This is a genomic window from Micromonospora sp. DT53 (assembly GCF_049841535.1).
GTDB lineage: Bacteria > Actinomycetota > Actinomycetes > Mycobacteriales > Micromonosporaceae > Micromonospora.
Genome location: NZ_JBNCKM010000006.1, coordinates 57,672 through 110,078 on the forward strand (window position 1 = coordinate 57,672; position 52,407 = coordinate 110,078).

General features: G+C 70.7%; 57 protein-coding genes and 1 pseudogene (1 of these 58 cut by a window edge). 28 read left to right on the plus strand and 30 right to left on the minus strand.

Annotation, left to right across the window (positions count from 1 at the left end):
* The 6 genes from ACLQ3B_RS19705 to ACLQ3B_RS19730 form a co-directional block, all read right to left on the minus strand.
* Nucleotides 1-1,052: the 5' portion of an ABC transporter ATP-binding protein gene (locus ACLQ3B_RS19705; protein ID WP_425782185.1), read on the minus strand. It extends 805 nt beyond the left edge of the window; 1,052 of the gene's 1,857 nt are visible here — the first part of the coding sequence; its start codon is at nt 1,050-1,052; its stop codon lies beyond the left edge, outside the window.
* A 38-nt stretch (nt 1,053-1,090) separates the two neighbouring features.
* On the minus strand, nt 1,091-1,600 hold the full coding sequence (locus ACLQ3B_RS19710) for a methylated-DNA--[protein]-cysteine S-methyltransferase (protein WP_425782186.1): 510 nt from the start codon (nt 1,598-1,600) through the stop codon (nt 1,091-1,093).
* Nucleotides 1,597-3,084, minus strand: a complete 1,488-nt coding sequence (locus tag ACLQ3B_RS19715) for a DNA-3-methyladenine glycosylase 2 family protein (RefSeq protein WP_425782187.1) — start codon at nt 3,082-3,084, stop codon at nt 1,597-1,599. Before ACLQ3B_RS19715 ends, ACLQ3B_RS19710 begins: the two co-directional genes overlap by 4 nt.
* An 86-nt stretch (nt 3,085-3,170) precedes the next feature.
* Nucleotides 3,171-4,604, minus strand: coding sequence for an FAD-binding oxidoreductase (locus ACLQ3B_RS19720; protein ID WP_425782188.1), 1,434 nt, complete (start codon nt 4,602-4,604; stop codon nt 3,171-3,173).
* A gap of 218 nt (nt 4,605-4,822) precedes the next feature.
* Nucleotides 4,823-5,323 (minus strand): hypothetical protein, encoded by a 501-nt coding sequence (locus ACLQ3B_RS19725; RefSeq protein WP_425782189.1) that lies wholly within the window; start codon nt 5,321-5,323, stop codon nt 4,823-4,825.
* Nucleotides 5,320-5,829: a SigE family RNA polymerase sigma factor gene (locus tag ACLQ3B_RS19730; RefSeq protein ID WP_425782190.1), complete on the minus strand. Its 510-nt coding sequence runs from the start codon at nt 5,827-5,829 to the stop codon at nt 5,320-5,322. Before ACLQ3B_RS19730 ends, ACLQ3B_RS19725 begins: the two co-directional genes overlap by 4 nt.
* Nucleotides 5,830-5,968: 139 nt before the next feature.
* Between ACLQ3B_RS19730 and ACLQ3B_RS19735 the strand changes: the two genes are divergently transcribed.
* Both ACLQ3B_RS19735 and ACLQ3B_RS19740 read left to right on the plus strand, forming a co-directional pair.
* A complete protein-coding gene (locus ACLQ3B_RS19735; RefSeq protein ID WP_425782191.1) occupies nt 5,969-6,472 on the plus strand; it encodes a hypothetical protein in 504 nt (167 codons plus the stop codon).
* Nucleotides 6,473-6,564: 92 nt separating this feature from the next.
* Entirely contained in the window at nt 6,565-7,299 is a 735-nt protein-coding gene (locus tag ACLQ3B_RS19740) for a Type 1 glutamine amidotransferase-like domain-containing protein (RefSeq protein WP_425782192.1), read from the plus strand.
* Between the two features lie 3 nt (nt 7,300-7,302).
* Here ACLQ3B_RS19740 and ACLQ3B_RS19745 read toward each other — a convergent pair whose 3' ends face one another.
* Entirely contained in the window at nt 7,303-7,872 is a 570-nt protein-coding gene (locus ACLQ3B_RS19745; protein ID WP_425782193.1) for an exonuclease, read from the minus strand.
* 140 nt (nt 7,873-8,012) lie between these two features.
* Here ACLQ3B_RS19745 and ychF point away from each other — a divergent pair, with 140 nt between their 5' ends.
* Nucleotides 8,013-9,098 carry a redox-regulated ATPase YchF gene (gene ychF, locus ACLQ3B_RS19750; protein ID WP_425782194.1) on the plus strand — a complete coding sequence of 362 codons (1,086 nt, stop codon included), beginning with the start codon at nt 8,013-8,015 and terminating at the stop codon, nt 9,096-9,098.
* Between the two features lie 19 nt (nt 9,099-9,117).
* Here ychF and ACLQ3B_RS19755 read toward each other — a convergent pair whose 3' ends face one another.
* Both ACLQ3B_RS19755 and ACLQ3B_RS19760 read right to left on the minus strand, forming a co-directional pair.
* The gene (locus ACLQ3B_RS19755; protein ID WP_425782195.1) at nt 9,118-9,390 is read right to left on the minus strand and encodes a type II toxin-antitoxin system RelE family toxin; all 273 of its coding nucleotides are present in this window, start codon (nt 9,388-9,390) and stop codon (nt 9,118-9,120) included.
* A complete protein-coding gene (locus ACLQ3B_RS19760; RefSeq protein WP_425782196.1) occupies nt 9,387-9,656 on the minus strand; it encodes a type II toxin-antitoxin system prevent-host-death family antitoxin in 270 nt (89 codons plus the stop codon). Before ACLQ3B_RS19760 ends, ACLQ3B_RS19755 begins: the two co-directional genes overlap by 4 nt.
* A 785-nt stretch (nt 9,657-10,441) precedes the next feature.
* Between ACLQ3B_RS19760 and ACLQ3B_RS19765 the strand changes: the two genes are divergently transcribed.
* Both ACLQ3B_RS19765 and ACLQ3B_RS19770 read left to right on the plus strand, forming a co-directional pair.
* A complete protein-coding gene (locus tag ACLQ3B_RS19765; RefSeq protein ID WP_425782197.1) occupies nt 10,442-11,212 on the plus strand; it encodes a class I SAM-dependent methyltransferase in 771 nt (256 codons plus the stop codon).
* A 54-nt stretch (nt 11,213-11,266) separates the two neighbouring features.
* A complete protein-coding gene (locus ACLQ3B_RS19770) occupies nt 11,267-11,587 on the plus strand; it encodes a hypothetical protein (RefSeq protein ID WP_425782198.1) in 321 nt (106 codons plus the stop codon).
* 1 nt (nt 11,588) lies between these two features.
* On the opposite strand, the gene ACLQ3B_RS19775 is transcribed toward ACLQ3B_RS19770, so the two are convergent.
* The gene (locus tag ACLQ3B_RS19775; protein WP_425782199.1) at nt 11,589-12,395 is read right to left on the minus strand and encodes a hypothetical protein; all 807 of its coding nucleotides are present in this window, start codon (nt 12,393-12,395) and stop codon (nt 11,589-11,591) included.
* Between the two features lie 59 nt (nt 12,396-12,454).
* On the minus strand, nt 12,455-12,829 hold the full coding sequence (locus ACLQ3B_RS19780; protein WP_425782200.1) for a VOC family protein: 375 nt from the start codon (nt 12,827-12,829) through the stop codon (nt 12,455-12,457).
* Nucleotides 12,830-12,943: 114 nt separating this feature from the next.
* On the opposite strand from ACLQ3B_RS19780, the gene ACLQ3B_RS19785 reads away from it, so the two are divergent.
* Genes ACLQ3B_RS19785 through ACLQ3B_RS19795 form a run of 3 tightly spaced genes read left to right on the plus strand, consistent with a single transcriptional unit; the run spans nt 12,944 to nt 14,195 of the window.
* Nucleotides 12,944-13,402, plus strand: coding sequence for an SRPBCC domain-containing protein (locus ACLQ3B_RS19785; protein WP_425782201.1), 459 nt, complete (start codon nt 12,944-12,946; stop codon nt 13,400-13,402).
* Nucleotides 13,399-13,749 (plus strand): ArsR/SmtB family transcription factor, encoded by a 351-nt coding sequence (locus ACLQ3B_RS19790; protein WP_425782202.1) that lies wholly within the window; start codon nt 13,399-13,401, stop codon nt 13,747-13,749. The genes ACLQ3B_RS19785 and ACLQ3B_RS19790 overlap by 4 nt, the downstream gene beginning before the upstream one ends.
* 2 nt (nt 13,750-13,751) lie before the next feature.
* On the plus strand, nt 13,752-14,195 hold the full coding sequence (locus ACLQ3B_RS19795; RefSeq protein WP_425782203.1) for an SRPBCC family protein: 444 nt from the start codon (nt 13,752-13,754) through the stop codon (nt 14,193-14,195).
* Between the two features lie 68 nt (nt 14,196-14,263).
* On the opposite strand, the gene ACLQ3B_RS19800 is transcribed toward ACLQ3B_RS19795, so the two are convergent.
* From ACLQ3B_RS19800 to ACLQ3B_RS19820, 5 genes are all read right to left on the minus strand, one after another.
* On the minus strand, nt 14,264-14,464 hold the full coding sequence (locus ACLQ3B_RS19800; RefSeq protein WP_425782204.1) for a hypothetical protein: 201 nt from the start codon (nt 14,462-14,464) through the stop codon (nt 14,264-14,266).
* Nucleotides 14,465-14,561: 97 nt separating this feature from the next.
* The gene (locus tag ACLQ3B_RS19805; RefSeq protein ID WP_425782205.1) at nt 14,562-15,293 is read right to left on the minus strand and encodes a class I SAM-dependent methyltransferase; all 732 of its coding nucleotides are present in this window, start codon (nt 15,291-15,293) and stop codon (nt 14,562-14,564) included.
* Between the two features lie 223 nt (nt 15,294-15,516).
* The gene (locus ACLQ3B_RS19810; RefSeq protein ID WP_030337500.1) at nt 15,517-15,879 is read right to left on the minus strand and encodes a PH domain-containing protein; all 363 of its coding nucleotides are present in this window, start codon (nt 15,877-15,879) and stop codon (nt 15,517-15,519) included.
* A gap of 10 nt (nt 15,880-15,889) precedes the next feature.
* Complete coding sequence (locus ACLQ3B_RS19815; RefSeq protein ID WP_425782206.1) at nt 15,890-16,378, minus strand: hypothetical protein; 489 nt, start codon at nt 16,376-16,378, stop codon at nt 15,890-15,892.
* Entirely contained in the window at nt 16,375-17,259 is an 885-nt protein-coding gene (locus ACLQ3B_RS19820; RefSeq protein WP_425782207.1) for a LysR family transcriptional regulator, read from the minus strand. Before ACLQ3B_RS19820 ends, ACLQ3B_RS19815 begins: the two co-directional genes overlap by 4 nt.
* 114 nt (nt 17,260-17,373) lie before the next feature.
* On the opposite strand from ACLQ3B_RS19820, the gene ACLQ3B_RS19825 reads away from it, so the two are divergent.
* Nucleotides 17,374-17,817, plus strand: coding sequence for a VOC family protein (locus ACLQ3B_RS19825; protein ID WP_425782208.1), 444 nt, complete (start codon nt 17,374-17,376; stop codon nt 17,815-17,817).
* Between the two features lie 140 nt (nt 17,818-17,957).
* Here ACLQ3B_RS19825 and ACLQ3B_RS19830 read toward each other — a convergent pair whose 3' ends face one another.
* The gene (locus ACLQ3B_RS19830; RefSeq protein ID WP_112675736.1) at nt 17,958-18,266 is read right to left on the minus strand and encodes a 4a-hydroxytetrahydrobiopterin dehydratase; all 309 of its coding nucleotides are present in this window, start codon (nt 18,264-18,266) and stop codon (nt 17,958-17,960) included.
* 183 nt (nt 18,267-18,449) lie between these two features.
* On the opposite strand from ACLQ3B_RS19830, the gene ACLQ3B_RS19835 reads away from it, so the two are divergent.
* Nucleotides 18,450-18,896 carry a (deoxy)nucleoside triphosphate pyrophosphohydrolase gene (locus ACLQ3B_RS19835; protein ID WP_425782209.1) on the plus strand — a complete coding sequence of 149 codons (447 nt, stop codon included), beginning with the start codon at nt 18,450-18,452 and terminating at the stop codon, nt 18,894-18,896.
* A gap of 166 nt (nt 18,897-19,062) precedes the next feature.
* Here the strand turns inward: ACLQ3B_RS19835 and ACLQ3B_RS19840 are convergent, their stop codons facing one another.
* The 6 genes from ACLQ3B_RS19840 to ACLQ3B_RS19865 all read right to left on the minus strand — a co-directional run bounded on the left by ACLQ3B_RS19840 (nt 19,063) and on the right by ACLQ3B_RS19865 (nt 26,619).
* Complete coding sequence (locus ACLQ3B_RS19840; protein ID WP_425782210.1) at nt 19,063-20,127, minus strand: succinate dehydrogenase/fumarate reductase iron-sulfur subunit; 1,065 nt, start codon at nt 20,125-20,127, stop codon at nt 19,063-19,065.
* Nucleotides 20,124-22,052, minus strand: coding sequence for a fumarate reductase/succinate dehydrogenase flavoprotein subunit (locus tag ACLQ3B_RS19845; protein ID WP_425782211.1), 1,929 nt, complete (start codon nt 22,050-22,052; stop codon nt 20,124-20,126). The genes ACLQ3B_RS19840 and ACLQ3B_RS19845 overlap by 4 nt, the downstream gene beginning before the upstream one ends.
* Before the next feature lie 12 nt (nt 22,053-22,064).
* Complete coding sequence (locus ACLQ3B_RS19850; RefSeq protein WP_425782212.1) at nt 22,065-22,871, minus strand: hypothetical protein; 807 nt, start codon at nt 22,869-22,871, stop codon at nt 22,065-22,067.
* Nucleotides 22,872-23,115: 244 nt separating this feature from the next.
* A complete protein-coding gene (locus ACLQ3B_RS19855; RefSeq protein WP_425782213.1) occupies nt 23,116-24,522 on the minus strand; it encodes a TldD/PmbA family protein in 1,407 nt (468 codons plus the stop codon).
* Between the two features lie 58 nt (nt 24,523-24,580).
* Nucleotides 24,581-26,017 (minus strand): TldD/PmbA family protein, encoded by a 1,437-nt coding sequence (locus ACLQ3B_RS19860; protein ID WP_425782214.1) that lies wholly within the window; start codon nt 26,015-26,017, stop codon nt 24,581-24,583.
* Nucleotides 26,018-26,049: 32 nt separating this feature from the next.
* Nucleotides 26,050-26,619 (minus strand): Uma2 family endonuclease, encoded by a 570-nt coding sequence (locus tag ACLQ3B_RS19865; RefSeq protein WP_425782215.1) that lies wholly within the window; start codon nt 26,617-26,619, stop codon nt 26,050-26,052.
* 478 nt (nt 26,620-27,097) lie between these two features.
* Here ACLQ3B_RS19865 and ACLQ3B_RS19870 point away from each other — a divergent pair, with 478 nt between their 5' ends.
* The 5 genes from ACLQ3B_RS19870 (at nt 27,098) to ACLQ3B_RS19890 (ending at nt 33,075) form a co-directional block, all read left to right on the plus strand.
* The gene (locus tag ACLQ3B_RS19870) at nt 27,098-28,153 is read left to right on the plus strand and encodes an ABC transporter ATP-binding protein (protein ID WP_425782537.1); all 1,056 of its coding nucleotides are present in this window, start codon (nt 27,098-27,100) and stop codon (nt 28,151-28,153) included.
* Nucleotides 28,150-29,196, plus strand: a complete 1,047-nt coding sequence (locus ACLQ3B_RS19875) for an ABC transporter ATP-binding protein (protein WP_425782216.1) — start codon at nt 28,150-28,152, stop codon at nt 29,194-29,196. The genes ACLQ3B_RS19870 and ACLQ3B_RS19875 overlap by 4 nt, the downstream gene beginning before the upstream one ends.
* Nucleotides 29,193-30,200 (plus strand): ABC transporter permease, encoded by a 1,008-nt coding sequence (locus ACLQ3B_RS19880; RefSeq protein ID WP_425782217.1) that lies wholly within the window; start codon nt 29,193-29,195, stop codon nt 30,198-30,200. Before ACLQ3B_RS19875 ends, ACLQ3B_RS19880 begins: the two co-directional genes overlap by 4 nt.
* 10 nt (nt 30,201-30,210) lie before the next feature.
* Nucleotides 30,211-31,197 carry an ABC transporter permease gene (locus ACLQ3B_RS19885; RefSeq protein ID WP_425782218.1) on the plus strand — a complete coding sequence of 329 codons (987 nt, stop codon included), beginning with the start codon at nt 30,211-30,213 and terminating at the stop codon, nt 31,195-31,197.
* Between the two features lie 135 nt (nt 31,198-31,332).
* Nucleotides 31,333-33,075, plus strand: coding sequence for an ABC transporter substrate-binding protein (locus tag ACLQ3B_RS19890; protein ID WP_425782219.1), 1,743 nt, complete (start codon nt 31,333-31,335; stop codon nt 33,073-33,075).
* Between the two features lie 96 nt (nt 33,076-33,171).
* On the opposite strand, the gene ACLQ3B_RS19895 is transcribed toward ACLQ3B_RS19890, so the two are convergent.
* Nucleotides 33,172-33,936: a DUF427 domain-containing protein gene (locus tag ACLQ3B_RS19895; RefSeq protein WP_425782220.1), complete on the minus strand. Its 765-nt coding sequence runs from the start codon at nt 33,934-33,936 to the stop codon at nt 33,172-33,174.
* A gap of 302 nt (nt 33,937-34,238) precedes the next feature.
* On the opposite strand from ACLQ3B_RS19895, the gene ACLQ3B_RS19900 reads away from it, so the two are divergent.
* Complete coding sequence (locus ACLQ3B_RS19900) at nt 34,239-34,619, plus strand: VOC family protein (RefSeq protein ID WP_425782221.1); 381 nt, start codon at nt 34,239-34,241, stop codon at nt 34,617-34,619.
* Nucleotides 34,620-34,861: 242 nt separating this feature from the next.
* Here the strand turns inward: ACLQ3B_RS19900 and ACLQ3B_RS19905 are convergent.
* A pseudogene (locus tag ACLQ3B_RS19905) lies at nt 34,862-35,014 on the minus strand (MerR family transcriptional regulator); the annotation flags it as partial.
* Nucleotides 35,015-35,062: 48 nt separating this feature from the next.
* Entirely contained in the window at nt 35,063-35,965 is a 903-nt protein-coding gene (locus ACLQ3B_RS19910; RefSeq protein ID WP_425782222.1) for an NADP-dependent oxidoreductase, read from the minus strand.
* A 104-nt stretch (nt 35,966-36,069) separates the two neighbouring features.
* Between ACLQ3B_RS19910 and ACLQ3B_RS19915 the strand changes: the two genes are divergently transcribed.
* From ACLQ3B_RS19915 to ACLQ3B_RS19925, 3 genes are all read left to right on the plus strand, one after another.
* Nucleotides 36,070-36,474, plus strand: coding sequence for a winged helix-turn-helix transcriptional regulator (locus ACLQ3B_RS19915; RefSeq protein ID WP_425782223.1), 405 nt, complete (start codon nt 36,070-36,072; stop codon nt 36,472-36,474).
* A 76-nt stretch (nt 36,475-36,550) separates the two neighbouring features.
* Nucleotides 36,551-36,934: a nuclear transport factor 2 family protein gene (locus ACLQ3B_RS19920; RefSeq protein WP_425782224.1), complete on the plus strand. Its 384-nt coding sequence runs from the start codon at nt 36,551-36,553 to the stop codon at nt 36,932-36,934.
* Between the two features lie 195 nt (nt 36,935-37,129).
* Nucleotides 37,130-37,597, plus strand: a complete 468-nt coding sequence (locus ACLQ3B_RS19925; protein WP_425782225.1) for a hypothetical protein — start codon at nt 37,130-37,132, stop codon at nt 37,595-37,597.
* Nucleotides 37,598-37,817: 220 nt separating this feature from the next.
* On the opposite strand, the gene ACLQ3B_RS19930 is transcribed toward ACLQ3B_RS19925, so the two are convergent.
* Both ACLQ3B_RS19930 and ACLQ3B_RS19935 read right to left on the minus strand, forming a co-directional pair.
* Nucleotides 37,818-38,738, minus strand: a complete 921-nt coding sequence (locus ACLQ3B_RS19930) for an alpha/beta fold hydrolase (RefSeq protein WP_425782226.1) — start codon at nt 38,736-38,738, stop codon at nt 37,818-37,820.
* Nucleotides 38,739-38,862: 124 nt separating this feature from the next.
* Nucleotides 38,863-41,007 carry a prolyl oligopeptidase family serine peptidase gene (locus ACLQ3B_RS19935; protein WP_425782227.1) on the minus strand — a complete coding sequence of 715 codons (2,145 nt, stop codon included), beginning with the start codon at nt 41,005-41,007 and terminating at the stop codon, nt 38,863-38,865.
* Nucleotides 41,008-41,093: 86 nt separating this feature from the next.
* Between ACLQ3B_RS19935 and mshB the strand changes: the two genes are divergently transcribed.
* From mshB to ACLQ3B_RS19950, 3 genes are all read left to right on the plus strand, one after another.
* Nucleotides 41,094-42,020, plus strand: a complete 927-nt coding sequence (mshB, locus tag ACLQ3B_RS19940; RefSeq protein ID WP_425782228.1) for an N-acetyl-1-D-myo-inositol-2-amino-2-deoxy-alpha-D-glucopyranoside deacetylase — start codon at nt 41,094-41,096, stop codon at nt 42,018-42,020.
* Between the two features lie 17 nt (nt 42,021-42,037).
* A complete protein-coding gene (locus ACLQ3B_RS19945) occupies nt 42,038-42,475 on the plus strand; it encodes a hypothetical protein (RefSeq protein WP_425782229.1) in 438 nt (145 codons plus the stop codon).
* 103 nt (nt 42,476-42,578) lie between these two features.
* A complete protein-coding gene (locus tag ACLQ3B_RS19950) occupies nt 42,579-43,043 on the plus strand; it encodes a hypothetical protein (protein WP_425782538.1) in 465 nt (154 codons plus the stop codon).
* Nucleotides 43,044-43,258: 215 nt separating this feature from the next.
* Here the strand turns inward: ACLQ3B_RS19950 and ACLQ3B_RS19955 are convergent, their stop codons facing one another.
* Nucleotides 43,259-44,230, minus strand: coding sequence for a GNAT family N-acetyltransferase (locus ACLQ3B_RS19955; protein ID WP_425782230.1), 972 nt, complete (start codon nt 44,228-44,230; stop codon nt 43,259-43,261).
* Between the two features lie 79 nt (nt 44,231-44,309).
* On the opposite strand from ACLQ3B_RS19955, the gene fdxA reads away from it, so the two are divergent.
* The 5 genes from fdxA (at nt 44,310) to ACLQ3B_RS19980 (ending at nt 48,248) form a co-directional block, all read left to right on the plus strand.
* Nucleotides 44,310-44,636 carry a ferredoxin gene (gene fdxA, locus ACLQ3B_RS19960; protein WP_007464872.1) on the plus strand — a complete coding sequence of 109 codons (327 nt, stop codon included), beginning with the start codon at nt 44,310-44,312 and terminating at the stop codon, nt 44,634-44,636.
* A complete protein-coding gene (dapC, locus tag ACLQ3B_RS19965) occupies nt 44,633-45,736 on the plus strand; it encodes a succinyldiaminopimelate transaminase (protein ID WP_425782539.1) in 1,104 nt (367 codons plus the stop codon). The genes fdxA and dapC overlap by 4 nt, the downstream gene beginning before the upstream one ends.
* 184 nt (nt 45,737-45,920) lie before the next feature.
* On the plus strand, nt 45,921-46,940 hold the full coding sequence (locus ACLQ3B_RS19970; RefSeq protein WP_425782231.1) for a prephenate dehydrogenase: 1,020 nt from the start codon (nt 45,921-45,923) through the stop codon (nt 46,938-46,940).
* A 10-nt stretch (nt 46,941-46,950) separates the two neighbouring features.
* Nucleotides 46,951-47,601: an SIMPL domain-containing protein gene (locus ACLQ3B_RS19975; protein ID WP_238661088.1), complete on the plus strand. Its 651-nt coding sequence runs from the start codon at nt 46,951-46,953 to the stop codon at nt 47,599-47,601.
* Nucleotides 47,601-48,248, plus strand: coding sequence for a nucleoside/nucleotide kinase family protein (locus ACLQ3B_RS19980; protein WP_425782232.1), 648 nt, complete (start codon nt 47,601-47,603; stop codon nt 48,246-48,248). The genes ACLQ3B_RS19975 and ACLQ3B_RS19980 overlap by 1 nt, the downstream gene beginning before the upstream one ends.
* Nucleotides 48,249-48,255: 7 nt before the next feature.
* Here the strand turns inward: ACLQ3B_RS19980 and ACLQ3B_RS19985 are convergent, their stop codons facing one another.
* Nucleotides 48,256-48,813 (minus strand): sugar O-acetyltransferase, encoded by a 558-nt coding sequence (locus ACLQ3B_RS19985; protein ID WP_425782233.1) that lies wholly within the window; start codon nt 48,811-48,813, stop codon nt 48,256-48,258.
* A 155-nt stretch (nt 48,814-48,968) separates the two neighbouring features.
* Between ACLQ3B_RS19985 and ACLQ3B_RS19990 the strand changes: the two genes are divergently transcribed.
* The gene (locus ACLQ3B_RS19990; protein ID WP_425782234.1) at nt 48,969-52,307 is read left to right on the plus strand and encodes a S8 family serine peptidase; all 3,339 of its coding nucleotides are present in this window, start codon (nt 48,969-48,971) and stop codon (nt 52,305-52,307) included.
* Nucleotides 52,308-52,407: the final 100 nt, after the last annotated feature.

The window sequence follows — 52,407 nt, forward strand, 5'->3', positions numbered from 1 at the left end:
GCGGCGCGGGGCAACGCGACGGCGCCGGGAGAGTCCACGATCTCCGGTGGGGTGTCCAGCACCTCCTGGATCCGGTCGGCGGCGGTGGCCGCCTCCTGACCGTTGGCGATGATCCAACCCAGCGACTGCACCGGCCAGATGAGCATCAGTTGCAGGCTGACGAACGCGACCAACTCACCGATGGTGAGCGCGCCCTGCGCGGCGGCGACGGCCCCCGCCGCCAACACCACGCCCAGGGTCACGTTGGGTACCAGGTCCAGCAGCGCCGAGGTGTTGGCCAGCAGCCGCCCCTTGCGGACGCCGGTGTCGTGCAGCCGCCGGGCCGCACCCGCGAAGCGGGTGGCCAGTTCGGGCCCCCGCCCGTACGCCTTCATGGTGCGCAGACCCTGCGCGGTCTCCTCGACGAGCGTCGCCACGTCGCCCTGCTGATCCTGCATCCGGCGGGACGCCGCGTGGTAGTGCCGCCCGAACCGGCGACTGATCAGCAGCAGCGGCACCGCGCTGGCCGCGACCAGCACCCCGAGCGCCGGGTGCAGGTTGATCAGCAGCACCACCACGACCACGTACGTGGTCAGGTTGAGCACCAGGAAGAACACACCGAAGGAGAGGAACCGGCGGATCACCGACAGGTCGCTGGTGATCCGGGAGAGCAACTGACCGGACTGCCAGCGGTCGTGGAAACTGGTCGGCAGTCGTTGCAGGTGGGCGTAGACGTCGGCGCGCAGCGCCGCCTCCATGCCCACCGCCGAGGACGACTGCACCCACCGGCGGATGAAGATGAGCACCGCCTCGACGACGCCGAGCAGCAGTGCCAGGCCACCGAGCTGGAGCAGCCCGGCGGGTTCGTGCCGGGCCACCGGCCCGTCCACGACCCGCTGCACCACAAACGGTACGGCGATCCCGGCCGCGGTGCCGGCGAGCCCCGCGACGAGCAGCCAGGCGAACTCGGCGGCGTACGGGCGCAGGTAGGGGCGTAGCCGCCAGAGGTTGTGCGCGGGGTGGGTGCCCGCAGCGGCCCGGGAGGCTGGGTCGCCGTCGCTCTGCACAGGCACTACCAGACGGTAGCGTCTAACTGGTGTCGGTGCTTCTGTCAGCTTGTTGTCAAGCGCTGCTCATGACCGAGAAGCCACCTCTTCACGTCCAGCCCCCAGCGGTAGCCGCCGAGCGTGCCGTCGGTGCGAAGAACCCGGTGGCAGGGCACGAACAGGGCTGCCGCGTTCCGGGCGCAGGCGGCCGCGGCGGCCCGCACCGCCGGTGGGCGGCCGGCCAGCGCGGCGTACCCGGTGTAGGTGACCGGGGTGCCCGCCGGCACCTCGCGCAGCACCTGCCAGGCGTGCGCCATGAACTCTCCGCCGGTGCGTTGACGGACCGGCACCGCGTCGATGGCGGCGAGGTCACCGTCCAGGTAGGAGCGGACCGCCGTGCTGACCGGGCCGAGGTCGGCTCGCTCCCGCAGCGGCGCCCGCAGGGCCGGGTGGACCAGGGGCAGCAGTGCCGACGGGTCCGGGGTGAAGCCGGCTGCCCGTACGTCACCGTCGGGGCCGGCGAGGATGCTCAGTGGGCCGGCCGGTGTGCTCAGTACGGTGCTGTCGATGTTCATGCCGCTCTCCAGAGTCTGATCGTGGCGTAGGACCGCCAGGGACGCCAACGCTCGGCGTACCTGTCGAGGGATCTTTGGGTGTCGGGCAGGCCGAGCGCGGCGGCGCCGCGCCGGACCGCGAGGTCGGAGCTGAGCAGGACGTCCGGGTCGCCGAAGGCGCGCATGGCCAGGTAGTTGGCGGTCCACGGGCCGATGCCGGGCAGCGTGAGCAGCCGCCGCACGGCCTCCTCCCGATCCACCCCCGCCGCCAGATCAACAGACCCGTCAACCACCCCCCGAGCCAACCCCCGCAGAGCCTCCCGCCGCCCCACAGGCATCCCAAACCCCGAGTCCGGCACCGACAGAAGCTCCTCCGGGCTCAAGAACCCCCGCAACCCACCTCGTTGATCATGAAGTTGTTGTCCCGACACGCCGTCGTCAGTGGCAACAACTTCATGATCAACGCGGGTGTGGGCGGTGGTCAGGAGGCGGGTCAGTGTTGTTTTTGCGGATCTCACCGAGACCTGTTGGCCGATGATGGCGCGGACGGCCAGCTCGAAGGCGTCGACCGACCGGGGGACGCGGATGCCTGGCTCGACGGTGACCGTCGGGGTCAGCGCCGGGTCGGCGGCCAACGTGGCGTCGATCGCCGCCGGGTCCGCGTCCAGGTCGAGCAACCGGCGGCAGCGGGCCACCGCCGGCGCCAGGTCACGCAGGTCGGCGAGCCGCAGCGTCGCCGCCACGTGCCCCTCCGCCGGGGTCAGCGCCACCTGGCCGGTGCCGTGCGGCAACCGCAGACCCCTGTGGTACGTCCCATCGCGGACCTCCTCCACGCCGGGCAACGCCCGCACCGCGAGGAAGTCCAGCAGCGCCCGGGCGTGCAGCGGCGGGCGGTACGCCAGCCGGAGCGCGATCGTCCCCGCCCCGGCCGGCGCCTGCTGGCGGCCACGGGCCGTGCGCAGGTCCGACGGTGCGCTCGCGTACACCTCGCGAAGCGTGTCGTTGAACTGCCGCACGCTGCCGAAGCCGGCGGCGAACGCGATCTCGGCCATCGCGAGGTCGGTCGTCTCGATCAGGATCCGGGCGGTCTGGGCGCGTTGGGCCCGGGCCAGCGCGAGCGGTCCGGCGCCCATCTCGGCGCTCAGCATCCGGTGCAGGTGCCGCTCGGTGTAGCCCAGACGGGAGGCCAGCCCCGGTACGCCGGCCCGGTCGACAACCCCGTCGGCGATCAGCCGCATCGCCCGACCGACCACGTCCGCACGGACGTCCCAGAGCGGGGAGCCGGGCGCGGCGTCCGGCCGGCAGCGGCGGCAGGCGCGCAGCCCGGCGCCCTGCGCGGCGGCGGCGGACGGGAAGAACCGGACGTTCTGCCGCTTGGGCGTGATCGCCGGGCAGGACGGCCGGCAGTAGATGCCGGTGGACGTCACACCGGTGTAGAACCAGCCGTCGAACCGCTGGTCACGGCTGTCCACGGCCCGGTAACACCGCTCGAAGTCCATCTCCATGTCACCGATGATGCCCCGCTGGACCGGTCATCGGCTGGCGGAAATCGGACCTGGGTGTGCGCGCCGGGCGCAGACCCCGCCCGGTGTCAGCGGCGGCGTCGGTGCGGCTGACCGGATCGACCGGTCCGGGCCGCCTGCCCGGTCCGGCTGGCCTGGCCGGCCCGGTTGCCCTCGCCGGACCGGTTGGTCTGGCCGGCGCGGCCGCCCTGGCCGGTCAGCAGGGCCGGTCGGAACACACCGTCCGGGTCGTACCGCTTCCACAGCCGCCGCACCCGGGCCCCGGTCTCGCCCGGGTAGATCCGGGCGAACGCGGCCGGGTCCGGTCGGCTCTCGAAGTTGACGTACGCGCCCTCGGCGCGTGCGCCGGCGGCCCGCCAGGCGGTGTTCAACGCGGCATCGGCCTGCGGCGGAAACACCGAGGCCACGATCAGCGTGTCCTGGTGCCGATGCGGGTACGCGGTGGCGTCGGAGGCGACGTCGTTGACCGCCCCACCCAGCGAGCGGAGCTGGATCACCGCCCGCCCCGGCCCGGTCACCGCTCGCGTCACGGCCCGCGCCCCGCCGTCGTCCAGCGCGGTGAACAGACCGTTGGTGGTCGTGCCCCGCTGCTGCCCGACGTTGGGGTTGAGGTGCGCGGTCGGCACCAGCGTCGGGTAGGGCAGCAGGTCGGTGCGGTGTTCGAGCACCTTGCCGATGGCGAGCAGCGGTTCCACAGCCGGTCGGGCCCGGCGCAGGCTCTCGACGGCGACCACGGCGGTGATGGACATGAGGACCGATCGGCCCTCCGCGAACACCACGGCGGCGGCGGACAACTCCCGGGGCGCCCGCGCGAGGTAGCTCGTCCACTCCCGGATGGTGCGACCGTCCGGGTGCGCCTCGACGACCAGCTGGGCGACGCCTACGTTGCGCTGCTCGGCCGCCTCGATCTCGAAGGCCACCACGATTCCCGCGCCGGCCCCGGCCCCTCGGACCAGCCAGAACAGCTCCGGCTCGTGGTCGGCGTCCGCGCGTACCAGCGTCCCGTCGGCCAGCACCACCTCGACGGCGCGGACCCGGTCGATGGTGAGGCCGTGGGCGCGGACCAGCCAGCCGACCCCACCGCCGGTGGCCAGGCCGCCCACGCCGACGCCGCCGTAGTCACCCGAGCTGATCACCAGGCCGTACGGGGCCAGCGCCTTCGCGACGTTCGCCCAGCGGGCGCCGGCCTCGACCCGGACCAGCCCGGCCCGCTCGTCGATCACCTGGACCCGGTTGAGCATGGACAGGTCGATGACCACCCCACCGTTGTTGGACGAGGCTCCGGAGAGGCCGTGCCCGCCGCTGCGGACCGCGATGGGCAGCCGCTGCTCCCGCGCGTAACGGAGCGCGTCGACCACCTGCGCGGTGGTCTTCGGCAGCAGGACGGCGGCCGGTGACGCCGACCTGGTGTACGTCGAGCGCAGCTGCGCGTACCGGCGGTCGCCGGGTGTGACGAACTGCCCCCGGAGGGAGTCGGGCACCCGGGCCATCGCGGTGCTCATCGTCGCCCCCGCAGCTCGCACCTCGGGTATCCGGAATCGGTCATGGCCCAAGAATGAGCAGGCACGTTGGTCTCGACAAATTTCGCTTCCGTCGGCCGGTTCGCACGGCGCTCGCCTGGTACGGGGAGCGCCGTGCGAAGGTGACCGGAATCTCCGATCGATTCCCGGGTCGACAGGTCAGGCCGGGGCGGAAGAACCACCGACCTGACCGGTTCTCCTCAACGCCACGGGCTGGGCACGGCCGTCGGCCGGCCCGGCACACCGGGCGGGCCCAGCGGAGGCGACGGGGTGGGTGAGACGGACGGGTCGCCCGGTGCGCCTGGCTTGCTCGTCGGGCTCGGCTTGGCCGTCGGTTGGCCCGGTACGCCGGGCGGGCCCGGTGTGACAGACGGGTCCGTCTTCGCCCCGCCGGGGCTCGGTTCGGCAGTCGGCACCGTGGTGGGCGCGGACGGCGTGGGCACGGGCGGGCTGGGCACGGCCGCCGGCCCGGCCGGGCTGGGCACGGCCGGCGGACGCTCGTCCGAGCCGGTCGCGGCCAGGGCGATCGGGGTGGCGATCAGGATCGCCGCCAGGGTGCCCACCGCCCCTGCTGTCACCGTGGCGCGGCGTCGGTTGCGCACCCGCCGTTCCGCTCGGCTCAACTGGTCATGCACGATCGGTGCCTCCTCGGCCAGGTCGGTGAGGGTGGAGCGGATGAGGCGCTCGAAGGGTTCGGTCATCGCCGTACCTCCAGCATGTCGACGTCCGGCAGCAGGTCGCGCAGTCGCTTCACCGCTCGATGGGTGCGGCTGCGCACGGTGCCCACCGAGCAGCCCAGCAACTCGGCCACCCGGGCTTCGGGCAGGTCCTCGTAGTAGCGGAGGACCACCACCGCCCGTTGCGACGGTGGCAGGTGACGCAGCGCGGCACGCATCGCCAACCGCACGTCGGAGCCGCCGCTCGGGTCGCCGCCGACCGGTTCGTCCGCCGGGTTGAGCGGTCTCTCCCGCCGCCGGCGGAGTCGCCGCCACCAGCTGATCTGCTCGCGGTACATCACCACCCGCAGATAGCCCTCGGGATCGGTGTGCCGGATGGTTCCCCACTTCGGGATGGTCCGCGCCAACGCCGACTGGAACAGGTCCTCGGCGGCGTTGCGGTCCCCGGTCAACAGGTACGCGACCCGCATCAGCGCCGGAGTCCGACTGCCGACGAACTCGGCCAGCCGCGCGCGCTCGTCCTCGTCCACCCATCACCCCCGTTTCGTTGTCACAGATACAGACGTCCCAGGTCATCGTCGCTATCCACGATCGGTGGGGTTTTTCGGGCCGAAAGTGTCGGTCGTGCCGGGTAGCGTCCGGCCACCAACTGAAGAAGGGGTGCGGCGAATGACGAGCGTGGCGGGTTGGGCGGCGGCGTCGACACCGGGGGCGTTCCCGCCGTTACCCCGCGCGGTGGCGCAGTCCTTCTACCGCCGGATGCGGGCCGTCGCGCCGGCCACCAAGGGCGCCATCGAACGGGACCGGGCCGGCGACCCCGAGCAGGGCTTCCCCGACACGGCCTGCGGCCGGTTGGCCGGCTCGCTCGACGACGCGGGCCTGCGGGCGCTGGGGATGTGGACGCACCACTGGTGCATGCGCTTCTACGACGACGACACGACTGTCGGCCGGCGGTTGATCCGCGAGATCGCCGCGCGGCCCGGGCTGGGCTGGACGGCCGACGAGGTGCGGTGGATGCTGCGCGAGTCGGTCTCGGCCGGGCCGGCCGCCGCCGACCGGTTCACCCTGCCCCGCGCCGCCGCCGCGCAACTGCCCCCGGCCGACCGCCCGGCCCTGGGTCACTGGCCCGAGGTCGAGGTGCCCCGCCAGCGGCGGCCCGACCAGTCTCGCTGATCATGACGTGGCATTCGGCCCGTGCCGAGCGGGCGGGACGCCGGCTGCGGCAGGATGGACGCCGCACCGCCCCCGACCGGAAGGACGCTCCGATGCCCGCCAGCGAACCGACAATCATCGCCACCAGCATGGGCTTCTTCCGGGGCGGCCGCGGGCCCTACGACCTGCGTCCCAGCCCGGTCTTCGAGCTGGCGGCGGAGCTGGCCGACGCCGGTCCGCAGCCGCGGGTCTGCTACCTCGGCCAGGCCGTCGGCGACCAGCCCACCTCGTTGGCAGCCGTCTACGGCGCGTTCGCCGACACCCGGTTCCGGCTGTCCCACCTCGCCCTGTTCCCGATGCCCAACGTCGAGGATGTCCGCGCCCACCTGCTCGCCCAGGACGTGATCTGGGTCGACGGTGGCAGCGTGGCCAACCTGGTCGCGGTGTGGCGGGTGCACGGGCTCGACGAGATCCTGCACGAGTGCTGGCAGGCCGGCGTGGTGCTGGCCGGCGTCTCCGCCGGCTCGATCTGCTGGCATGTCGGCGGTGCCACCGACAGCTTCGGCCCCCGGCTGCGTGGCTTCACCGACGGCCTGGCCTGGCTGCCGTACGGCAACGGGGTGCACTACGACAGCGAGGGCCAGCGCCGCCCGCTCATGCACGAGCTGGTCGGCGACGGCACGCTCCCCACCAGCCACTGCACCGATGACGGCGTCGGCCTGGTCTACCGGGGCACCCGGCTGGTCGAGGCAATCGCGGACCGCGAGGGCGTCTCGGCGTACGAGGTCAGCCGCGGCGCGGACGGCAGCGTCCGGGAGGCGGTCATCGCCCCCCGCCAGCTCGGCTGAGCGTCACGCCTCGTCGGCAGGCTTCCGGCGGCGCAGCACCGCGTCGAAGACCTGGGCCAGCTCCGCGGCGTCCTCCCCGGCGTGGTGCGTGTGCGGCATGTCGTGCAGGCCCAGCTCGTGCTTGATCGTGCCCTGGCGGGTGTTGGCCCACCCGCTGCCGGTCAACCCCATCCAGTAGCTACGGAGATCAATACCGGAGCCGGTCGCGCCGTACGGGCTGTGCCCGACGAAGCGGACGAAGTACCAGTGCACGAACATGCCGTCCCACACGGCCGGGGCGGCGAGGAAGACCGGACGGCCGACCCGGCGCAGCCCGTCGACCCAGGCCGCCGCGGCGGACATCGCCTCCTGCGCGGTGGGCGCCTCCCGCAGCAGCCGGTCCCGGTCCAGGCCGGAGACGGCCAGCGCCGCCGGGACGAACTCGTCGGAGATGGGACGCAGCTCGGTGTAGAAGGTCAGGTCCGGGTGGCCGGCCACGGCCATGCCCAACGAGATCATGCTGTACGGCCCGGGGATCGGCCCGTCCGCCTCCACATCGACAGCGATGTACAGCTCAGGCAACGTCGAGGTCATCCCACCTCCAGCGGACCGTCGAACCGGGAGACTAGCAACGCCGGACGGGGCCCGGCGGGAGCGACGATCGACCAGCGGCACGGCGTCGAATCGGAGCCGCCTGGACCGGCCCGGCCGGGACCGGCGTAAGCTGGCCCGTCGTGAGTCTCACCATCGGCATCGTCGGCCTGCCCAACGTCGGCAAGAGCACGCTTTTCAACGCGTTGACCAAGAACGACGTGCTGGCGGCGAACTACCCGTTCGCCACCATCGAGCCCAACGTCGGCGTGGTCGGGCTGCCCGACGAGCGGCTGGGCAAGCTGGCCGAGATCTTCTCCTCGCAGAAGGTGCTGCCGGCGCCGGTGTCGTTCGTCGACATCGCCGGCCTGGTCCGCGGCGCGTCGAAGGGGCAGGGCCGGGGCAACGCCTTCCTGGCCAACATCCGGGACGCCTCGGCGATCTGCCAGGTCGTCAGGGCCTTCTCCGACCCGAACGTGGTGCACGTCGACGGCAAGATCTCCCCGGCCGACGACATCGAGACGATCAACACCGAGCTGATCCTCGCCGACCTGCAGACCCTGGACAAGGCGCTGCCCCGGTTGGAGAAGGAGGCCAAGCTCCGCAAGGACCGGGCTGCCGCTGTCGCCGCCGCGAAGGCCGCGATCGAGGTGCTCGACGGTGGCACCACCCTCTACTCCGGGGCCGCCGCCGCCAAGATCGAGCTGGAGCACCTGCGCGAGCTGCACCTGCTCACCACCAAGCCCTTCCTGTACGTCTTCAACGTCGACGAGGCCGAGCTGGCCAACGAGACGTTCCTCGACGAGCTGCGCGCCCTGGTCGCCCCCGCCGAGGCCATCTTCATGGACGCCAAGATCGAGTCTGAGCTGGTGGACCTGCCCGAGGAGGAGGCCCGCGAGCTGCTGGAGTCGATCGGGCAGAACGAGCCCGGCCTCAACCAGCTCGTCCGGGTCGGCTTCCGCACGCTCGGCCTCCAGACGTACCTCACGGCCGGCCCCAAGGAAGCGCGCGCCTGGACCGTCCCGGTCGGCGCCACCGCGCCGGAGGCTGCGGGCGTCATCCACAGCGACTTCCAGCGCGGCTTCATCAAGGCCGAGGTGGTCTCGTACCACGACCTGGTCGAGTACGGTTCGATGGCGGCGGCCAAGGCGGCGGGCAAGGTCCGCATCGAGGGCAAGGAGTACGTCATGCAGGACGGCGACGTGGTGGAGTTCAGGTTCAACGTCTGACCCGTACGCCTGCTGTTGGTCAGAAGCGGTAGACCTCGCGACGGTGGCCCAGGTGCACGACCAGGACGACCAGGACCGAGTCGTCCACCGTGTACACCACCCGGTAGTCGCCGACGCGCACGCGGAACAGACCGCGACGCCCAGCCAGCGCTTTTACACCTTCCGGTCGCGGGTCGGCGCCCAGCGCGGCTATGGCGGCGACGAGTCGGGCCTGAACGGGTGGCTCAAGCTTGCGCAGTAGCTTGGCCGCCGATCTGTCGATCTGAACCATGTAGCGGGTGTCTCCGCTCATAGCCCGAGCTCGGCCCGCAGTTCGGCCAGGGATACCGGCTTGTCGCCGGCGTCAATCCGGGCGAGCGCTTCACGGGCAGCAGCTACGTCTTCCGCATCCTCGGCGCGTTCGATCGCTTCGGCCACCTCCGCCGGCACGATCGCGGCCATGCGTTGGCCGTGACGAGTGACGTAGGTAATGCGACCGCCGTAGGCGGCACGAGAGACGACCTCGGCGAGATGATCACGAGCGGCCGAGATCGAGAGGTCGCGCGCGGGTTCAGTCATGTACGAATCGTACAACCCAAGGTGGTGCGGGAGGTGGGAGTGCCAGGCATGTACGACGAAGTGTTGGCCGTCTCGATGCGCCGCTGCCCGTTTGGGAGCGGAACGTGCGCGCACAGGCCTTTTACGCGAAGCATGGTTGGGAGCCTGACGGGCAGCGTCGGCCCGAAGGGCCGGACAACTCCGAGTACATCTACCTCCGACTTCAGGCCGAGATCCCTCCCACCCCTCGTGGGGCGCACGCGGGCACAGAACAACGTGAAACGTCGGAAATCAAGGATGAACGACAGGGACCTAAGACCGAGCGTGACCAGCATGCCGAGCCCATTCACCCAGGCCAAGCTGCGGCTGATCTGAGTTCCGCTTGAACGTCTGAGTCAGGAATTCCTCGCACGCACGAAGTCCGCGTAGTCCTCCCCGGCAACCCCGTGGTTGACCCAGCGATCCGGCGACGCCCCGATCAGGCGGCCGGCCCCCTGGTCGTCCTCGCCGTCTGGGTTCAGCGACGGGGAACACCGACAGGTCGCGGCGGTTCTCGTCGTGCAGGTCCTGCACGTCATGGATGGACACGTTGTAGCCCCCCTGCCTGGGCTGGCACGCCATCGACCCGCAGTCGACTCTCCCAAGAGTCGTTGTCCTGAAAGGTCTTGAACGGCAGCCACATCATGACCATCCCGACCACGAGGCCGAGTACGTAGACGGGGTAGCGGACGCGCCACCAACTCCGCAAGATCTGCACGGTGGCCGTGGTGGCTGTCGATGTCGACAAACGACGCTAGGTTGACCGCATGACGGAACAACTGCTCCGATCGTCGTTCGGCACGGCCGCGACCTCGTACGCCGAACACCGCCCGGACTACGCGCAGGCCGCGGTGCGGTGGGCGCTGGAGCCCGCGCCCGGCCTGCGCGTGCTCGACCTGGGCGCCGGCACCGGCAAGCTGTCCGCGACTCTGGTGGCGGTGGGCGCGGACGTCGTGGCGGTCGAGCCCGACCCGGCGATGCTCACCGAACTACGTCGGGCGCTGCCGGCCGTCAGTGCCCTGCCGGGTAGTGCCGAGTCGATCCCGCTGCCGGACGCTTCCGTCGACGCCGTGCTGGCCGGCAACGCCCTGCACTGGTTCGACATGGCCGTGGCCGGGGCGGAAATCGCCCGGGTCCTCGCCCCTGGCGGCATCCTGGCCGGTCTGTGGAACATCCTGGACGACCGGATCGACTGGGTTGCCGGGCTCGGACGGGTCAGCGGGAGTGCGGCCATCGGCCCGCGTGACACGTTGAGCAGTTGGCGCGCGGCGACGGCAGACATGCTCGTTCCGAGCACCGGCCTGGTCGTCCGGTTCGGGTCGGCGGAGCCTGTCGAGTTCCCGCACGGTCAGCGCCGTACCGCCGACTCGCTCGTCGCGACGCTCGCGACGCGGGCCGGGATGCTGGTCATGCCGGACGAGGAGCGAGCGGCCACGCTCGGCCGGATCCGCGCCTTCCTCGGGAGCCGACCCGAAACGGCGCACGGCGAGTTCACGCTGCCGATGCTGACCGGCGTGCTGCGCGCCCGGCGACGCTGACGGCCGGCGACCCGGGCGTTGAAAGCTGTGCTGGCAGGCGCCGACGTGGCTCTGGTGGGCCTGTTCTCGGCGAAGGACAAGGAGTTTGCCAGCAATCTCGATCTGCTGGCCAGCTTGGTGGAAGCCCACGGTGGCCAGGTCGTGAGCCGGCACGTGCAGCGGCGGGGGGTCTCTTCAGGCGGCGCGGACAAGATGGGCGACCCGTTCTCGCGGCGGACGTTGCTCAGCCCCGGTAGGGCCCGCGAAGTCGCCGACGCCTGCCAGCAGCGCGGGGTCGGCGTCGTGGTCTTCGCGAACCCGTTGACCGACCACCAGCGGGCAGTCCTCACGGACATGTTCGGCTGTCTCGTGCTGAGTGGCGAGGACCTCCGATAGATCAGGGACGGACGGCCTTCTCGCCGTGGACGACCGCGTACTCCGCGGCGAGCCAGGGCCCGAGGTCGTCGATGAGTTCGTGCAGCACACCCGGGACCGGCGAGGGCGTGCGGCCAATGACGGCAGCTCTACGCATCTGCCCGGCACGTTCCGGGTAGTAGAGCCCGAACACCTCGGCGGACTCGCTGAGGTCGCTTGTCCACCCTCCCCAGCGCGGCATGACCAGCGTGAGTCCTGTCCTGACGATGCGCCGCGCGACGAGCCGGCTGAGGGCCTTACGTTGCTGCTCGGTGGTCGCTTCGGCTGCCTGGCGGCGCCACCCCGCAAGCGCAAGGGACAGGTCACCGTTCGTCTCGCGGGCGAGCAGGGGAGTGGGCCGGTAGCGGGGGAGTTGGTCGGCGAGGTCGTCACCCAGCAGGGGAGTGCACAGGCAGGCGACGAAGAAGCCGAGGTCGTGCCGCTCAAGCTCGCTGAGCAGCGTACGTGCACTGAACAGCAGGACGCCCACGCCGTCGATCTGCGGAAAAGACTGGTCGAGGTCCTGCTCGATCCTGGTGGCAGCCGCTCGGTCGGCCTCGGTTGGTTCGGTGCGCAGGGCGAGCAGCAGGTCGAGATCGGAGACGCCGAGGGTGGCGGTGCCACGCGGGATGCTGCCGTAGATGTAGGCGCTGTGCAGCGGACCGCAGTCGAACGACTCGGCTATTCGAGCGCGTGCCGCGTCGACAACACCGGCGAAGGCGGCCGGGACCCGGCTCAGTGCACCCTCGCGCGCAATCCAGCCCTCGACGTCCAGTCCTCTGTCGGCCATGGGGACACTCTGCCCGGGTCGGCGAGCACGTTCAGCCCCGCCCGGGCGACCTCGGTGCCCTACTGCTCTGCCCAGGCGCCCAACTCGTTGCCGCTGGGATCGGTGAAGTGGAACCGCCGGCCACCGGGGAACTCGTACGGCCCGTTCACCACCTGGCCGCCGGACTCCTTGACGGCCTGCACGGATCGGTCCAGGTCGCTGGAGTAGAGCAGCACGAGCGGACCGCCCGCCCGAACATCCCTGTCCACCCGGAGACCGCCGACCTCGGGCGCGGCGTCGCCGTGTGGGCTGCGGATGCCGGCGTACTCCGGCCCGTAGTCGTTGAACCGCCAACCGAACGCGTCAGCGTAGAACCGCTTGGCCACGGCGAGGTCGGTCACCGTGAGCTCGACGTAGTCGATGGCGTGGTGTCGGTGGGGCGATGGCTCAGACATGCGCCGATCGTGCACCCCGGGTACGACGAAACCGCGACGTGCAACGAAAGGTTGCGCAATGGGTGTGGGCTGCCATAGGTTAAGCGCAACCAAAGGTTGCGAAAGGGTGTGAGCATGGAACAGGGAACGATCGAACGCGACATCCACGTCAACGCGTCCCCCGAAATCGTCTTCGAGGTGGTCAGCCAGCCCGAGCACATGCGGGAGTGGTGGCCCGACGACGCGCGGTTCGAGTCGGTCGCCGGCGCGCCCGGCGAGCTGGTCTGGCGCGACGCCGACACCGGCGAGACGAAGACCGTCGCGCTCGCCGTCGTCGAGGTCGACCCGCCGAGGCGGTTCTCCTTCCGGTGGTGCTTCACCGAGCCGGACCGGAGTGGGCAGGCGCTGCTCGTCACCTTCGACCTGGTGCCCAGCGGCGTGGGGACCCTGATCCGGATGACCGAGACCGGTTTCCGCGAGCTGGGTTGGGAGGTCGCCGTCCTGGAAGAGCAGTACCGCGACCACGAGAACGGTTGGGACCACTACGTGCCCCGGCTCGGCGAGTACGTCGCGCGGCTGGTCGCGACCCCGTGAGCGCGGTGGTCGACGACGAGTTGTGGTCGGCGATCGGCGATCCCATTCGGCGTACGATGATCGATCTTCTCCTCGCCGACGGGCCCGGCACGGCCACCTCGTTGAGCAGACAGCTACCCGTCACCCGTCAGGCCGTCTCGAAGCACCTGGCGGTCCTCGACCGGGTTGGGCTGATCCACGCCGAGCCGGCCGGTCGCGAACGTCACTACCAGGTGGACGAGGCGCAACTCGCCCGCGCGGTCGCCCAGCTGTCGGCGGTCGGCTCCACCTGGGACGCCCGCCTGCGCCGGATCAAGCGCATCGCCGAGACGATCGAACGCCACCGCACCAACAACCAGGGAGGCTGAAAATGGTCGACATCCTGCACCAGGTCGGCATCGTCGCTCCACTTGCCGACGTCTACCGTGCGGTGGCAACCCCCGAGGGCGTCGCCGGCTGGTGGTCGGTCGACACGACCGGCAAGAGCGAGGTCGGCGGGTCGCTGGCCGTCCACTTCGGTGACGAGGGCGGGTTCGACCTGGAGATTCTTGAGCTGGACCCGGCTGGTCGGGTGCGGTGGCGGGTCGTCGGTGGCCCCGAGGAGTGGATCGGCACCGAGATCGGCTGGCGGCTCGGCCAGCGAGGTCGGTACACGATCGTCGACTTCACGCACTCGGCCTGGCGCCAGCCGACCGACCTCATGCACGAGTGCAGCACCAAGTGGGCGATCTTCCTGATGAGCCTCAAGGAGCTGGTCGAGACGGGGCGCGGCCGGCCGGCGCCGGACGACGTCCAGATCAGCGACGGGCACTGACCTCAGTGCCCACCGAGAGACGGTCAAGCCTTGCCTGTCCGTCAGGTCGGATGGCCCGAGGGCCCGACTTACCCCTCCGGGCCGTCGTTTCCGCGGGCAGTGCGGGAGGACGAACCGATGCTCGCCACTATCGAACCCACCGAGGCGAGCGCCACCGCCACCGTGCCGGCCGTGTCGGCCCCGCCGTCCCCGGCCACCCTGAGGACGATGCCGGTGACCATCAGGACGACCGACAGGGCAAGGACCACATGGACGGCTCGTCTGCTCATGGCGGCATCTCACTTTCCGGCGGCGGGAGATCGACTCGGGTTCCTCGACGTGGTGCCTTGACACACCGACTTTCCGGAACCCGAGTCGACCAAACCGCTACTCCGCCCGGTAGACGGAGATGTGCGACGGGCTGTCGGCCTGGAACGGACGTCGATGCCAGTCGGCGTACCGCTCGGTGAGCCGGAGCCCTGCCTGCTGCGCCATCTCGTCGATCTGGTGCGGCCAGGCGTACCGCATGGCGAACGGCTTCAGGTGCACACCGTCGCCGTCGAACGTGATGGTCTGCCGGATGAACCGCTGCGCCGGCCTGTCGTACCGGTGCAGTCGGATCGTCGCGGAGTCCTCGGTGACCTCACGTACCTGCACCTGCTCGTCCGAGTCGAAGCTGCGCGGGTCGGGCACGAACGTCTCGATGACGAACGCGCCGCCCGGCGACAGCACCCGGGCGACGTTGCGGAAGCAGTCCGCCTGCCGCTCGGCGTCCACCAGGTTGAACAGGGTGTTGAAGACCAGGTACGCGAGCCGGAACTCACCGGCCACCGGCACGTCCGCCATGTCGGCGACGACCACCGGAATCCGGTCGCCGCCGGGTTTCGCCAGCAGTTGCGCGAGCATCTCCTCGGACGCCTCGACACCGTGCACGGCGAGGCCGCGCTCGGCCAGCGGGAGTGCGACCCGGCCGGTGCCGATCGCCAGTTCGAGAACCGGACCGCCGTCGGCCAGGTCGGCCAGGAAGTCCACCGCTGGCGCGGGGTCGGGGTTACCTGGGGCGTCGTAGCCGGCGGCCCAGAGCCGGCCGAAGAGGCCGGGATCGTCGAAGACCGACATCAGCGGCCTCCGGGGTTGGGGTCAGTGGCGCCCAGCAGCGCCAGGGGAACGGTCCTGCTCACGAAGTCTCGATTCCTCGGGTCGGATGACTGTGGGTTCGGGGGACCTCGTCGTGTTGGGCATGATGGCTGCTCCCTTCGCGCGGCTGTCGGGCCAGGACACCAGAGACGACGTGGGCCCGGCAAGGCGATTACGCCAGCCGGGCCCACGACGGGACGCGCCGTCAGGAGATGTGGTGCAGGATCACGTTGTGCACGTGGTGGCTCTTCTGCGCGCCACGGAACTCCACCTCGTAGGTGTGCGTGCCGACGTGGATGGCGATGGCGCCGGTGGAGAAGAACGACCCACCCCACGACTTGTTGCTGACCACGCTCACGCTGGTGATCTTCGAGTACGGGATGCTGGTGATCGCGAACCGCTTCCCGACGAACGAGCGGTCCTGGATGATCACCCGACGGTCGGTCAGCCCGATGAACCCGGTGCCGGTGCCGACGGCGTCGTAGACGGCGATGATCTGCTCGCCTTCGAGGAGGCCACTCTCGATCTGCTGGACCTGCTCCTTGCGGTCGTACGCGATGTTCGCCATGTGATCCAGGCTAGAAAACCGGTGCCAACGTACCCACCCGGGCGAGGACCACGAACTCGCCGTCGCCGTGGCCGACGGGCTCGCCGTGCCAGCCCCCGCGAACGCGATCCACGATGAAGCCCGCCCAGGTCAGAGAGGTGCGTAGCTCGGCCTCGGTGCGGAAGCGCAGGCTCGCCGAGCTGAGGAGTTCCTCCCCGTCGTCGAAGTGGTAGTGGTGGGTGAAGTCGACCACTCCGTCGCGTACCCCGGTGACCTCGGTCCACGCGCGGACCTCGCCGCCGTCGGGCAGCGTGACCAGCCGGTGCGAATCCACCGGGTTCCACCGCTCCCAGCGGCGGTCCGCCGGGTCGCGGGCGTCGAACCAGGTCACCCGCTCACCACCCGACTTGGCCGGGGTCTCGTCGACCACCGTCTGGAAGAAGTCGTCATCCGGCCCCCACCGGCACTCCGCGTCGTACACCTGGACCAGCCGGTGGTGGCGGAACTCGGCGTGCCTCATCGGGGGTTCGCGTCGGTCGCGGCGCGGACGAACTCGCGTACCCGGGTGGTGGTGTTGCTGGGCAGCCAGACCGGCCCTCGTTCGATCGGTGGCGCGTCGTGGATGGGCACGTACGCCACGTCGGGGCGCGGGTAGTAGCGGCGCGTGTGCTCGCCCACCGGCAGGACTCCCCGGCCCAGCGCGACCAGGGACAGCATCTCGGAGAAGGTGTTCCCGGCGGGCCCCTTCGGCACCGCCCGGCCGGACGGGGTGCGCTCCGGGGTGCGATCCCGCTTGAACTCCACAGAGGTCACTGTCGGGTACTGCACCACCGGGTGGTCGGCGAGCACCTCCAACGACACCGACCGCTCCCGGGTGAGCGGGTGGCCCGCGGCCACCGCCAGCACCCGGTCCTCGGAGAGCAGCGCCGGGCCGTTGGCCATCCCGTCGAACGGGTACGAGGCGATCAACACGTCGGTCGAGCCGTCGAGCAACCCCGATCGGGTGGTGGACAACTGCGCCTCGTGCACCTCCACCCGGCAGTCGGGGTGCCGTTCACCGAACAGGGCCACCGCCCGGAGCAGCACCGGCGCCGTCCACTCGCCGAGGAACGCCACCCGTAGCGACCCGGTCACGCCCCGGGCGGCGTCGGTCGCGCGGCGGACGGCCTCGTCCATGCCTGCCACCAGCGGGGCCAGCTCGACGGCGAGCTGCCGGCCGATCGGGGTGAGCCGGACGACGCGACTGGTGCGGGCGAACAACGGTGCGCCGATCCGGCGCTCCAGCTTCTTCACGATGTGGCTGACCCGGCCGGTGCTGACGGTCAGCCGCTCGGCGGTCCGGCCGAAGTGCAGTTCCTCAGCGAGGGTCAGGAACGTCTCGACCTCGTACCGCTCCAGCACACCGTTCCCATCGTTGACCTGTGGGCAACGATCGTAGCGGCATCGGGTCTTGGTCGGCGTCCCTCGTCCGGGGATCGTGAACGCGGCAGGGAAAACCGAGCGAAAGGCTTCGACATGAGCGTTGACGACCACCTGACCGGCCCACCTGGAGGAGGCGTGAGCGGGGTGCGGGTAACCGGTTTCGACCACCTGGTGCTGACCGTCGCCGACGTGGAACGGTCCCTGGACTTCTACTGCGGCCGGCTCGGGCTGGCGCCGGTGCGGGTCGACGAGTGGCGTGCGGGCAGTGTGCCGTTCCCGTCGGTACGGATCAGCCCCGACAGCATCATCGACCTCGTCCGCGGTGAGCCGCAGGGCGCGAACGTGGACCACTTCTGCCTGGTGGTGGCACCACTGGACTGGGCGCAGGTGATCGAGTCCGGAGACTTCACCGTGCTGACCGGGCCGGTCAGCCGGTTCGGTGCCCGCGGTTCGGCGACCTCGATCTACGTACGGGACCCGGACGGCAACTCGGTGGAGCTGCGCTGTTACCCGCAGGACGCCGTAGCCGACAGGTGAGCCCGAGCTGTCTGGCGACATGCGGAAGCCCCGCGTCTCCCCATCGAAAGTGGGCAGGCGCGGGGCTCCGGCCGTACGTCAGTGATCGCTGCTCGGGTCGTGGTCCGTGCTGCGGCTGCCGGCTGGTCATGGTCAGCTACTCAGGACTCGGTGACCGCCCGGTACGCGTCCTCGATGCGGGCGGCCAACAGGACCTCACCCTCGGTCAGGGGCTCGCCGCTGCCGTGCCCGACCCGGATCTGGGTGCTGTCGGCCCGGCGGCTGATCTCGGGCCGCAGATGCAGCGCATCCGCGACGACCTTGACGCGTTCAGTTAGGGCGGCGTGTTGGGTATCGTCGATCACGAGCGTCCGTCGGATCTGCTCGCCCTCGCGTGTCCAACCAGACAGCAAGGTCAACGCGTCGGAAAGGTAGTCGTGCTTGGCCCTGCTGTTGAACAGCACGCGCATCACCGCACCTCCCAAGCGCCGTTGCCGGCTTGTGGCCAAATCGTCGCCATCCCGTGTCTTGTCGGTGTCCCCTAGTCTCTCGCTGCTCGGAGGGGGTGTCCACGCCCACACTTCCGTGTCTTATTGGCCTAGCGGACGGCTACGGTACCCAAACCGCCGATTGATCTGGCACCCTGGACGCCCGTGCGGACCGAACGGGCGAATGATGGCGGGCAGGCCGAACGACGGGACCTGAAGGTGATCGTCGGCGCGGCGATCATCCGGGATGGGCGGGTGCTCGCCTGTGCGCGTTCCGCCCCACCCGAGGTAGCGGGCATGTGGGAGTTTCCGGGCGGAAAGGTCGAGCCGGGGGAGGCCGAGACCGACGCGTTGATCCGGGAGTGCGCGGAGGAGTTGGCCGTACGCGTCGAGATCGGCGACCGGGTCGGCCGCAACGTACGGATGGCGCACGGCCGCTCGGTGCTCAAGGTGTACGCGGCCCGCCTGCTGGGCGACGACCAGCCGCAGGCGCTGGAGCACGAGGCGCTCCGCTGGCTCACCGCCGACGAACTGGACTCGGTCACCTGGCTTCCCGCCGACGCCCCCATCGTGGCAGCCCTCCGCCCCCTCCTCCTCACCCCACGCCCCTAACCCCCGGGCCCCGGTCCCCTATCTCCCGGTGATCAAGAAGTTTCGGTCACGGCTTCGGCCTTTGATGACCGAAACCTCTTGATCACCGCAGGTGGCGGGGGTGGGGGTGGGGGAAGTGGGACGGGGGCCGTGGCTATTGCCACGGCCCCCGTTTCTGTTCGGGTGGTTAGTGCTTGTTGTCCTGCTCCGGGTGGGCGAAGTTGAGGTGCTCCGGAGGCAGCGGGAAGGTCACGTCGTCGCCGAACGGCGACGGCGCGGCGGCCCGGTCGAAGGTGAGCTCGGTCAGCGGCAGCTTGCCCCGGTCGTCGACCGCCGGAGCGGTCGGGTGGGGCACCTCCCGATGCCAGTTGACGCCGCTCTGCGCCTGCGCCTCAGCCCGCGAATCGTGGGAGCCACCCGCGTGCGAGTGCACCCCACCCCGGGCGGAGCCCGGCGTCGCCGAGCCCTGACGGGCGGTGGTCACGCTGGTCTGGGGCGTCTCGCCCCGACGGAAGATCTTGCTACCAAGCCACACAAGGGGATCGTACCTGCGGTCGACGACCCGTTCCTTCATGGGGATGATCCCGTTATCAGTGATCTTGATGTGCTCGGGGCAGACCTCGGTGCAGCACTTGGTGATGTTGCAGAAGCCGAGGCCCTGTTCGGCCTGCGCGTACTCCTTGCGGTCGGTCCGCGCGTCCAGCGGGTGCATGTCCAGCTCGGCTGCCCGGATGAAGTACCGCGGGCCGGAGAACGCCTGCTTGTTCTCGTCGTGGTCACGGATCACGTGGCAGACCGTCTGGCACAGGAAGCACTCGATGCACTTGCGGAACTCCTGCGAGCGCTCGACGTCGACCTGCTGCATCCGGTAGTCACCCGGGGCCACGTCCGCCGGCGGGGCGAACGCCGGCGTCTCCCGTGCCTTCTCGTAGTTGAACGAGACGTCGGTGACCAGGTCCCGGATGACCGGGAAGGTGCGCAGCGGGGTGACCGTGACGGTCTCGTCGTCGCCGAAGGTCGACATCCGCGTCATGCAGCCCAGCCGCGGCTTGCCGTTGATCTCCATGGAGCAGGAGCCGCACTTGCCGGCCTTGCAGTTCCACCGGCAGGCCAGGTCGGGCGCGTCGGTGGCCTGCAGACGGTGGATGACGTCGAGGACGACCTCGCCCTCGTTCACCTCCACCATGTAGTCCTGGAGGTCACCGCCGGTCTCGTCGCCCCGCCAGATCCGGAACTGACGCTTCGCGCTCATCGGTTGTCCGCCTCTCCAGCGTCGACAACGAGGGCGTCGAAGTCGGCGATCTCCTCGTCGGTGAGGTACTTGGCCAGTTCGGCCCGGTCGAAGAGGCCGATCAGCTCCGGCCGCATCTTCGGCAGCGGCTTGCGGGTCAGTTGCACGGTGTCGCCGTCCAGCGCGCAGACCAGGTTGACCTGCCGCCACTTCGGCTCCATCGCCGGGTAGTCCTCCCGGGTGTGCCCGCCGCGCGACTCCTGCCGCTCCAGCGCCGCCTTCGCGGTGCACTCCGAGACCACCAGCATGTTGCGCAGGTCCAGGGCCAGGTGCCAGCCCGGGTTGTAGCGTCGGCCGCCGGCCGCGCTCACCTTTGCCACCCGCTCACGCAGCTCGGCGAGCCGGACCAGCGCGTCGGCCAGCTCACCCTCCCGGCGGATGATCCCCACCAGGTCTCCCATGACCGCCTGGAGGTCCTGCTGAAGGGTGTACGGGTTCTCGCCGGTGTCCCGCTGCAGCGGAGCGAGGGCGGTCTCCACGGCGGCTTCGACCTCGTCCACGGCCACCTTCGGCCGAGCGGCCAGCCCGTCGGCGTAGCTGGCGGCGTGCCCGCCCGCCCGCTTGCCGAAGACCAGCAGGTCGGACAGGGAGTTGCCACCGAGTCGGTTGGAGCCGTGCATGCCGCCGGAGACCTCACCGGCGGCGAACAGCCCGCGTACGTGGCCGAAGGCGGCACCCGAATCCGGGTCGACCTCGACGCCGCCCATCACGTAGTGACAGGTCGGCCCGACCTCCATCGGCTCGGCCGTGATGTCGACGTCGGCCAGCTCCTTGAACTGGTGGTACATCGACGGCAGTCGGCGGCGGATCTCGTCGGCCGAACGTCGGCTCGCGATGTCCAGGAAGACGCCACCGGCGGGGGAGCCCCGGCCGGCCTTGACCTCGCTGTTGATCGCGCGGGCCACCTCGTCCCGGGGCAGCAGCTCCGGCGGGCGCCGGTTGTTGTCCGGGTCGGTGTACCAGCGGTCCGCCTCCTCCTCGGTCTCCGCGTACTGCTTGCGGAAGACGTCGGGGACGTAGTCGAACATGAACCGCTTGCCCTCGGAGTTCTTCAGGACGCCACCGTCACCGCGCACCGACTCGGTGACCAGGATGCCCTTCACCGACGGCGGCCAGACCATGCCGGTCGGGTGGAACTGGAGGAACTCCATGTTGATCAGCGTCGCCCCGGCGCGCAGCGCCAGCGCGTGCCCGTCCCCGGTGTACTCCCAGGAGTTCGACGTGACCTTGTAGGAGCGCCCGACGCCACCGGTGGCCAGCACGACCGCCGGCGCCTCGAAAAGGATGAACTCGCCGGACTCCCGGTAGTAGCCGAACGCGCCGGCCACCCGGTCACCGTCGAGCAGCAACTCGGTGATGGTCGTCTCGGAGAACACCCTGATCCGGGCGTCGTACGAGCCGAACTCCCGCTGGTCCTCCTGCTGGAGCGAGACGATCTTCTGCTGGAGGGTGCGGATCAGCTCCAGGCCGGTCCGGTCGCCCACGTGAGCCAGACGCGGGTACTCGTGGCCACCGAAGTTACGCTGCGAGATCTTGCCGTCCTTGGTGCGGTCGAAGAGCGCACCGTACGTCTCCAGCTCCCAGATCCGCTGCGGCGACTCCTTCGCGTGCAGCTCGGCCATCCGGAAGTTGTTGAGGAACTTGCCGCCGCGCATGGTGTCGCGGAAGTGCACCTGCCAGTTGTCCCGGCTGTTCACGTTGCCCATCGCGGCGGCCGCGCCGCCCTCGGCCATCACCGTGTGCGCCTTGCCGAACAGCGACTTGGAGATGATCGCGGTCTTCTTGCCGGCCAGCCGGGCCTCGATCGCCGCGCGCAGACCGGCGCCGCCGGCCCCGATGACGACGACGTCGTAGTGGTGTCGTTCGATGCGAGTGGTTGTGGTCATGTCAGGGGCCCTTTAGTTGATGAACCGCAGGTCGGAGAACCAGCCGGCCGCGAGCGCCATGATGTAGAAGTCGGCCAGCGCCAGGGTGCCGAGGGTGATCCAGGCGAGCTGCATGTGCCGGACGTTCAACGCCGAGACGAAGGTCCAGGCCTTGTACCGCACCGGGTGCTTGGAGAAGTGCTTGAGCCGGCCGCCGATGATGTGCCGGCAGGAGTGGCAGGAGATCGTGTACGCCCACAGCATCACCACGTTGAGCAGCAGGATGATGTTGCCCAGCCCGAAGCCGAAGCCCTTCGGCGAGTGGAAGGCGAGGATCGCGTCCCAGGTGTTGATCAGCGAGATGATCGCGGCGGCGTAGAAGAAGTAACGGTGCAGGTTCTGCCCGAGCAGCGGGAAACGGGTCTCACCGCCGTACTCCTTGTGCCCGTCCGGGACCGCACAGGCCGGCGGCGACAGCCAGAACGACCGGTAGTACGCCTTGCGGTAGTAGTAGCAGGTGAGCCGGAACAGCAGCAGGAACGGCAGGGTCAGCGCGGCGTCCGGGATGATCCACCAGTCGGGCAGGAACCGGCCGAAGTGCGAGGCTTCCTCGACACACCTGTCGGTCACGCACGGGGAGTAGAACGGGGTCAGGTAGTGGAACTGGTCCACCCAGTACCACTTGTGCATGAAGACCCGGACCGTCGCGTACGCGACCCAGGCGCTGAGCCCGATCACGGTGATCAGCGGGGCGAACCACCATCGGTCGGTACGCAACGTCTTCGCCGCGATGGCGGCGCGCGCCCGCGCCCCCCTCGGCCTCGTTGCCGTTGAAGTCATTCGAGTCGTCTCCTCGACGGGCCCGTACGGGCGGGCTGGTCTCTCTCCGGTCGGCACGCGGACCGGCGAACCCGCACCCGCTGCCACGTCATGCGCACACCAACGACCACGCCGGATCGACCGACGCAGCTAAGTGACACACGTTACGCCGATCTCTGCGAGCCGTCCGCGCAAGGGAGTGTCCCGTGTGTCTGGCCTGCGGAAAAGCCCTCGACACGCCGGTTTGGCGCGCTCGTGGGAAACGTCAGCCGGAGGCGCCTCCGGTGAAGTGCCAGGACGCCAGTCGCAGCGAGGGCGCCGCCCACCAGGCACCGTCCACCCGCTCCGGTTGGCGCACCGCCCGCGCGCCCAGCCCGAGCACCGCCCCCGGCCCGAGCGCCCGCGGGTACGACTCGGTGAACCGCAGGTCACGGACCGCCCGGACGACCGTGCCATCCTCGATCAGCCAGACACCGTTGCGGGTCAACCCGGTGACGACGAGGCTCTTCGGGTCCAGCACCCGCGTGTACCACAGGTCGGTGACCAGCAGCCCCCGGCGTACACCGGCCACCAACGCGGCGGTGTCCGCGTCGACGACAGCTCCGGCCGCCGCGCCTGTGGTGCTCCGACCCGCCGCACTGACCGGGCCCGCCACCGCGCCGGTCAGCCGCAGGTTGCGGGGCATCGGACCCCAGGTGGCACCCCCCGCGACCGCGTGCCCGGTGGACTCGGCGCCCGCCTCGGCGGCGGTCCGGCGATCGTGCGCCACCGACCGGGTGCTGCCCGCCTCGACAAGCGTCAACGCTCGTCGACCGGTGCCCTCCGCGTCGAACGGCAACCCGGACCCGCCCAGCGGGTCGTCCACCAGGGTCACCGCCCGGTCGAACTGGGCCGCCCCCGGCACGGCGAACGACTGCCGCTCGGCGTACCGCTTGCCGTTGAAGCCGTAGAAGGACAGGTTCTGTAGGAGGTCCGCCACGGCGGCCGGCTCGAACACCACCTCGTAGTGCCCCGGCGGCAACTCGACCGGATCGGCCGCCGCCTGCGCCTTCGCGGCGGCCTGCGCCCCCAACTCGGCGCCGTCGAGGTCGGACAGCCGGTCCGCGCTGCGCCGGGCCACCCCGTCCGCGCCGTCGCGGCGGGCGATGCCATCCATCGCCGCCTCCACCGAGCGGCCGTACGCCGAGTGCCCGGCCGAGTTGGCGAACGCCGACGAGCGGTGCGCGGTACGGCAGTAACCGGCGGTGCTGAGGCCCCCGGCGGCGGCGACGAACGCCCTCACCCGGTCGGCCCGCTGATCCGGCTCGGCATGCGCGGTGGCCTCGTCGACGGGCGGCGCGTCCGGCGTGGGCACGGGCGGGGCCAGCCCCGGCCAGCCCGGGTCGGGCGGGCAGAGCCGCGCCGCGGTCAGGGTGCGCTCCACCAGGGCGCTCAGACCGTCGGCGGTGACCACGCTGCCGCCGCCGGCGGCCGTCCGACCGTCGACATGCACCCGCAGCCGGACGCCGACTGTCGACTCGGAGACGTTCTGATGGATGCCCGAGTTCGCGAACCGGGTCAACGCCAGGTCCGCCCGCGTCACCACCGCCTCGGCCTGCGCGTTCGGCCCGCCAAGACGCCGAACCAGCTCCACGACCTGCCCGGCCAACTCCGGCTCACTCCTCGCGCTCACGCTGAGCCACCTTTCGTTCGCGACTGCGGGGCTCGCAAACCCGGCTCACTCCTCGCGCTCACGCTGAAACTCCTACGCGGACGTTCTTGAACCGGGCCGGCGCGGCCGGGTGGCCGGTGTGCCCGACCTGGCCGGGCTGGCCCTTGCCGCAGTTGGGCGTCCCCCAGGAGACCGTCTCGCCGGAAAGCATGTCCATCGAGCGCCAGAACAGCGGGCCGATCCCGGTGTACGTGGGATTGCGCAGCATCCGCCCCCGCCGCCCCTTCTTGATCTCCCAGCCGACCTCGCAGCCGAACTGGAAGTTGAGCCGCTTGTCGTCGATCGACCAGGATCGGTTGAGGTCCATCAGCACCCCGTCGTCGGTGGCCGCGATGATCTCCTCCAGGGTGTGCGGGCCGGGTTCCAGGCCGACGTTCGTCATCCGCACCATCGGCAGCCGGGCCCACCCGTCGGCCCGTACGCTGCCGCCGTAGTCGAGGCTGGCCATCGCGGCGGAATCCCGGCCGGCGAGCACACCCACCCACCGACCGTCCCGGACGGCGTCCCGCTTGACCGCCGGGGAACCCTCGTCGTCGTAACCGAAGCTGCCCAGCGCACCCGGGATCGTCGGGTCGATGGTGATGTTCATCAGTTCCGAGCCGTAGCGCAGCGACCCGAGCTGGGCCAGGTCCAGCCAGGACGTGCCGGCGAACGCCGCCTCCCAGCCGAGGATCCGGTCCAGTTCGATGGCGTGCCCGACCGACTCGTGGATCTGCAGGGCCAACTGCTCGCCGCCGAGGATCAGATCCGTCTCGCCGGCCGGGCAGGGCGGCGCGGTGAGCAGCGCCCGGGACTCCTCGGCGATCTGCGCGGCGTGCGCGGCCAGGTCCAGCGACTCGACCAGCTCCCACCCGGTGGTGCCGTACTGCCCCCGGTAGCTCGGCCAGGACCGGCGCTGCGTCTCGCCGTCGCCGATGGAGGTGGCCGAGATGCCGCCGCCGCACTCGCGGATCCGCTGGTCGATCCGGTGGCCCTCGCTGGAGACGAACCACTTCGCGGTGTCCCAGATCTGGTAGAGGCCCTCGGCCAGGTCCGCGCCGTGCTCGGCCATCGTGCGGGTCGCGTCGACCAGCAGGTCGCCCTTGGCCGACAGGGGCACCCCGAGCGGGTCGATCTGGCAGCCGGAGGCCCAGCTCGCGGTGACCGCCTGCACCGGCACCAGGTCGACCGCAGGGCCCGGCACCCGCGCGCTTGCCATGGCGGTCCGGGTCGCGCGCCGGCCGGCGTCGCGGGCGGCGGCGTCCGACAGATCGGGTACGGCGTGGAAGCCCCAGCTCGCCCCGACCAACGCCCGGACGCCCAGCCCGATGCTCTCGTCCTGGGTCAGCTCCTCCACGTCACCGTTGCGCGCGGTCATCGACTCGTAGCGGCGGTGCATCACCCGGGCGTCGGCGTACCGAGCCCCCGCGTCGAGGGCGGCCTGGACGGCGGCGGCGGCCGCGTCGAACTCGGTCATGGACCGACCCTAGGCCAGCCGACCGACACCCGTCAGGGGACGAGATCCTCCGGCCGGATCGTGGCCCGCACCGGCTCCGTCAACTCCAGAACCTCGCCGCGCTTCGTCGTTGCCCTCTCCACGTAGTGGGCGCCCTGCCGCTGGTGGAGATGCACGGTCAGGGTCTCCTGGTCGACGAGCAGGTACCACTCGATCCCGGCCGCCGCGTACAGGTGCGGCTTCAACACCCGGTCGATGACGGCGGTGTGTGGCGCGGCGACCTCGCCGACCAGGAGGACCGCGCCTGCCGGTACGCAGGTCGCTTCGAAATCCAACTCCGTGGCCACCACGAGGTCGGGGTTGAGGATCCGCGTGGCGTTCAGCCGTAGGTTGATTACCGGGAGCACGGTGTGATTCGTCGTGGTGCAGCCTCGTTCCAGAGCGACTAACAGGCCACCGACGATCACCTGGTGTCGGACGGACGGCGATGGTCCGACGAGCAGGCCGCCGTCGAGGAGTTCGATGCGCTGGGCCGTCTCGCCGAGGGCGAGGTAGTCCGACTCAGTCCACGGCAGCGCGCGGCCAGGAATGCCGACGGGAATCACCCGCCCAGTGCAACTCATTCTGGATCGCTGAGGTCGCACCCGAGGTGCGAGCACCCTCGACGGGCCGCAAGATCGTGCAACATCCTGTATGTAGTGGTATCACCGCGTCGGTGATGCCACTCGATCCTGGATCGAGCGTGACCTTGGCAGCGGGTGGTCGCCCCCAACCCTCGCTCCCGGCCCCCGGGGGCGGTGTTCGTCGTCAAGATCCGCGCAGTATCGGGGAAGTTGCTGCCTCCGCCGCGGCCGAGGCAGCAACTTCGGGGATGTTGTGAGGATCTTGGCGCGTCGCGCGACATGAACGGGTGTGGATGGCGAGGTGACGGGGGTGCGGGGCCGATGCGGACTCGTTACGCTCGGGCCCGCTGACACGTGCCGGCTTTGTAGCTTATTTTCACCCTCGGGACATTGCTGTAAGTTCTCTTCGTCACTGAGGGAGGTGGCCGTGGACAGCTCGGAACCGTTGCCGTCCGGTGACCCGGACGACCGCCCCGCCGTGCCGGCACAGCGCTCCGACCAGGACGCCTACCTGCGGGTGGATGACCTGCGGGTCCGGTTCGACACCGAGGACGGCGTGGTGCGCGCGGTCGACGGGGTGTCGTTCGCCGTCGAGCGGGGCCGCACCCTGGGCATCGTCGGTGAGTCGGGCTCCGGCAAGAGCGTCACCTCGCTGGCGATCCTCGGCCTGCACGACCCGAAACGGACCACCATCACCGGGGAGATCTCGGTGGGTGGCCGGCAGGTGGTCGGTCTCGGAGACGAGGAGGTACGCCGCCTGCGCGGCCGGGACATGGCGATGATCTTCCAGGATCCACTGTCGGCGCTGCACCCGTACTACACGGTGGGTCGGCAGATCGCCGAGGCGTACCGGGTGCACCACCCGAAGGCCAACCGGCGCGAGGCCCGCCAGCGGGCGGTCGACATGTTGGACCGGGTCGGCATCCCACAGCCGGCGCGCCGCTTCGACCAGTACCCGCACGAGTTCTCCGGCGGCATGCGCCAGCGGGCGATGATCGCGATGTCCCTGGTCAACGACCCGGCGCTGCTGATCGCCGACGAGCCGACCACCGCGTTGGACGTCACCGTGCAGGCGCAGATCCTGGACCTGCTCGCCGACCTCCAGGCCGAGTTCCACTCCGCGATCATCCTGATCACCCATGATCTCGGCGTGGTCGGCCAGGTCGCCGACGACGTGCTTGTCATGTACGGCGGGCGTGCCGTCGAGCGGGGCAGCGTCGAGCAGGTGCTGCGCGCGCCGCAGCATCCGTACACCTGGGGGTTGCTCTCCAGCGTGCCGTCGCTGCACGGCGACGCGGACGCGGACCTGGTGCCCATCCCGGGCAACCCGCCCAGCCTGATCAACCTGCCGGCGGGCTGCGCGTTCCACCCACGCTGCCGGTACGCGGACCGCGCCGGCAGCCGCTCCCGCACCGAGGTCCCCGAGCTGCGCCCGGCCGGGGCCGATGACCACCTGGTCGCCTGCCACCTGAGCGCCGAGGAGCGTGTCACGTTCTACGCCGAGGACATCGCACGAGTGGGGGTGGCCCGATGACAGCTGAGCCACTGCTGCGGGTACGCGGCCTGAGCAAGCACTTCCCGGTTCGTCAGGGGCTGCGCGCCACCGGTCTGGTGCGGGCGGTGGACGGGCTCGACTTCGACGTGCGCCCGGGTGAGACGCTCGGCCTGGTGGGGGAGTCGGGCTGCGGCAAGACCACCACCGGGCGGATGCTGGTGCGGCTGCTGGAGCCGACGAGCGGCAGCATCGAGTTCGACGGGCGGGACATCACCCACGCCGGCCGCCGGGCGTTGCGCCCGCTGCGCCAGGACCTGCAGATCATCTTCCAGGACCCGTACGCGTCGCTGAACCCCCGGCACACCGTCGGCCGGATCGTGGCGATGCCCCTGCAGGTCAACGGCATCAAGCCGCCGGGCGGGACCAAGGCCCGGGTGCAGGAGCTGCTGGAGCTGGTCGGGCTGAACCCGGAGCACTACAACAGGTACCCGCACGAGTTCTCCGGCGGTCAACGCCAGCGCATCGGCATCGCCCGCGCGTTGGCCCTGCGGCCGAAGCTGATCGTCGCGGACGAGCCGGTGAGCGCGCTGGACGTCTCGATCCAGGCGCAGGTCGTCAACCTGCTGCGCGACCTGCAACGGGAGCTCGGCCTGGCCTTCGTGTTCATCGCCCACGACCTGGCCGTGGTCCGGCACTTCTGCCAGCGGGTCGCGGTCATGTACCTGGGTCGGATCGTGGAGATCGGCGACCGGGCGGACATCTACGAACGCCCGCAGCACCCGTACACCCGGGCTCTGCTCTCGGCGATTCCGGACGTCACGCAGCTCGGCCCGGCGGGTCGGATCCGGTTGACAGGTGACGTGCCCACCCCGCTGGACCCGCCGTCGGGCTGCCGGTTCCGCACCCGGTGTTGGAAGGCGCAGGACATCTGCGCCACCGAGGAGCCCGCGCTGGTCCGGCGGGACGGCGGCAACCAGGCCACCGCGTGTCACTTCCCCGAATCGACCGACGCCGGCCCGGGCGTGGCCACCGCGCGGGCTGGTCGCGGCGCCGGGGCGAAGAGCGAGGAGGTGCCGTCGTGAGTCTGTCCCCGGTGGAGGGTGTGGCACTGGCCGAGATCGAGTCCGGCACGGACCCGGGCGGGCCGGCCGCGAAGGGCGTCGTCGGTCGCTCGCCCGGTCAGCTCGCCTGGCTGCGGCTGTGCCGCGACCGTACGGCGGTGGTCAGCGGCGTACTCCTGGTCTTCTTCCTGCTGTTGGGGTTGGCCGCCCCGCTGATCGAGATGGTCTACGGGATCGGGCCGCGGGAGCAGTTCCAGAACCTGCTGGACGGCTTCGGCATGCCCCTGGGTTATGCCGGTGGGGTCAGCGGCGGGCACTGGTTCGGTCTGGAGCCGGGGCTGGGCCGGGACATCTTCATCCGGCTGATCTACGGGCTGCGGACCTCGCTGTTCATCGCGTTCGCGGCGGCCCTGATCACCGCGACGATCGGGATCGTGCTGGGCGCGCTCGCCGGCTACCTGGGCGGCTGGCTCGATGCGGTGATCAACTGGATCACCGACCTGACCCTGGCCATGCCCTTCCTGATCATCGCGCTCGCGCTCACGCCCACCATCACGCTGCGCTTCTACGGCGAGCGGGGGCAGGTGTCGTCCGCCTTCGGGGTGGGCGTGCTGATCGCCGTCTTCGCCATCTTCGGCTGGACCAGCACCGCCCGGCTGGTACGCGGGCAGGTGATCGCGTTGCGCGAGCGGGAGTTCGTGGAGGCGGCCCGGGCCAGCGGGGCCGGACTGGGCCACATGCTCTTCCGGCAGCTGCTGCCGAACATCTGGGCGCCGATCCTGGTGTCGTTCTCCCTGGCGGTGCCGCAGTTCATCACCAGCGAGGCGGCGTTGTCGTTCATCGGGGTCGGCCTCAGCGACGAGACGCCGAGCTTCGGCCGAATGATCTACCGCAGTCTGGACTTCCTCCAGACCGACCCGGCGTACGTCTTCTTCCCGGGCATCACGATCTTCGCGCTGGTGTTCGCCTTCAACCTCTTCGGCGACGCGTTGCGGGACGCGCTCGACCCGAAGTCGTCCCGGTAGGGGTGGACTCATGTCACGGTTCCTGCTCAAGCGACTCTTCTCTGCCACGCTGACCCTCTTCGCGGTGAGCGTGTTGACCTTCCTGATGTTCTTCGCCCTGCCGCGCGACCCGGTCAGCAGCATCTGCTCGAAGAACTGCAACCCGGAGCGGCTGGAGCGGGTCCGCGACGACCTGGGCCTCAACGACCCGCTGATCAGCCAGTACGCCGGTTACATGAAGGGCATCGTGACCGGTCGGGACCTGGGCAGCGCCCAGGGCGGCCGGTGCGACGCGCCCTGCCTGGGCTGGTCGTACGTCACCAACGAGGCCGTCTCGGACACCATCGCCCGGGTGCTGCCGGTGACGCTGAGCATCGTGATCCCGGCGGCCATCCTCTGGTTGCTGCTCGGCGTGGGGCTCGGCATGGTGTCCGCGCTGCGTCGGGGCACCTGGCTGGACCGGCTGGCGATCGGCTTCTCGCTGACCGGCGCGTCGTTGCAGCTGTACTTCGTGGGTGCGGTGCTGCTGATGGTGTTCGTCTACAACCTGCGGCTGCTGCCGGTGCCGAGCTACACCTCCCTCTTCGACAACCCGGCGAAGTGGGCCAGCGGGCTGGTGCTCGCCTGGGTGGCGCTGGCCTTCCTCTTCTCGGCCATCTACGCGCGGCTGTCGCGGGCGCAGATGTTGGAGACGCTGTCGGAGGACTTCGTCCGGACCGCGCGGGCCAAGGGCCTGGCCAAACCCAAGGTGTACGGGCGGCACGCGCTGCGCGCGGCGATCACCCCGGTGGTGACGATCGCCGGGTTGGACGTGGGCGGGGCGCTGGGCGGAACGGTGATCACCGAGACGACGTTCGGCATCCAGGGGCTGGGGCGCACGGCGGTGGACGCGGTGCGCTCGGGTGATCTGCCCACCATCATGGCCACCGTGCTGATCGCCGCGGTCTTCGTGGTGCTGGCGAACGTGCTTGTGGACCTGCTGTACGCGGCCATCGACCCCCGGGTGCGGCTGCGCTGACCGGCGGCTGGGCCGGTGGCGAAATTTATCGACAACTGTTACACAGCTTGTAGGTTTTCTTCCTTACGATCCTCGGGACGTCGGCGCTTCTCGCCCCGACGAAACCGCACGACACATGGGTGAAGGAGGTACTTCATGAGACCACGCGTGGTGGCTGCCGCAGGCGGCGCGATCGCTCTGGTGGTGGCATTGGGTGCGTGCTCGAAGAACACGGGCGAGGGCACCACTGTGGACACCGAACGGCAGCAGACCGGGGTCATCGCGACCGACCCCAAGGACTCGCAGGGCCCAGCGGCCGAGGTGAGCGGCGCTGCCAAGGGCGGCGTCTTCAGCGTCATCCGGGAGTCGCCGATCTCCCACCTCGACCCGCAGCGGACGTACTCGTTCGCCGGTCTGATGGCCAACCCCCTGTGGTCGCGCTACCTGACCACCTGGAAGGACGACGGCAAGGGCGGCCTGGTCCTGGTGGGCGACCTGGCCGAGACGCCGGGCAAGAACGTCAACAACGACTGCAAGGTCTGGGAATTCACCATCAAGGACGGGGTGAAGTTCGAGGACGGCCGGCCGATCACCTCCAAGGAGATCGCGTACGGCATCGCCCGGTCCTTCGACCCGGACCTGTCCGGCGGCCCCACCTACATCCAGGAGTGGCTGGCCGACACCGCGCAGTTCGACACCAAGTGGGACTTCAAGAAGAACAAGACGTCGCTGCCGCCCGGCCTGAGCACGCCGGACGCGAAGACGCTGCGCTTCGAGTTCGCCAAGCCCCGCTGTGACCTGCCGTTCGCGGTTTCGCTGCCGACCACCGCGCCGCTGCCGGCCGACAAGGACACCGGCGTCGACCTGGACAAGCAGCCGTTCTCGTCCGGGCCGTACAAGGTCGCCAAGAACCAGGTCGGCGTGCAGATCACCCTGGACCGCAACCCCAACTGGGACCCGAAGACCGACCCGGTCCGGCACCAGTACCCCGACCAGTTCGTGTGGAGCTTCGGCCCGACCGCGGACGCCGCCAGCAACCGGGTGATCGCCGACAACGGCGCCGACCAGAGCGCGCTCGCCTTCAACAGCGTGCCCGCCTCGCTGGTCGCCAAGGTGGCCGGGGACGCCGCGCTCAAGTCCCGGACGATCCTGTCGCCGACGCCGAGCGCCAACCAGCTCGTCATCAACAACCAGCGGGTCACCGACCTGAAGGTCCGCCAGGCGCTCAACTACGCCATCGACCGCGAGGGCCTGATCAAGGCCATGGGCGGGCAGACCGTCGCCGCGCCGCTGACCACGCTCATGCCGCCGGCCACCATCGGCTACAAGGCGTACGACGCGTACCCGGCGGGCGCCAACGGCAACGTCGACAAGGCCAAGGAGCTGCTCGGTGGCAAGACGCCGGAGCTGGTCCTCGGTGTCGCCGACAACTCGACCGAGCAGCAGCAGGGCGCCCAGCTCAAGGCCAACCTGGAGCGGGCCGGCTTCAAGATCACCGTCCGGAACATCTCGGACGACGCCAAGCTCGACGAGATCAAGAAGAAGGACAACCCCTGGGACCTCTACATCGGTAACTGGGCGGCCGACTGGCCGAGCGGGGCGTCGATCCTGCCGGTGCTCTACGACGGCCGCACCATCAAGCCCGAGGGCAACAGCAACCAGTCCTACTTCAACGACCCGACGATCAACGCCGAGATGGACCGCATCCAGGCCATGCCCGCCGCCGACCAGGGCCCGGAGTGGGCCAAGCTCGACGAGCGGATCATGAAGGAGTTCGCGCCCGTGGTGCCGCTCTTCGTCGACGTGGCCTACCACGTGCACGGGTCCAAGGCGGGCGGGGTGTTCATCTCCAGCGTCTTCGGCTACCCGTCGTTCGTGAACGCGCACGTCAAGCCGTAGGTCACACCGCAGACCAGAAGGTCCCCTCCCGACAACGCCGTCGGGAGGGGACCCTTGCTGGATCTTGATCAATCGGCGCCAGGGCGTGCGTTTGGTTCAGTGAAAGGGCGTTGTCGGCCGGCTCACTCGCTCGCCGTCGACGACGAGGTCGACTTTCTCGTTGTAGAAGGCGATCAGGCCGGCGATCGGCAGGAGTGCGGCGGTGGGGAAGTCGTACGACCAGGCCAGGTCCGGGTGGGCCTGGTCATCGAGACGGACGGACCAGTAGTCGCTGGTTTGGCCCTTGTACGGGCAGGCGGTCCTCGTCTCCGACGCCACTAGGTGCCTGAAGTTCACGTCGGTCCGGTTGAGGTAGTAGCGGGTCGGTAGACCGGTTTCGAAGACCAGCACGGGCGATGTCGACTCGGCCAGGACGACCCCTTCCAGTTCCACCCTGACGCTGCGGGTGGAACGCAGCGCGTCCACCCGGGCATACGGGTTCCGGGGGTGCACGAAGACCTCCTCGTCCTCCTCGAACCAGCCATCCATGGCTGCCCAGTCGAACCGGATCGTGCCCGCCAACCCGGCCAGCGCGTCGTCCCCGTACAACCGGCCGCACGAAGGACGGATCGTCTCGCCAACCTGCAGCCCGTACAGCCGCGCGGTCCCGCGCCGGGACACCTCGGTGCGCTCGCCCTCGATCAACAGGTTGCGATTCAGGTCGTCGATGGGGATGTAGTACTGCGGGTAGAAGGGCCATTCCCACACGTACCGCGCCCGCGTGGTCTCCAGTACCTGCTCGCCGCCGAGGAAGGCTCGGACCCGGCGAGGCACCGGCTCAATGTGATCGACCGGGACGATCATCTTCGGATAATCCGACACGTTGTCCTCCCGTGATGTGACGGCCGGCTCGGGCAGGCGCCGGTTCAACGATCAGCGTGGCCCCCGCGTTGTCACATGCGCTTGTTGCAGAGACCGTAACCGATGTCGCCTTTCGTGACGAGGCCTTGGCGGCGGATCCGGACCCTCGCCTATGGTGGCCCGATGAGAGCAGCAGTCGATGGGTCAGCTCGCTGGAGGTCGACGGCCCGGTCCATCCGGAGGGCTGGAGCTCCGAGAGCGCCCGGCTGGAAGGAGCGCTGGGAAGAACTCACGCCGGCATACCAGCAGATGGAGATAGGCTGATGTCGAACCTGATCAGGCTCAGCCTGACGACGATCAATGCGCCCAACGCAATCGCCCTCGCGCGGTTCTACGCCGAGATCACCGGCGGGGTCGCGAAGGGTGACGAGGCCTGGGCGCTTGTAGAAGGGCCGAACGGCGACATCGGGTTCCAGCAGATCGATGACTACCGGTCACCCACCTGGCCGGATGGCGAGGTGGGGATGCAGATGCACCTCGAGTTCCTCGTCGACGACCTGGAGGCGACCGGAGCGCGTGTGCTGGCAGCCGGTGCTACCCGATTCGAGCATCAGCCCAACGCGGACCACTGCTTCGTGTACGCCGACCCGGCCGGGCATCCGTTCTGCCTGTCCCTGTGGGGGGTCCCGAGAGTCGGCGACTGACTCAGCTCGTTCGGGCATCTGTCGTTCAGGCGCGACCAACTTGCCGGTGCCGGAACGGGCCGAGCGCCACCACCGATACGCGGAGTTGAATGCCTGCTGTGTCGCGACAGAAAGTGCAAGATCGCCGAGCAGGGGAGCTCAGATCCCGGCGATCATGGAGTTGTGGTGCCTGTTTCGGCCACTCAGGGGCGTTTTGTTGCCCACCACAACTCCATGATCGACGAGGTGGTGTGCGTGGTGCCGGCGATGGCCGACACGTCGTACAGGCGGTGGCCGGCCGGGATGCTGGCGGCCGGCGTGACGACGCCGGCGTCCGCGTAGTACCGGACGGCGCTGACGCTCAGGCCGGCCCGCCGAGCGACGTCCCCGATGGCGTACAGCTCTTCTCTGTCCACGCCGACCGCTATGCGATCTCAAGCGGCTTGAGATGCAACAGGTGTGGATCAGGGAACGACCACCACGCTGCCGCGCACGCCGCCCCGAGCCAGCCGCTCGTGGGCGGCCGCCGCGTCGGCGAAGGGGTACACGTCAGCGACCCGGAGCGGGATGTCACCGCTGGTGACGAGTGTGACCAGTTCGCCCAGCCGGGTTCCGTCCGGTAGCACCTCCAGCGCGAAGGTCCGGATTCCCCGCACCGGCTCCGGGCGAAGCGGAGGCGACGCGGCCACGTAGCCGCCGCCGTCCCGGATGAGGTCCAGCAGCGAGGAGCCGATCACCGCCAGGTCGATGACCGCGTCGAACGGCTCCGTCGGATCGTCGACGCTGGACAGGAACGTCGCGCCGAGCGACTCGACGAACTCGCGGTCGCCGGCTCGGGCGAGTCCCGTGGCGTGCAGGCCGGTCGTCCGGGCCAGCGCCAGAACGAACCCACCTACCTGCCCGGCGGCGCCGGTGACGAGCACTGTCGCACCCGCCGGGAGCGCGAGCAGGTCGAGTGCCTGAACGGCGGTGAGGCCATTGGTCGGCAGGGTCGCCGCCTCGGTGGCGGGGACGCCGGTGGGCGCGGAGGTCAGCCAGGCGGCGTCGAGGACCACGTACTCCGCGTGGGCGCCGACAGTGGTTCGCAGCCACGGTGAGAAGCCGATGACCTCGTCGCCGATCGCCAACCCGTCGACCGATGGGCCGACCGCGTCGACGCTGCCGGCAACGTCCCAACCGGGCGTGTACGGCAGGCTTGTCGGCAACGGAGCCGGGAATCGACCGGAGCGGATCATCAGATCGACCGGGTGTACGACCGACGCCGCGACCCGGACCCGCACCTGCCCCGGCCCGGGTTCGGGCAGCGGCACCTCGGCCACGTGCAGGACCTCCGGCCCGCCGAACTTGTCATAGCTGATTGCGCGCATCGCCGTCTCCTTCGTGGGATTTCGTGCTCACCACGACCGTACGAACCTTCAGCACTATGAGAAAGTAGGTACCTTTAAGTGCCTAGGGCACCAGAGGGGGAGAGATGGCGACGACGACCGCGGCGCAACGCCGCGAACAGGCGAAACGCGACTACGACGCGTTCCTGGAGCAATGCCCGACCCGCGAGCTGCTGAGCAGGCTCACCGACAAGTGGGTCGCCCTGGTGATCCCCGCGCTCGCCGGTGGCCCGCAGCGGCACGGCGAACTCGCCCGCCGCATTGCCGGCGTCAGCCAGAAGATGCTCACCCAGACCCTGCGAACGCTGGAGCGCGACGGCCTGGTCACCCGCACGGTCACCGCCACGGTGCCGGTCCGTGTCGACTACGAGCTCACCCCGCTCGGCCACGAGCTGTTCCCGGTCATGATCGCGATCAAGAACTGGGCTGAGACGCACATGGACCGCGTCTTCGAAGCGCGGACCCGATATGACGCACGCCCTGAGACCTGAGGAAGTCGTTCCGCCCCGCTGTTGAGCCGGCCTAGCCCTCGCCACTTTGTCGCCGACGAGGGCTAGGGTCCGCGTCGTGGACGACACCTCGACGGCCCGGCAGGCCGCCCACGCCTACGTTGATCTCTTGGAGCGCCGCGACTGGCCCGGAGTGGCCGCCCTGCTCACCGATGACGTGGTCTACGAGATGCCGCAGACTCGGGAGCGCATTCGCGGCAAGGACGCGTTCCTGCGGTTCAACACCGAGTATCCCGGCGATTGGCACCTCCGGCCGCGACGGGTGATCGCCGATGGTCGCCTCGCTGCCCTGTTGCTCGACGTTCGCGTCGGTGACGAGCAGCAGGACGCGTGCGTCTGGCTGGAGATGTCCGAGCAGGGGCTGATCAGCAAGATCATCGACTACTGGCCCGAACCGTACGATCCGCCGCAGGGCCGGGAACACCTCGTGGAGCGGTGGTGATCGTCAGCCTGCCGCAGCATCGGGCCAGGCGCACGTGCTGTTCGGCGGACTGACGTCCGATGCCCGACGGTTTCGGAAGCCTTCCGAGTTCTGCGCTGGCTGACAACGGCCCGTCGGTCGGCGCGAACACCGAGAGGCGGCCCTGAGCCGAGAAAGGGGGCGTCGTCATGGCAGCCCGGTCGATACGATGCGGCCGTGGGCATCGACGCACTTCGCCGGCCACTGGACCGTCTCGCCGATCTACCGTGGATCCTCTGGTTCGGCCTCCACGTGCTGCTCTACCTCGGCGTGTGGCTGACGGGATATGTCGTCTACGCCTTGATGGATCTGCCCCCGGGCAGGGCACTCGCCGAAGACCTGCTGGTGATGACCATCGGGATCATGTTCCTCGCCCCGTTGTGGGCGCTCCTGAGCGTCGCGGCCACCTTGTGTCTAGGGGTGCTGCGTCTGCTGTCCGACGTCCGCTGGTATTGGTTCAGGCTGGCCGCGATCCTGCTTTTCGCCGCGCCGTTCCCGCTGTTCGTGTTCAGCGCCTACGGTCCGCAGAAAGCTCTGCCGGTGGCGGTTGCCCAGGTGGTGACGGCAATGCTTATTGTGCAGCCCCGGAAGGATTCAGGCGGTTGGGCAAACCGGAATCCCGACCTGGAGGACCATCGTTGGTAGCGGGGTCGGGCCGGCGCGGGGCGTCGAGCCGTTCCGGGTGCTTTGTTCAAGGTCACGCTCGATCCTGGATCCAGTGGCCATCTGGCGCCGGAATACCACCAGATCCTGGATCGAGCGCGATCTTGTGAGCACGGGCCAGGGGCCACGGGCCACGGGCCACGGGCCACGGGCCACGGGCTGCGGGCTGCGGCGGCGGGCGGCGGACTGGCCGCTTCGGCGCTCAGGAACGACCGATGGAGCGGTCCAGGAAGTCGCGGATCATCGGCGCGGCGACGTCGAGCTTGTCTTCCAGCAGGAAGTGACCGGTGTCGAGCAGGTGGAACTCGGCCGACGGCAGGTCGCGCTGGTAGGGGTGGGCGCCCGCGGCCGGGAAGACCGGGTCGTTCTGGCCCCAGACGACAAGCGTCGGTGGCTGGTGGTCGCGGAAGAAGGCCTGGAATTCCGGGTACAGCGTGACGTTGCTGCCGTAGTCGTAGAACAGGTCCAGCTGGATGTCCGCGTTGCCGGGGCGGGCGAGCTGCGTGTCGTCGTGGGCCCACCTGTCTGGGTCCAGCCGACTGAGATCTTTCACCCCCGCCGTGTACTGCTGCTTGACCGTGTCGGGGCTGAGGATGAACGCGATTGCCTGGCGGCGCTCGTCGGTCTTTTCGGCCCAGTAGGCCTTGATCGGATCCCAGAATTCGCTCAGGCCCTCTTCGTACGCGTTGCCGTTCTGCACGATGAGCGCGCTGACCCGCTCGGGCGCTTTCAGAGCCAGCCGGTATGCGGTCGGAGCGCCGTAGTCGAAACAGTAGAGCGCGTAGCGATCCAGGCCGAGCTGACCGACGAGGCCGTCCATGAGGTCGGCGAAGTTGGCGAATGTGTAGTCGAATGTCGACCGGTCCGGGCTGGCGCTGTGACCGAAACCCGGGAAGTCCGGGGCGATCACCCGGTAGCGGTCCGCGAGCAGGGGGATCAGGTGGCGGAACTGCGAGGAGGCGGTGGGAAATCCGTGCAGCAGCAGGATCGCAGGGCCATCGGCCGGCCCGGCTTCGCGGTAGAAGATGTCGATCCCGTTCACGGTCGCCGTGCGGAAGTGGGTGACCGGAAACTCGCCTTCCTGAATGGCGGAGACCGACGGTTTTTGCGCAATGCCAACCATGCTGGATCCTTTCGGCATAAGGGAAAGCGGTGCCGCCCTGAGGAAGCGCCCTGCCGGGTCCCGCTTCGGTCAGCAGGCATTCGGCAGAGGGTCCGGTGTGCCGAACTCACCTATCGAATGCTGCTTACAACAGATGGGTACGGAGGAAATCCAGTTCCAGGGGAAGTAGCCGTTCGGCGGTGCCGTTCGCGGCCAGGTGGGTGGCGCCGGTCAGCGGCAGCACGGCGTGTGGCCGGCCGGTGCTGAGCAGGGCCGCGGAGAGCCGGAGCGTGTGCGCCGCCACCACGTTGTCGTCGGCCATGCCGTGCACCAGCAGCAACGGGCGGGCCTGGCCCGGGCCGGTGACCGGCTCGGCGGCCAACTCGACGAGCGAATGGTGCGCGTAGATGTCCAGGCCGTCTTCCGGCAACCCCAGATAACGCTCGGTGTACGCGGTGTCGTACAGCGCCCAGTCGGTCACCGGGGCGCCCGCGATCCCGCACTTGAACAGCTCCGGGTGGCGCAGCACCGCCAACCCGGCCAGCCACCCACCGAACGACCAGCCGCGCACCCCCACCCGGCTCAGGTCCAGGTCCGGGTGCTTGCCGGCGAGCGCGGTGAGCGCGTCGATCTGGTCGGTCAGGATCACGTCGGCGACCCGCCGGTGGATCGCCTTCTCGAACGACGGGGCCACGCCCGGCGTACCCCGGTTGTCGATGGTGACCACCGCGAACCCGGCGTCGGCCCACCACTGCCGTTCCAACCACGCGGCCCGCGCCGCCACGACCTCCTGGTGCCCCGGACCGCCGTAGATGTCCAGCAGCACCGGCAGGCGTCGGCCCGTCACGTGGTTGTCCGGGTAGAGCACCGCCGCCGGCAACCGCCGATCGGTCACCCGTTCCAGCAGCGGCAGCGGGGAGTACGGCGGGGTGGCGGCGAAGGACCGCAACGCGGCGATCTCCTGATCGCCGCGGCGCACCGTCCAGCGCACCCCGGCATGATCGAGCGACGCGACGCCGACGGCCAGCACGTCCCCACCCACCGCCGCGGTGTACCAACCGGAGTCGGTGGTGAGTCGACGCGCGTCCACCCCACCGCCGATGGTGGTGCGGACCCGGAACAGGTGCCGCTCGCTCGGCTCGCCGTCGCTCGCCTCCACCAGCAGGTCGGCCGGGCCGGCGGCGGCCGGCAGCCGACCCACCACCCGCCGCACGTACAGCGACGGCGGGGTGAGCAGGGTGCCGTCCGCGAACAGGCACCGGGCGTCGTACCCGTCGTGGGCCAACTCCCCACCGACCAGCACCCGGCCGTCCGGCAGGTGCGCGGGGGTGCCGGCGATCGGTTCGACCCACCGCGGGTCGGCCAGCTCGGCGTGCACCTGGGTCTCACCCGTCCGGGGGTCCACCGCCAACACCAGCCCGTGCTGCTGCGAGCGGCGCAGCACGGTGATCAACGGGCTGCCCTCACCCCAGCTGACCCCGGTCAGGTACGGGTAGGTCTCCCGGTCCCAGTGCACGTCGACCCAGCCGTCGTCCAGGTCCAGCAGGTGCAGGCTGACCTCCGCGTTCGGCCCACCAGCCCGGGGGTACGCGATGGCGGTCGGCGGGCTCGCCGGCTCCGCCGGGTCGTGCAGGTGCCACCGCTCCAGGCGGGACTCGTCGACCCGGGCGGCGAGCACCATCCGGCCGTCCGGCGCCCACCAGTACCCCCGGAACCGGCCGAACTCCTCAGCCGCGATGTGCTCGGCCAACCCCCAGCTCACCCCGGCGTCCTCGCCGGCCAGCAGGGTGTCGGTCCCGTCCGGGTCGATCACCCGCAGCTCGCCCCGACGCACACCATCGGCCGCGTCCGTCACGTACGCCAGCCGCTGCCCGCTCGGGTCCGGACGTGGGTCCAGCACCGGGCCGACGGCCGCCACCTCCACCACGTCGCCGTGCACCAGATCGGCCCGGAACAAGCGCCCGGCCAGCGCGAACACCGCAACCCGACCGGCCGCGTCCAACGCGTACGAGCCGATGCCGGCGGCACTGAGCCGCAGCCGCTCACGCAGCGCGCGTTCACCGGGGGAGAGGGACCGGACGTCCCCGCCCTCGCCCAGCAGCGTCGCCGGATCGGCGACCAGCCGCTCCTCGCCCGTGGCCACGTCCAGCAGCCAGAGCGCGTCCGCCGGATCCTCGGGGCCGGCGGAGCGCAGGAAGATCACCCGTGAGCCGTCCTCAGCCACCGAGACAGCGCGTGGCGCGCCGTGGCTGAACCGGCGAGTGCGGGCGGCCAGCTCCGGAAAGTCCACACGCCAAATCGTAGAGCCGGAGCGGAGGTGATGTGGCCGACCTGGGCGGACGCGTCAGCGTCAGCCGGGGCGAACCGCCAGTTAGAGTGACCGTCGTGACGATGCTGCCCGACCGCCGCCTGCTGCTGGTCCACGCGCACCCCGACGACGAGTCGATCGGCACCGGCTCGACGATGGCCCACTACGCCGCCGACGGCGCGCACGTCACGCTTGTGACCTGCACCCTCGGTGAGGAGGGCGAGATCCACGTGCCCGCGCTGGCCCAGCTCGCCGCCGCCGAGGCCGACCAGCTCGGCGGGTACCGCGTCGCCGAGCTGGCCGCCGCGTGCGCCGCGCTCGGCGTCAACGACCACCGCTTCCTCGGCGGCGCCGGCCGCTACCGCGACTCCGGGATGATGGGGCTCGCGACAAACGAGCACCCCCGGGCGTTCTGGCAGGCCGACCTCGACGAGGCCGCCGGGCATCTCGTGGAGATCATGCGAGAGGTACGCCCGCAGGTGCTCGTCACGTACGACCCGAACGGCTTCTACGGCCACCCCGACCACATCCAGGCGCACCGGGTGGCCATGCGCGCCGTCGAGCTGGCCACCGCCGAGGGCTGCGCCCCGCTCAAGGTCTACTGGACGGCGATGCCGCTCAGCGTCCTGGAGGCCGGCATGACGCACTTCGCCGAGTCCTCCGACAACCCGTTCGGCGGCATCGAGGACATCGCGGACCTGCCCTTCGGCACCCCGGACGCCCAGATCGCCGCCCGGATCGACGGCACCGACCAGCACACGGCCAAGGAGGCCGCGATGCGGGCGCACGCCACCCAGATCCCGGCCAACTCCTGGCTCTACTCGATCGCCGGCAACTTCGGCGGCGAGTTCATGGGCGTGGAGTACTTCACCCTCGCGGTCGGCGAGAAGGGCCCGGGCGCCGGGCCGTACGGCTGGGAGGACGACCTCTTCGCCGGCCTGCCCACGGAGACCGCCCCGGACCGGTCCCCGGTCGCGGCGGCGGGTCTCCGGTGACCCTGCCGGCCGCACCGATGACAGTCGTGGAGGACCAGGAAGTCCCGCCCCCGGCGGGGCCACCGCCGCGACTACTGGACCTCGGCCTGCGGCTGGTCGGTGCGATCGTCGTGGTCCTCGCCGGCGTGTTGACCGGCGTACTGGAGTTGCTGTTCGCCACGGTCCGCGTCGGAGGGCAACTGATCGGCGTGTCGGTGCTGCTCGCCATCGGCGCCAACATCCTGCTGAGCTGGTTCGCGTACGAGGCGGTCGGCCGTCGCTGGGCGGTGGCGCTGCCGGCGGTGCCGTGGTTCGCGCTGATGGCGGTCGCCGCCATCCGGACCAACGAGGGCGACCTGTTGCTGGCCGGGGACAACTGGGTCGGGCTGGCCATGATCGTGGCCGGTGCGATGACGTTCGCGGTGATGGGCTTCCGGCAGATCCTCGCCCCGCCGCAGCCCATGCTCGGCGGCTGACGCCGGGTGCGGTCGGCTGATGACGTCTCCCAGGTAAGGGTGGTAGATATTCCTGCCAGGGATGCGAACCCCACGACGGGGCGTACGGCAGGAGGGTCCGGCGATGGACAAGCGGTGGCGTGACCTCGGGGTGCTCGTAGCAGCGCTGTTCGCGGTCAACGTGGTCGCCCGACTGATCATCCGGCTCGGCTTCGACGGTGACGACACCGTGGCCGACCGGGTGTCACTGGCGATGTTCACGGTGATCGGGTTGATCCTCGCCGTGGTCGCCTTCCGCTGGGGTCGTCGTCGGCCGCTGGCGGGCTGGGCAGCCGACATGGCCGTCGTGGTGCCGGTGGCGATGTTGCTGACCGTGCTGGTCGGGCCACTGCTGGTCGGGCACAACCCGTTCGCCGGCGGCGCGGGGACGTTCTTCGCCCAGATCTGGCTCTACCTGCTCGCCACCGGGGCGGGGTTGCTGATCGGCTACCTGGTGCTCACCGCGCTCGGCCGCGACTACCGCTCGCAGCAGCTGAAGCGGTACGCCGAGGTCAAGGCCGCCAAGCCTCGCCGAGTCGTCCGCCGCTGACCACGGCCCAGCCCGGCCGTGCGGCTGCCGGTCCAGGCCGTGTGTGCGCCCGGCCGTCCGGGCCATGCGGCAGCCGGCCAATCACCGCTTGATCGACTCGGCTTCCTTAAAGTCGGGGCATCCCGGCGTCCAGAACACCGCGACTTCCTGAAAGCCGAGTGGATCAAGCGCCGGCCCGCCTCGCGCCGGGCCGCCTCCTCGGGGGCGGTCGGGGGTCAGTTCGGGGCGACCCGGGTCAGGTAGGTGTGGTGGGTGACGAGGCCGAGCCGTTGGTAGAGCGCGACCGCCGCCGTGTTGCGCTGCTCGACCTGGAGGAACGCGTGTGTCGCACCGCCCGACACGCCCCAGCTGGCGAGTTCGTGGATCACGCGGCGGGCCAGCCCCTGACGGCGGGCCGTCGGCAGTACCTCGACAAGGCTCAGGCCGAGCCAGCGCCCCTGGCCGGTCACCGTGCCGCGACCGACCGCCACCAGGGCGTTGTCGGCGTACACGTGGGCGAAGCGGACCTGGTCCACGGCGGTGAGCACGTGCCGGGCGGCGTCCGGCAGGCCGCCCTTGCGGCCGGCGGCGATGGCCAGCCACTCGTCGCTGGGCGCGGTGGTCAGCTCGACGACCGCACTGCCCCGGCCGTCGGCCGGACCGTCGGCGGGCGCCGACGTCAGCAGGGACAGCGGCGCGGTCTGCACCAGCGTGGGCGGGCGGGTGGTCCAGCCGCGGGCGTCCAGCTCGGCGCCGACCGGTGCGGCGAGAGGCAGCGGCGTGTTGATCAGCGCGGGTTGACCCAGGTCGGCGTACCAGCGCTCCACCGCGTCGACCGCGGCGGCCAGCGGCCGGTCCGGGTCGCCGATCGGCAGTGCCGAGTTGGCGCGCCCGGTCCAGCCCTCGGCCGACCGGAGCAGCCAGTCACCGAGCCGGCCCCGGGTCGGTGCCGGCCAGGCCTCGTCGGCGGCCCGCTCCAGCGCCACGACCGCGGCGGCGGTCGGCCGACGCGCCGGCGGTACGCGCTTGGCGCGGTGGACCTGCGCCACCGGGACGCGTAGCTGTCCCTGGGCGGTGGCCAGCGTGAGATGAGTCTCGCTCAGCTCCACCAGCTCGCCCAGCGCGTCGGAGAATTGCGGGCGGCCCTCGCGAATCCCCACAATCCGGCGGACCACGATTCGGTGTCCCACATCCTGCTGTCGGAGCACGATCGACCCCCTCCCCGGCGAGATACTAGGCTCTTACCGTCGCGGGAGATCGCGGCGAGTCTTGCGGAGGAGAAGACCGGTGACCTACATCATCGCCGAGCCGTGCGTAGATGTGCTCGACAAGGCATGCATCGAGGAGTGCCCGGTCGACTGCATTTACGAGGGCAATCGGATGCTCTACATCCACCCCGACGAGTGCGTCGACTGTGGTGCCTGTGAGCCCGTCTGCCCCGTGGAGGCGATCTTCTACGAGGATGACGTCCCGGAGCAGTGGAAGGACTACACCGGCGCGAACTACGAGTTCTTCGAGGACCTGGGCTCGCCCGGTGGCGCCTCGAAGATCGGCAAGGTGGAGAAGGACGCCACCTTCGTCGCCGCGCAGCCGCCGCGCGGCGAGGGCCACTGAACCGGCCCGCGCCGGTCTCGTCGCGGCTGCCCGAGTTCACCTGGGACACCCTGGACGCCGCGGCCACGCTGGCCGCGGCGCATCCGGAGGGCCTGATCAACCTCTCCATGGGTACGCCTGTCGACCCGGTGCCGGAGGTGATCCGGCGGGCGTTGGCTGACGCGTCCGATGCTCCCGGTTACCCGCTGACCGCCGGCACCCCGGCGTTGCGGGCCGCGATCGCGGCGTGGGTGTCCCGAGCCTGCGGCGCTGGCGTCGACGGTCTCGGTGTGCTGCCGACCATCGGCTCGAAGGAGCTGGTGGCGTGGCTGCCCACGCTGCTCGGCATCGGCCCGGGTGACGTGGTGGTGGTGCCGTCGATCGCGTACCCCACCTACGAGGATGGTGCCCGGCTGGCCGGCGCCACAGTCGTCCGTACCGACTCGCTCACGTCGGTCGGGCCGACCTCGCGGGTCCGGTTGGTCTGGGTCAACTCGCCCGGCAACCCGACCGGCCGGGTGCTGCCCGCGGCGCACCTGCGCAAGGTGGTCGACTGGGCCCGCGAACGCGGCGCGGTGGTGGCGAGCGACGAGTGCTACCTGCCACTGGGCTGGTCGGCCGAGCCGGTCTCGGTGCTGTCTCCGCAGGTGAGCGGGGGCAGCTATGCCGGGGTGCTGGCCGTGCACTCGCTCTCCAAGCGGTCCAATCTCGCCGGCTATCGGGCCGGCTTCGTCGCCGGCGACCCGGCGCTCGTCGCCGAGCTGCTCAAGATTCGCAAGCACGCGGGCATGATCGTGCCCGCGCCGGTGCAGGCGGCAATGGTGGCCGCGTTGGAGGACGAGCGACACGCCGAGGAGCAGCGGGAGCGCTACCGCGCCCGGCGGGAGGTGCTCCGCGCGGCGTTCACAGGTGCCGGGTTCACCGTCGAGCACTCCGAGGCGGGCCTCTACCTCTGGCTGACCAGGGGAGAGGACTGCTGGCAGACGGTCGACTGGCTGGCCCGGCGCGGCATCCTGGTCGCTGCCGGCGTCTTCTACGGCCCCACGGCCGGGCAGCATGTCCGGGCCGCCCTGACCGAGTCCGACGACCACATCGCCGCCGTGGCCGCGCGCCTCGCCTGACCGCGGTCCGGGCGGTCGAGCCCGTCGGCCGACCGCCTGACCGGCGTCAGCCGCTGACCTGGCGGAACGCGGTCGGGTGGGCACAGCGGGCGGGAGCCGGTGGCCCCCGAACGCTATCCTCGGCCGCGGACCTGGTCGGGGCCGTCGCGGCCCCGCACCCCAGCGGGAACATCGAGGTGTGCGGATGGTGGACAGGCCAGGCGCGCGGGTGCGGGCGGCGGTGGTCGGCACCGGCCTGATCGGTGGCTCGGTGCTGCTCCGGCTGTTTGACGCCGGCATCGACGTGATCGGGTGGGACCCGGACGAGGCCACCCGGCGGGAGACCCGACGGGCGGGCGTACCCGCGCCGGATCGGCTGGTCGAGGCGGTGACCGACCGGGACGTGGTCTTCCTGTGCGGGCCGTTGCCCACCCTGCCGGCGACGCTTGTCGAGGTGGCGGCGATGACCGGTGAGCGGTGTGTGCTGACCGACGTCGGTAGCACCAAGGAGCAGGTCGCGGCGTTCGCCGCCGCGCAGGGGCTGACGCATCGGTTCGTGCCCGGTCACCCGATGGCGGGCACCGACCGGTCGGGCTTGACGGCCGCCCGGCCGGACCTGCTCACCGGCGCGGCCTGGGTGCTCTGTCCAACGCCTGGGCCGGCCACGACCGCGTTCCGCTGGCTGGCCGAGCTGCTGGTGGAGCTGTTCGCGGCCCGGGTGGTGCCGATGTCCGCCACGGAGCACGACTCGGCCGCCGCGCTCGCCTCACATGTGCCGCATCTGCTCGCCGGCGCGCTCGCCGGGGCCGTGCAGCGCGCACCGCTGCGCGACGCGATACTCGCGCTCGCCGCCGGCAGCTTCTCCGACGGCACCCGGGTCGCCGGAACCCCGGCCGATCGGACCGCCAACATGCTGCTGGGCAATCGGGACCTGGTGCTCCGTGAGCTGGCCGAGGTCACCGTGTTCCTGGACGACCTGGCCGCCGCGCTGCGCGCCGACGACGCTCCGGCGCTCACCGCGCGGTACGACGAGGCGCGGACCGCCCGCGCCGCATTGCGTGACCGGCGGTTCGATGCGTACGACAGGCAGTTCCCGGCCGGCGGTGACCACGTGGCTGAGGTGTCCTGGCTGCGCGAGTTGGGAGTTGCCGGCGGCCACCTGACCGGCCTGCACGTCGACGCGGACACGGTCTCCTACACGGCGCGGCGCCCGGTGGCTGACTAGGCTGAGCGGCATGGCGGTGGACAGTCCGGTGGTGCAGGTGCGCGGCGAGGCGTACCGGGAGGTGCCGCCCGAGCTGGCCCGGTTCGCGGTCACGGCGACGGCCCGCGACCGGGACCGGGAGGCGACGCTTACCCGGCTGGCGGAGCGGGCGGCGGCGGTCCGGGTCCTGCTGGACGGCTCCGGGCCGGCGGTGGCCCGGCGGGAGACCGGTGACCTGCGGGTGCGGCCGGAGACCCGACGCTCGGGTGAGCGGGTGGTCGCCTGGCACGGCAGTGTCACCACCACCGTCACCGTCACCGACTTCACAGCGCTGGGTGAGTTGATGCTCCGCCTCGCCGACCAGGACCAGGTCGAGGTGGCCGGCCCGTGGTGGGAGCTTCGTCCCGACAGCCCCGCCCATCGTGCGGCGCGGCACGCCGCGATCAGCGACGCGCTGCTGCGGGCCCGGGAGTACGCGGAGGCGCTGGGCGCCCGGGTCACCTCGTTGATCGAGCTGGCCGATGCCGGCCCCGCCGACCGTCCGATGTTCGCCCGTGCGGCCTTCGCCGGGGGCGGCGGCGCGGGCGGTGGTCCGCCGGAGCTTGAGCTGGACCCGCAGCCGCAGACCGTGCAGGCGGCGGTGCAGGCTCGGTTCACCATCAGCGACCCGGTTCTGGGCTGATGCCGCCGGCCCGGGTGCTGTCCGTCGACGAGTTGGTGGAGCGGGCGTTGGTGCTTGCCGACGCCGGTCCGCGACAACTGCTCGGCATCGCCGGTGCGCCGGGCGCCGGGAAGTCCACGCTGGCGGAGCGGATCGTCGCCGCGGTCGGGCCGGCCGCCTGCCTGGTGCCGATGGACGGCTTCCACCTGGCGCAGTCGCAACTGGTCCGGCTGGGGCGCGCCGACCGCAAGGGCGCGGTGGACACCTTCGACGCCAACGGGTACGTCTCGTTGCTGCGCCGGCTCCATCGGTTGGAGCCGACGTCGGTCTACGCGCCGGAGTTCCGCCGGGAGCTGGAGGAGCCGGTGGCCGGCGCGATCGAGGTGCTGCCGTCGGTCCGGCTGGTGGTGACCGAGGGCAACTACCTGCTGTTGAAGGATTTCCCCTGGCAGGAGATCCGGCCGCTGCTGCACGAGGCGTGGTTTCTCGACCTGGACGCCGAGGCGCGGCACCGCCGGCTGACCGCCCGGCACGAGGCGTTCGGTCGGTCTCCGGAGCAGGCGCGGGCGTGGGCGCTGGGCAGCGACGAGTCCAACGCGGCCCTGATCACCCCCACCGCCGAGCGGGCTGACCTGGTGGTCCGCCTGTCGGAGCCTGCGCCGGCCTGACCGCCGACTAGTCGAGCTGACGGACCGGTCGGGCCGGGTTGCCGACCGCGACCACGTTGGCGGGCAGGTCCCGGGTGACCACCGCGCCCGCGCCGACGACCGTGTTCGCACCGATCGTCACGCCGGCCAGCACGATCGCGCCGCCGCCGAGCCACACGTTGTCACCGATGGTGATCGGCTTGGCCGCCTCCCACTTGTCCCGTCGCGGGCCGGGCTCGACCGGGTGCGTCGGGGTGAGCAGCTGCACGTTCGGCCCGACCTGGACGTCCGCACCGAGGGTGATCCGACCGACGTCGAGGAAGACCGCGTTGTAGTTGACGAAGCTGCGCGGGCCGATTCGGATCTGCCAGCCGTAGTCGCAGTAGAACGGTGGGCGGATCCAGGTGCCCTCGCCCAGTTCGCCGAGGAGGTCACGCAGTGCCGCGATCCGGGCCTGCGGGTCGGCTGCGGGACTGGTGTTGAAGCGTTCCATCAGCCGGGCGGCCTGCTCCAGGTCGGCGACGATGTCGGGATCGTCGGCGAGGTACGGCTCGCCGGCGAGCATCTTGTCCTTCATGGAGGTCACCGCCCGATCATGCCGGCCCGGTTCGTCGGCTCGTGGCGGGTCCGTCATTTTTCGGCCTTCATTTTGCATACTCGGTATGCAATTCTGGGTTGTCAATGTGACCCCCATCCATCAAGACGCTTGACGAGGAGGATCCGTTGCACCAGGGAAGAAGATTGGCCGCTCTCGGCCTCGTGTTCGCGCTGGCGCTCTCCGCGCCGGCTCCCGCCTCAGCCACGGCCGCGGCGCCCGCCCCACCCGGCGGCACCGCTCACCAGAGCACTCCGGGTGGATTCACCGCCAACCGTTCGACGACCGTCACGCTGATCACCGGTGACCGGGTCACCGTCACCGCGTCCGGCGCCTCGGTCCGGCCCGGCGCCGGCCGCGAGGACGTGCAGTTCCTGGTCCAGCGCGACCGCGGACGCCTCTCGGTGACGCCGACGGACGCGCTGCCGTTGCTGCGCTCGGGCCGGGTGGACCGGCGACTCTTCGACGTCACCGGGCTGGTCGAGGCGGGATACGACGACGCCCACCGCAACACCCTGCCGCTGCTGGCGACGTACGGCTCGACGAACGCCCGGCGTACCCCGGCCGCTCTGCCCGGCACGCGGGTGACCCGCGACCTGCCGGTGATTCGTGGTGCCGCCCTGAACAGCGACAAGTCTTCCCTCGGCGCGGTCTGGGAGACGGTCACCACCGGTTCCGCCAGCGCCCGGCTCGACGCGGCGGGGGGCGTCGAGCGGATCTGGTTGGACGGCCGTCGACGGGTGACCCTCGACCACAGCGTGCCCCAGATCGGCGCGCCCGCCGCCTGGGCGGCCGGGTTCACCGGCGCGGGAGTGTCCGTCGCGGTGCTGGACACCGGCGTCGACGCGACCCACCCGGACCTGGCCGGCAAGGTGGCCGAGGCGCGCAACTTCACCGAGGTCGACGACGCTCGGGACAATGTCGGCCACGGCACCCACGTGGCCTCGACCATCGCGGGCAGCGGCGCCGCCGCCGGCGGCAAGTACCGGGGTGTGGCACCGGACGCGACGCTGCTGGACGGCAAGGTCTGTGAGGACACCGGCTGCTCGGACTCGGCGATCCTCGCCGGCATGCAGTGGGCCGCGGTGGAGAAGAAGGCCGCCGTGGTCAACATGAGCCTCAGCGGCTGGGACACCCCGGAGCTCGACCCGCTGGAGGAGGCGGTGCAGACCCTGACCGCCCAGACCGGCACCCTCTTCGTCCTGGCGGCCGGCAACGACGGCTCGGACGGCTCGGTCGGCTCCCCGGCCACCGCCGACGCCGGGCTCGCCGTGGGCGCGGTGGACCGCGACGACGAACTGGCCGAATTCTCCAGCCGGGGCCCGCGGGTCGGCGACGACGCGCTGAAGCCGGACATCACCGCGCCCGGCGTCGACATCGTCGCCGCCCGGTCCGCCAACGGCTACATCGGTGAGCCGGTGGACGACCGCTACGTCACGCTCTCCGGCACCTCGATGGCCACCCCGCACGTGGCCGGGTCGGCGGCGCTGCTGGCCCAGCAGCACCCGGGATGGCGGGCCGACCGGCTCAAGGCCAACCTGATGGCCGCCGCCAAGCCGCACCCGGAGCAGACCGCCTACCAGCAGGGAGCCGGGCGGGTCGACGTCGCCCGTGCGATCACCCAGCAGGTCACCACCGACCCGGTGAGCGTCTCGTTCGGGCGTACGCTCTGGCCGCACGCTGACGACGCTCCGATCACCCGCACGGTGACCTGGCGCAACGACGGCCCGGCCGCGATCACCGTGGACCTGAGCATCGAGGGCGCCGGCCCCGGCGGTCGCGCCCTGCCGACCGGCCTGTTCCAGTTGGGCGCCAACCAGCTCACCGTGCCGGCGGGTGGCACGGCCGCCACGACCGTCACCGCGGACACCCGGCTCGGCGACGCCGACGGTTACTGGACCGGGCGGGTCGTGGCCCGATCCGGTACGGCGGTCGCGGTGACCCCGCTGGCCGTGCACCGGGAGGTGGAGAGCTACACGCTGACCGTGGAGCACCTGAACCGCGCCGGCGCGCGCACCGCGGACCACTGGACCATCCTGGTCGGGATGGACACCTTCGGCTCCTGGGACCTCCTCAGCTCCGACGGGGTGGCCAAGGTGCGGGTGCCCAAGGGGCACTACGGCCTGAGCGGCCTCGTCTTCGAACCCGGACCGGAGGACGAGCCGCGCGAGATGTCCCTGTTGGCGCAGCCCGACCTGACAATCGAGCGGGACACCCGGATCGTCGTGGACGCCCGCCGTACCAAGCCGGTACGGACGACAGTTCCGGACCGGAAGGCCGTCCCGCAACTGATCGACCTCAGTGGCAACTTCACTGCCGACGACGGCAGTACCTCCGGCATCGGGCTCTGGGCGGACACGTTCACCGGCCTGACCAGCGGTCAGCTCGGCAAGCCGGTCTCCGCCGAGCGGTTCGTCGCCACCCTCACCAGCCAGTGGACCACGCCGGACACGGCCAACAGCCCGTACCTGTACGCGCTGGCCGACGCGATCCCTGGCCGGATGCCCACGGGCCTCGTCCGCCACTACGACCGACGGGACCTGGCCACCGTCGTGCACCGGTTCCGCGGTGGCGACCCGGGCATCGAGGCCGAGCGGATCGTGTTCCCCGTGCTGAAGTACAACGTCGGCGGCGGTGCTCTGATCCTCCCCACCGCCGTGCCCGGCCAGCGGGTCGAGTACTACAACACCAAGGGCGTGCGGTGGGAGTCCGAGATCGCCTTCGGAAAGCGGGACGAGGAAGGTTGGTTGAACGCGCAGACAATTCTCCTCTCCACCCCCACGGCGTACCGGGCCGGGCGGACGGTGCAGGAAACCTGGAACCAGGCCCCGTACGGGCCGTCCTTCCCGAACCCGCGCTGGCCGCACCAGAGCGTCAGCCGGATCGGCGACACCATCGTGGCCGACGTGCCGATGTTCAGCGACGCGGCCGGGCACCCGGGCGGCTCGCTGAGCGACAGCGAGCAGACCAAGCTCTGGCGCAACGGCACGTTGGTCGGCGAGAGTGAGTACGCGGGCTATGGAGAGTTCGCCGTGCCACCGGGTAGGGCGAACTACCGGCTCGTCGCGTCGTCCAAGCGGAGCTTCACCGACCTGAGCACCGAGGTGGAGTCCAGCTGGACCTTCCGGTCGAGGCACGTCGCCGGTGAGACGCCGGCCCGGTTGCCCCTGTCGGCGGTCCGCTTCGCGCCGCCGCTGCGGGTGGACAACAGCGCCCCGGCCGGTCAGGGCTTCGTCGTGCCCGTGCGGGTGCAGCGGCAGCCCGACTCGCCGGCCACCCGGGTGGAGAAGCTCGCTGTCGACGTCTCGTACGACGGCGGGAAGACCTGGAGCAAGGCGAAGCTGGTCCGCACCTCCGCCGACGGCTGGTCGGCCCTGTTGCGGCACCCGGCCGGCCCCGGCCACGTGTCGCTGCGGGCCAGCGCCCGGGACACCGCCGGTAACACGGTGACCCAACGGATCATCCAGGCGTACCGGTTGCGCTGAGGCGTACCCCGTCGGGGGGGCGGGCGCCGAGAGGGCGCAACCGGGTGAGGGGGGGGGGCACGCGGGGCCGGAGCACACCCACTGCGGCCCCGACCCCCCT

Bases quoted from the DNA above. Each gene is read 5' to 3' on its own strand.
- ACLQ3B_RS19755 (WP_425782195.1), bottom strand. From the start codon at position 9,390: ATGAGCGGAGACACCCGCTACATGGTTCAGATCGACAGATCGGCGGCC.
- ACLQ3B_RS19910 (WP_425782222.1), bottom strand. From the start codon at position 35,965: ATGCGCGCAATCAGCTATGACAAGTTCGGCGGGCCGGAGGTCCTGCAC.
- ACLQ3B_RS19760 (WP_425782196.1), bottom strand. From the start codon at position 9,656: ATGACTGAACCCGCGCGCGACCTCTCGATCTCGGCCGCTCGTGATCAT.
- ACLQ3B_RS19720 (WP_425782188.1), bottom strand. From the start codon at position 4,604: ATGAGCACCGCGATGGCCCGGGTGCCCGACTCCCTCCGGGGGCAGTTC.
- ACLQ3B_RS19715 (WP_425782187.1), bottom strand. From the start codon at position 3,084: ATGGAGATGGACTTCGAGCGGTGTTACCGGGCCGTGGACAGCCGTGAC.
- ACLQ3B_RS19840 (WP_425782210.1), bottom strand. From the start codon at position 20,127: ATGAGCGCGAAGCGTCAGTTCCGGATCTGGCGGGGCGACGAGACCGGC.
- ACLQ3B_RS19780 (WP_425782200.1), bottom strand. From the start codon at position 12,829: ATGTCTGAGCCATCGCCCCACCGACACCACGCCATCGACTACGTCGAG.
- ACLQ3B_RS19885 (WP_425782218.1), top strand. From the start codon at position 30,211: ATGTCACGGTTCCTGCTCAAGCGACTCTTCTCTGCCACGCTGACCCTC.
- ACLQ3B_RS19815 (WP_425782206.1), bottom strand. From the start codon at position 16,378: ATGAGGCACGCCGAGTTCCGCCACCACCGGCTGGTCCAGGTGTACGAC.
- ACLQ3B_RS19805 (WP_425782205.1), bottom strand. From the start codon at position 15,293: ATGTCGGTCTTCGACGATCCCGGCCTCTTCGGCCGGCTCTGGGCCGCC.
- ACLQ3B_RS19740 (WP_425782192.1), top strand. From the start codon at position 6,565: ATGCCCGCCAGCGAACCGACAATCATCGCCACCAGCATGGGCTTCTTC.
- ACLQ3B_RS19850 (WP_425782212.1), bottom strand. From the start codon at position 22,871: ATGACTTCAACGGCAACGAGGCCGAGGGGGGCGCGGGCGCGCGCCGCC.
- ACLQ3B_RS19915 (WP_425782223.1), top strand. From the start codon at position 36,070: ATGGCGACGACGACCGCGGCGCAACGCCGCGAACAGGCGAAACGCGAC.
- ACLQ3B_RS19830 (WP_112675736.1), bottom strand. From the start codon at position 18,266: ATGCGCGTGCTGTTCAACAGCAGGGCCAAGCACGACTACCTTTCCGAC.
- ACLQ3B_RS19875 (WP_425782216.1), top strand. From the start codon at position 28,150: ATGACAGCTGAGCCACTGCTGCGGGTACGCGGCCTGAGCAAGCACTTC.
- ACLQ3B_RS19980 (WP_425782232.1), top strand. From the start codon at position 47,601: ATGCCGCCGGCCCGGGTGCTGTCCGTCGACGAGTTGGTGGAGCGGGCG.
- ACLQ3B_RS19810 (WP_030337500.1), bottom strand. From the start codon at position 15,879: ATGGCGAACATCGCGTACGACCGCAAGGAGCAGGTCCAGCAGATCGAG.
- ACLQ3B_RS19945 (WP_425782229.1), top strand. From the start codon at position 42,038: ATGACAGTCGTGGAGGACCAGGAAGTCCCGCCCCCGGCGGGGCCACCG.
- ACLQ3B_RS19745 (WP_425782193.1), bottom strand. From the start codon at position 7,872: ATGACCTCGACGTTGCCTGAGCTGTACATCGCTGTCGATGTGGAGGCG.
- ACLQ3B_RS19845 (WP_425782211.1), bottom strand. From the start codon at position 22,052: ATGACCACAACCACTCGCATCGAACGACACCACTACGACGTCGTCGTC.
- ACLQ3B_RS19930 (WP_425782226.1), bottom strand. From the start codon at position 38,738: ATGGTTGGCATTGCGCAAAAACCGTCGGTCTCCGCCATTCAGGAAGGC.
- ACLQ3B_RS19890 (WP_425782219.1), top strand. From the start codon at position 31,333: ATGAGACCACGCGTGGTGGCTGCCGCAGGCGGCGCGATCGCTCTGGTG.
- ACLQ3B_RS19710 (WP_425782186.1), bottom strand. From the start codon at position 1,600: ATGAACATCGACAGCACCGTACTGAGCACACCGGCCGGCCCACTGAGC.
- ACLQ3B_RS19785 (WP_425782201.1), top strand. From the start codon at position 12,944: ATGGAACAGGGAACGATCGAACGCGACATCCACGTCAACGCGTCCCCC.
- ACLQ3B_RS19765 (WP_425782197.1), top strand. From the start codon at position 10,442: ATGACGGAACAACTGCTCCGATCGTCGTTCGGCACGGCCGCGACCTCG.
- ACLQ3B_RS19970 (WP_425782231.1), top strand. From the start codon at position 45,921: ATGGTGGACAGGCCAGGCGCGCGGGTGCGGGCGGCGGTGGTCGGCACC.
- ACLQ3B_RS19860 (WP_425782214.1), bottom strand. From the start codon at position 26,017: ATGACCGAGTTCGACGCGGCCGCCGCCGCCGTCCAGGCCGCCCTCGAC.
- ACLQ3B_RS19900 (WP_425782221.1), top strand. From the start codon at position 34,239: ATGTCGAACCTGATCAGGCTCAGCCTGACGACGATCAATGCGCCCAAC.
- ACLQ3B_RS19950 (WP_425782538.1), top strand. From the start codon at position 42,579: ATGGACAAGCGGTGGCGTGACCTCGGGGTGCTCGTAGCAGCGCTGTTC.
- ACLQ3B_RS19825 (WP_425782208.1), top strand. From the start codon at position 17,374: ATGAGCGTTGACGACCACCTGACCGGCCCACCTGGAGGAGGCGTGAGC.
- ACLQ3B_RS19800 (WP_425782204.1), bottom strand. From the start codon at position 14,464: ATGAGCAGACGAGCCGTCCATGTGGTCCTTGCCCTGTCGGTCGTCCTG.
- ACLQ3B_RS19775 (WP_425782199.1), bottom strand. From the start codon at position 12,395: ATGGCCGACAGAGGACTGGACGTCGAGGGCTGGATTGCGCGCGAGGGT.
- ACLQ3B_RS19725 (WP_425782189.1), bottom strand. From the start codon at position 5,323: ATGACCGAACCCTTCGAGCGCCTCATCCGCTCCACCCTCACCGACCTG.
- ACLQ3B_RS19795 (WP_425782203.1), top strand. From the start codon at position 13,752: ATGGTCGACATCCTGCACCAGGTCGGCATCGTCGCTCCACTTGCCGAC.
- ACLQ3B_RS19865 (WP_425782215.1), bottom strand. From the start codon at position 26,619: ATGAGTTGCACTGGGCGGGTGATTCCCGTCGGCATTCCTGGCCGCGCG.
- ACLQ3B_RS19975 (WP_238661088.1), top strand. From the start codon at position 46,951: ATGGCGGTGGACAGTCCGGTGGTGCAGGTGCGCGGCGAGGCGTACCGG.
- ACLQ3B_RS19735 (WP_425782191.1), top strand. From the start codon at position 5,969: ATGACGAGCGTGGCGGGTTGGGCGGCGGCGTCGACACCGGGGGCGTTC.